The 57,671-nt window shown below is 38.1% G+C and carries 47 protein-coding genes and 1 riboswitch (1 of these 48 cut by a window edge); of the genes, 12 read left to right on the forward strand and 35 right to left on the reverse strand.

Annotation, left to right across the window (positions count from 1 at the left end):
* On the forward strand, positions 1-1,482 hold the 3' portion of the coding sequence (gene secA / locus G4Z05_RS00935; RefSeq protein ID WP_163250038.1) for a preprotein translocase subunit SecA. Its footprint begins 1,035 nt before the window's first position; the window shows 1,482 of its 2,517 coding nt (coding positions 1,036-2,517); its start codon lies beyond the left edge, outside the window; its stop codon occupies positions 1,480-1,482.
* A 17-nt stretch (positions 1,483-1,499) separates the two neighbouring features.
* On the opposite strand, the gene G4Z05_RS00940 is transcribed toward secA, so the two are convergent.
* From G4Z05_RS00940 to G4Z05_RS00970, 7 genes are all read right to left on the reverse strand, one after another.
* Complete coding sequence (locus G4Z05_RS00940; RefSeq protein ID WP_163250040.1) at positions 1,500-1,754, reverse strand: hypothetical protein; 255 nt, start codon at positions 1,752-1,754, stop codon at positions 1,500-1,502.
* Positions 1,755-1,822: 68 nt separating this feature from the next.
* Complete coding sequence (gene hpf, locus G4Z05_RS00945) at positions 1,823-2,365, reverse strand: ribosome hibernation-promoting factor, HPF/YfiA family (protein WP_038537382.1); 543 nt, start codon at positions 2,363-2,365, stop codon at positions 1,823-1,825.
* A gap of 347 nt (positions 2,366-2,712) precedes the next feature.
* Entirely contained in the window at positions 2,713-3,429 is a 717-nt protein-coding gene (locus G4Z05_RS00950; protein ID WP_163250042.1) for a ComF family protein, read from the reverse strand.
* A 22-nt stretch (positions 3,430-3,451) separates the two neighbouring features.
* The gene (locus G4Z05_RS00955) at positions 3,452-4,945 is read right to left on the reverse strand and encodes an ATP-dependent helicase ComFA (protein ID WP_163250044.1); all 1,494 of its coding nucleotides are present in this window, start codon (positions 4,943-4,945) and stop codon (positions 3,452-3,454) included.
* Between the two features lie 607 nt (positions 4,946-5,552).
* Positions 5,553-6,392 carry a DegV family protein gene (locus G4Z05_RS00960; RefSeq protein ID WP_163250046.1) on the reverse strand — a complete coding sequence of 280 codons (840 nt, stop codon included), beginning with the start codon at positions 6,390-6,392 and terminating at the stop codon, positions 5,553-5,555.
* A 127-nt stretch (positions 6,393-6,519) separates the two neighbouring features.
* Positions 6,520-7,203, reverse strand: coding sequence for a response regulator transcription factor (locus G4Z05_RS00965; protein WP_163250048.1), 684 nt, complete (start codon positions 7,201-7,203; stop codon positions 6,520-6,522).
* 16 nt (positions 7,204-7,219) lie between these two features.
* A complete protein-coding gene (locus G4Z05_RS00970; RefSeq protein ID WP_163250050.1) occupies positions 7,220-8,380 on the reverse strand; it encodes a sensor histidine kinase in 1,161 nt (386 codons plus the stop codon).
* 294 nt (positions 8,381-8,674) lie between these two features.
* Between G4Z05_RS00970 and G4Z05_RS00975 the strand changes: the two genes are divergently transcribed.
* Positions 8,675-9,313, forward strand: coding sequence for a YigZ family protein (locus tag G4Z05_RS00975; protein ID WP_163250052.1), 639 nt, complete (start codon positions 8,675-8,677; stop codon positions 9,311-9,313).
* A gap of 130 nt (positions 9,314-9,443) precedes the next feature.
* On the opposite strand, the gene G4Z05_RS00980 is transcribed toward G4Z05_RS00975, so the two are convergent.
* Both G4Z05_RS00980 and G4Z05_RS00985 read right to left on the reverse strand, forming a co-directional pair.
* Positions 9,444-10,505: a glycosyltransferase family 4 protein gene (locus G4Z05_RS00980; RefSeq protein WP_163250054.1), complete on the reverse strand. Its 1,062-nt coding sequence runs from the start codon at positions 10,503-10,505 to the stop codon at positions 9,444-9,446.
* Between the two features lie 200 nt (positions 10,506-10,705).
* Positions 10,706-14,752, reverse strand: a complete 4,047-nt coding sequence (locus tag G4Z05_RS00985) for a bifunctional 2',3'-cyclic-nucleotide 2'-phosphodiesterase/3'-nucleotidase (RefSeq protein WP_163250056.1) — start codon at positions 14,750-14,752, stop codon at positions 10,706-10,708.
* A 344-nt stretch (positions 14,753-15,096) separates the two neighbouring features.
* On the opposite strand from G4Z05_RS00985, the gene G4Z05_RS00990 reads away from it, so the two are divergent.
* From G4Z05_RS00990 to G4Z05_RS01010, 5 genes are all read left to right on the forward strand, one after another.
* On the forward strand, positions 15,097-16,164 hold the full coding sequence (locus G4Z05_RS00990) for an LCP family protein (protein WP_163250058.1): 1,068 nt from the start codon (positions 15,097-15,099) through the stop codon (positions 16,162-16,164).
* A gap of 236 nt (positions 16,165-16,400) precedes the next feature.
* The gene (locus G4Z05_RS00995) at positions 16,401-17,336 is read left to right on the forward strand and encodes a glycosyltransferase family 2 protein (RefSeq protein ID WP_163250060.1); all 936 of its coding nucleotides are present in this window, start codon (positions 16,401-16,403) and stop codon (positions 17,334-17,336) included.
* Positions 17,333-19,069: a DUF6020 family protein gene (locus tag G4Z05_RS01000; RefSeq protein WP_163250062.1), complete on the forward strand. Its 1,737-nt coding sequence runs from the start codon at positions 17,333-17,335 to the stop codon at positions 19,067-19,069. The genes G4Z05_RS00995 and G4Z05_RS01000 overlap by 4 nt, the downstream gene beginning before the upstream one ends.
* Positions 19,066-19,416 (forward strand): EamA family transporter, encoded by a 351-nt coding sequence (locus G4Z05_RS01005; protein ID WP_163250064.1) that lies wholly within the window; start codon positions 19,066-19,068, stop codon positions 19,414-19,416. Before G4Z05_RS01000 ends, G4Z05_RS01005 begins: the two co-directional genes overlap by 4 nt.
* Positions 19,417-19,435: 19 nt before the next feature.
* Positions 19,436-19,741 carry an EamA family transporter gene (locus G4Z05_RS01010; RefSeq protein ID WP_163250125.1) on the forward strand — a complete coding sequence of 102 codons (306 nt, stop codon included), beginning with the start codon at positions 19,436-19,438 and terminating at the stop codon, positions 19,739-19,741.
* A 252-nt stretch (positions 19,742-19,993) separates the two neighbouring features.
* Here the strand turns inward: G4Z05_RS01010 and G4Z05_RS01015 are convergent, their stop codons facing one another.
* From G4Z05_RS01015 to G4Z05_RS01110, 20 genes are all read right to left on the reverse strand, one after another.
* Positions 19,994-21,055 carry a glycosyltransferase family 4 protein gene (locus G4Z05_RS01015; protein WP_163250066.1) on the reverse strand — a complete coding sequence of 354 codons (1,062 nt, stop codon included), beginning with the start codon at positions 21,053-21,055 and terminating at the stop codon, positions 19,994-19,996.
* A 319-nt stretch (positions 21,056-21,374) separates the two neighbouring features.
* Positions 21,375-22,259 (reverse strand): UTP--glucose-1-phosphate uridylyltransferase GalU, encoded by an 885-nt coding sequence (galU, locus tag G4Z05_RS01020; RefSeq protein WP_163250068.1) that lies wholly within the window; start codon positions 22,257-22,259, stop codon positions 21,375-21,377.
* Positions 22,249-23,367, reverse strand: coding sequence for a glycosyltransferase family 4 protein (locus G4Z05_RS01025; protein ID WP_163250069.1), 1,119 nt, complete (start codon positions 23,365-23,367; stop codon positions 22,249-22,251). Before G4Z05_RS01025 ends, galU begins: the two co-directional genes overlap by 11 nt.
* Positions 23,368-23,513: 146 nt before the next feature.
* A complete protein-coding gene (locus tag G4Z05_RS01030; RefSeq protein ID WP_163250070.1) occupies positions 23,514-24,956 on the reverse strand; it encodes an O-antigen ligase family protein in 1,443 nt (480 codons plus the stop codon).
* A 17-nt stretch (positions 24,957-24,973) separates the two neighbouring features.
* Positions 24,974-26,038 carry a glycosyltransferase gene (locus G4Z05_RS01035; RefSeq protein ID WP_163250071.1) on the reverse strand — a complete coding sequence of 355 codons (1,065 nt, stop codon included), beginning with the start codon at positions 26,036-26,038 and terminating at the stop codon, positions 24,974-24,976.
* A 164-nt stretch (positions 26,039-26,202) separates the two neighbouring features.
* Entirely contained in the window at positions 26,203-27,645 is a 1,443-nt protein-coding gene (locus tag G4Z05_RS01040; RefSeq protein WP_163250072.1) for a flippase, read from the reverse strand.
* Between the two features lie 180 nt (positions 27,646-27,825).
* On the reverse strand, positions 27,826-28,230 hold the full coding sequence (locus G4Z05_RS01045) for a GtrA family protein (RefSeq protein WP_163250073.1): 405 nt from the start codon (positions 28,228-28,230) through the stop codon (positions 27,826-27,828).
* 358 nt (positions 28,231-28,588) lie between these two features.
* Positions 28,589-30,049, reverse strand: coding sequence for an oligosaccharide flippase family protein (locus G4Z05_RS01050; RefSeq protein ID WP_163250074.1), 1,461 nt, complete (start codon positions 30,047-30,049; stop codon positions 28,589-28,591).
* Between the two features lie 64 nt (positions 30,050-30,113).
* A complete protein-coding gene (locus G4Z05_RS01055; RefSeq protein ID WP_163250075.1) occupies positions 30,114-30,854 on the reverse strand; it encodes a LicD family protein in 741 nt (246 codons plus the stop codon).
* Between the two features lie 63 nt (positions 30,855-30,917).
* A complete protein-coding gene (locus G4Z05_RS01060) occupies positions 30,918-31,625 on the reverse strand; it encodes a WecB/TagA/CpsF family glycosyltransferase (RefSeq protein ID WP_163250076.1) in 708 nt (235 codons plus the stop codon).
* 6 nt (positions 31,626-31,631) lie between these two features.
* Positions 31,632-32,906, reverse strand: coding sequence for a nucleotide sugar dehydrogenase (locus tag G4Z05_RS01065; RefSeq protein ID WP_163250077.1), 1,275 nt, complete (start codon positions 32,904-32,906; stop codon positions 31,632-31,634).
* Positions 32,907-33,171: 265 nt separating this feature from the next.
* The gene (locus G4Z05_RS16580) at positions 33,172-33,300 is read right to left on the reverse strand and encodes a hypothetical protein (RefSeq protein ID WP_276207616.1); all 129 of its coding nucleotides are present in this window, start codon (positions 33,298-33,300) and stop codon (positions 33,172-33,174) included.
* A gap of 328 nt (positions 33,301-33,628) precedes the next feature.
* Positions 33,629-34,435: a C40 family peptidase gene (locus G4Z05_RS16330; RefSeq protein ID WP_205597386.1), complete on the reverse strand. Its 807-nt coding sequence runs from the start codon at positions 34,433-34,435 to the stop codon at positions 33,629-33,631.
* A gap of 245 nt (positions 34,436-34,680) precedes the next feature.
* A complete protein-coding gene (locus G4Z05_RS01080) occupies positions 34,681-35,367 on the reverse strand; it encodes a sugar phosphate nucleotidyltransferase (protein ID WP_163250078.1) in 687 nt (228 codons plus the stop codon).
* Between the two features lie 92 nt (positions 35,368-35,459).
* Entirely contained in the window at positions 35,460-36,380 is a 921-nt protein-coding gene (locus tag G4Z05_RS01085; protein ID WP_163250079.1) for a choline/ethanolamine kinase family protein, read from the reverse strand.
* Positions 36,381-36,428: 48 nt separating this feature from the next.
* Positions 36,429-37,121: a sugar phosphate nucleotidyltransferase gene (locus tag G4Z05_RS01090; protein WP_163250080.1), complete on the reverse strand. Its 693-nt coding sequence runs from the start codon at positions 37,119-37,121 to the stop codon at positions 36,429-36,431.
* Positions 37,122-37,234: 113 nt separating this feature from the next.
* Positions 37,235-38,206 carry a DMT family transporter gene (locus G4Z05_RS01095; RefSeq protein ID WP_163250081.1) on the reverse strand — a complete coding sequence of 324 codons (972 nt, stop codon included), beginning with the start codon at positions 38,204-38,206 and terminating at the stop codon, positions 37,235-37,237.
* On the reverse strand, positions 38,190-40,070 hold the full coding sequence (locus G4Z05_RS01100) for an NTP transferase domain-containing protein (RefSeq protein ID WP_163250082.1): 1,881 nt from the start codon (positions 40,068-40,070) through the stop codon (positions 38,190-38,192). Before G4Z05_RS01100 ends, G4Z05_RS01095 begins: the two co-directional genes overlap by 17 nt.
* A 723-nt stretch (positions 40,071-40,793) precedes the next feature.
* The gene (locus G4Z05_RS01105; protein ID WP_163250083.1) at positions 40,794-42,980 is read right to left on the reverse strand and encodes a glucosaminidase domain-containing protein; all 2,187 of its coding nucleotides are present in this window, start codon (positions 42,978-42,980) and stop codon (positions 40,794-40,796) included.
* A 459-nt stretch (positions 42,981-43,439) separates the two neighbouring features.
* Positions 43,440-44,735, reverse strand: a complete 1,296-nt coding sequence (locus G4Z05_RS01110; RefSeq protein WP_327988352.1) for a UDP-glucose dehydrogenase family protein — start codon at positions 44,733-44,735, stop codon at positions 43,440-43,442.
* Positions 44,736-45,641: 906 nt separating this feature from the next.
* Here G4Z05_RS01110 and G4Z05_RS01115 point away from each other — a divergent pair.
* Positions 45,642-46,694, forward strand: a complete 1,053-nt coding sequence (locus G4Z05_RS01115) for a multicopper oxidase domain-containing protein (RefSeq protein ID WP_163250085.1) — start codon at positions 45,642-45,644, stop codon at positions 46,692-46,694.
* A 164-nt stretch (positions 46,695-46,858) separates the two neighbouring features.
* Here the strand turns inward: G4Z05_RS01115 and G4Z05_RS01120 are convergent, their stop codons facing one another.
* Entirely contained in the window at positions 46,859-47,032 is a 174-nt protein-coding gene (locus tag G4Z05_RS01120; protein ID WP_158332806.1) for a hypothetical protein, read from the reverse strand.
* Between the two features lie 49 nt (positions 47,033-47,081).
* Positions 47,082-47,169: riboswitch (cyclic di-GMP riboswitch) on the reverse strand.
* 195 nt (positions 47,170-47,364) lie between these two features.
* Here G4Z05_RS01120 and G4Z05_RS01125 point away from each other — a divergent pair.
* Positions 47,365-48,135, forward strand: coding sequence for a M15 family metallopeptidase (locus G4Z05_RS01125; RefSeq protein ID WP_163250086.1), 771 nt, complete (start codon positions 47,365-47,367; stop codon positions 48,133-48,135).
* Between the two features lie 100 nt (positions 48,136-48,235).
* Here G4Z05_RS01125 and G4Z05_RS01130 read toward each other — a convergent pair whose 3' ends face one another.
* The 3 genes from G4Z05_RS01130 to wecB all read right to left on the reverse strand — a co-directional run bounded on the left by G4Z05_RS01130 (position 48,236) and on the right by wecB (position 51,596).
* Positions 48,236-49,417, reverse strand: coding sequence for a toxic anion resistance protein (locus G4Z05_RS01130; RefSeq protein WP_163250087.1), 1,182 nt, complete (start codon positions 49,415-49,417; stop codon positions 48,236-48,238).
* Positions 49,414-50,070 (reverse strand): 5-bromo-4-chloroindolyl phosphate hydrolysis family protein, encoded by a 657-nt coding sequence (locus tag G4Z05_RS01135; RefSeq protein WP_163250088.1) that lies wholly within the window; start codon positions 50,068-50,070, stop codon positions 49,414-49,416. The genes G4Z05_RS01130 and G4Z05_RS01135 overlap by 4 nt, the downstream gene beginning before the upstream one ends.
* Positions 50,071-50,453: 383 nt before the next feature.
* Positions 50,454-51,596, reverse strand: a complete 1,143-nt coding sequence (gene wecB / locus G4Z05_RS01140) for a non-hydrolyzing UDP-N-acetylglucosamine 2-epimerase (protein WP_163250089.1) — start codon at positions 51,594-51,596, stop codon at positions 50,454-50,456.
* Positions 51,597-51,904: 308 nt separating this feature from the next.
* Between wecB and G4Z05_RS01145 the strand changes: the two genes are divergently transcribed.
* Together G4Z05_RS01145 and zupT are read left to right on the forward strand one after the other, a co-directional pair.
* A complete protein-coding gene (locus G4Z05_RS01145; RefSeq protein WP_240465282.1) occupies positions 51,905-53,326 on the forward strand; it encodes a trypsin-like peptidase domain-containing protein in 1,422 nt (473 codons plus the stop codon).
* Between the two features lie 332 nt (positions 53,327-53,658).
* Positions 53,659-54,474 carry a zinc transporter ZupT gene (gene zupT, locus G4Z05_RS01150; protein ID WP_163250090.1) on the forward strand — a complete coding sequence of 272 codons (816 nt, stop codon included), beginning with the start codon at positions 53,659-53,661 and terminating at the stop codon, positions 54,472-54,474.
* A gap of 306 nt (positions 54,475-54,780) precedes the next feature.
* On the opposite strand, the gene G4Z05_RS01155 is transcribed toward zupT, so the two are convergent.
* Positions 54,781-56,007, reverse strand: a complete 1,227-nt coding sequence (locus G4Z05_RS01155) for a threonine synthase (RefSeq protein ID WP_163250091.1) — start codon at positions 56,005-56,007, stop codon at positions 54,781-54,783.
* Positions 56,008-56,184: 177 nt separating this feature from the next.
* Entirely contained in the window at positions 56,185-56,739 is a 555-nt protein-coding gene (locus tag G4Z05_RS01160; protein ID WP_205597387.1) for an LOG family protein, read from the reverse strand.
* 404 nt (positions 56,740-57,143) lie between these two features.
* On the opposite strand from G4Z05_RS01160, the gene G4Z05_RS01165 reads away from it, so the two are divergent.
* The gene (locus G4Z05_RS01165; RefSeq protein ID WP_163250092.1) at positions 57,144-57,401 is read left to right on the forward strand and encodes a hypothetical protein; all 258 of its coding nucleotides are present in this window, start codon (positions 57,144-57,146) and stop codon (positions 57,399-57,401) included.
* Positions 57,402-57,671 lie beyond the last annotated feature (270 nt).

Consider the following 57,671-nt stretch of genomic DNA (forward strand, 5'->3'; position numbering starts at 1 on the left):
CAAAATGAAAGCATGACAATGGCCACCATTACATTCCAGAATTACTTCCGGATGTATGAAAAATTAGCTGGAATGACGGGTACGGCCAAAACGGAAGAGGAAGAATTCCGTAATATTTATAATATGAATGTTATCGTCATCCCAACGAACAAACCAGTGATCCGGGATGACCGGCCAGATTTGATTTATGCGACCATGGAAGGAAAATTTCGCGCTGTTGTTGAGGATATTGCTGAACGTCATCAAAAAGGACAACCCGTCCTTGTCGGTACAGTGGCAATTGAAACGTCCGAATTAATTTCCAAGATGCTGATGAAAAAAGGCATTCGCCATAATGTATTGAATGCAAAAAACCACGCACGCGAAGCGGAAATTATCGCCGAAGCAGGACAGCGTGGAGCCGTCACCATTGCAACGAACATGGCAGGTCGTGGAACAGACATTAAGCTTGGCGAAGGTGTTCTTGAATTGGGCGGATTGGCTGTCATCGGTACCGAGCGCCATGAGAGCCGGCGAATTGACAATCAGTTGCGCGGTCGTTCCGGTCGTCAAGGGGACCCAGGGGTAACCCAGTTCTATTTATCAATGGAAGACGAATTAATGCGCCGTTTTGGCTCAGATAATATGAAAGCCATGATGCAGCGACTAGGCATGGATGATTCCCAGCCAATTCAAAGTAAAATGGTATCTCGAGCAGTAGAGTCTGCACAAAAACGCGTGGAAGGCAACAACTTTGACGCCCGTAAACAACTATTGCAATATGATGACGTACTTCGTCAACAACGGGAAATCATTTATAAACAGCGTGACCAAGTATTGGAATCAGATAATTTGCGTGAAATTGTGCAAAATATGATTTTAAGTTCAGTACAGCGCCATGTGGACGCTTTTGCTCCTCGTCATGCAGATGAGGAAGAGTGGAATTTGCAGGGGCTAGTCGACTATGTCCATGCGAACCTGCTTCCTGAAGGTGATGTGAAGCTAGAAGACCTTCGCGGCAAAGAGCCGGAGGAAATGGTCGAGTTAATCATGGCGAAGGTGAAAGAACGGTATGAAGAAAAGGAACAACTTCTTTCTCCGGAGCAAATGCGTGAATTTGAAAAAGTGGTTACATTAAGAGCAGTAGACTCCAAATGGATTGATCATATCGATGCGATGGATCAGCTTCGTCAAGGAATTCATCTTCGTGCCTATGGTCAAATTGATCCATTGCGCGAATACCAGCATGAAGGACTGGCTATGTTTGAGGCGATGATCGAAGCGATTGAAGATGAAACCGCGATGTATATCATGAAAGCGGAAATCCGTAACAACCTTGAACGTCAAGAAGTCGCCAAAGGACATGCGGTAAATCCGAAAGAAGGCGAAGGCGGTCCTGTTAAGAAAAAGCCGAAAGTTAATCAGATCAATATTGGGCGTAATGATCCATGTATCTGCGGTAGCGGCAAGAAGTACAAAAATTGTTGCGGTGCAGCAAGATAATTGGAACGATGTTTTTTTCATAAGCCGGCGATAATAACGCCGGCTTTTTTCACTTTTAAGGAGATTGTCCAAGGATAAAATCCTGAAAATGATGGAATATCAACAGAAGTTGGATAATCAGGGGAACCATCCATAAAAATAGGGGAAACCATTGGAATAATTGCTGATGGAATAAAAAGAACATACGAGAATCCAAAGATAATACGATGTGGATGAAGCATAAGCCAGAGAGCGAAGCCGTCAGGCCTCTCGATTCTAGCGATAATAGACAATTTGCTTTCCTATTCTTAAAATAAAAAACGCTGCCAAGAGCAAATCACTCTTGACAGCGACAATATGATTAATGTGCTTCAATTAAGCCGTAACGACCATCTTTCCGTTTATAAACAACATTGGTACGGTTTGTAACGGCATTTGTAAATACATAGAAATTATGCCCAAGCAAGTTCATTTGTAAGATCGCTTCTTCGCTATCCATCGGCTTAAGATCAAACCGCTTTGTACGGACAACCTCTAACTCTTCCTCATCAGAAGTATCATTTGTATTTGTCACAGAAAATTGGAAGTCCACATTTCCTTTTTCCCGGAATTTGCGGTTTACTTTTGTTTTATGCTTGCGGATTTGACGCTCAAGTTTGTCTGTGATAAGGTCGATCGCTGCATACATATCACTATTCGTTTCTTCTGCTCGTAAAACTAAATGTGGTAGTGGGATCGTTACCTCTACTTTAGAAGATTTATCTGGATTGAATCTAAGATTCACATTTACTTTCGCATCAGGCGCTTCGTTAAAATAACGCTCCAATTTTGAAATTTTCTTTTCTACATACTCTCTGATTGCTGGAGTTACCTCAATGTTCTCGCCACGTACGTGATAATTCATGTGTAGAGTCCTCCTTTATTTAAGGCTATGTTAATACATTTCGATTTAACACTATGATTATCCTGCTAAAATAGTACAAAAATTTTGTCGATTTTTTGACAAAACGCATAGGCAAATAGTACTTATTTTTAGCATAGCCATAAAAGCAAAAACTACTAAAGGAATGTACTACCTTATTTTATTGACCTGTAGAAGAACTGAACTTTAATATATCCTTTTGGACCTAGGAATGTAAAAAGAGCTTGCCTGACATGATACATGAAACCTACCTAGAAAATACTGGTCATCAATAGCACCATAACTGTCAAAAACTGTTCACCTTTGATGGACAAAATCGACAAAAACCATTATCTTCCTATGGTGATGGATTGAATGGTGGCGGCTCCTGCCTGTTTGAGGAGTTTGGCGGCGTGCCGTAGTGTGGATCCGGTTGTGTAGATGTCATCTACTAATAGGATTTTTTTTCCTTCTATTTGGGGATTGGGGAGAAGTTGGAATACTTGAGGCAGGTGGATTCTTTCAGTTCGTGACTTTTTAGATTGTTTTTCTGTATGGATTCGAGTGAGTATATTGGAAGGTTGAAGTCCTGCTTCTATTAAAATTGCCTCAGTCTGATTGAATCCACGCTCATATAACCGTTCCTCACTTAATGGAATCGGTACAAATACATCAACCACTAATCCTTGCACCTTTTTCCGAAACGATTCTGAAAATACTTTTACCAACATATAATCTCCCCGATATTTAAATTTCGCTATAACCTCTCTCAAAAACTCATTATAAACAAACATAGATGTATTTTTTTCAAGCACCCCTTGCCACTCGGGATCTTCCTCCCAACGGAAACAATCGTAACATACATCTTCGTCACGAAAAGGATTATCTATCTGCTGAAAAGGACGGCTGCAAATCCGGCATGTCTCTCCTTCTATTCGTTCAAACTTCCCCCTACAATCCGTACAAATGAAAGATTCTTTCTCAGGTGAAAATAAGGCTTTCCAGCTAATATCCGGCAGAATTCTCTCTTGACAAATATAACAATAATCCAAGAAAAAAAAGCTCAATAAAATCCCCCCTTTTGATTAGTTACACATCGATCAGACCACGTGCTATCCCCTCCCGATTCATCGAGACAATTTGTCTTTTTGCCTTTATCATTTCATTCGTTTTGCCATAATGAAAAAAGGTAACAACTCCTTTCGGATACTCCTTACTCCTTCCAGCACGACCGGCAATTTGCACTAAGGCACTTTCCGTAAATATTAAATCCTCCGCCCCGATGACAGCGACATCAATATTGGGAAAAGTAACCCCTCGTTCCAAAATTGTCGTAGTGAGAAGAAAAAGGATTTCTTTTTTGCGCATTCTTTGTACTTTATCTTTTCGACAAGGATCTTCCGCATGCACGGCTTCGGTGGCTGGTGCAAGCTTTTTTACAAGTGGGAGTGCTTCTTCCATTAAGGAAATATGGGGAAAAAAGAGGAGCGACTGTTTGTTGTTTTGCAAACGAGTCTTAATCCAGCATAAGACGTTTTCAGGAAGTTTTCCTTTACGAAGGGATTTTTTCCAGTTTCCGCACCAGACGAATTCAGGAACGGAGAGCGGATGACGATGGTACCTGGCCGGGATCGTGGTAAATGCTCTTTTTCCTGTCCGACATTCTCTCTGCCACTTTTCATTCGGAGTTGCGGTTAAGTAAATCATAGAAGATGTAAGCTTTCGTGCTTGAACGGCCGCATGTTGCAGGGCTTCCTCTACTGTATAGGGAAATGCATCCACTTCATCCAAAATCATTGCATCAAAGGCCTGGTAAAAGCGGAGCAATTGGTGGGTTGTGGCAATCGTTAGCGGGGCAAATACATGACGGTCCTCGCTCCCCCCATAAAGAGAAGCAATTGGGATATCAGGAAATGCGGACTTGAGTCGAGGTGTAAGCTCAAGAACTACGTCTGTTCTAGGAGTGGCAATACAAATTCTTTTTTTCGTAGCAAGTGCAGCCTCTATTCCTGCAAAGAGAACTTCCGTTTTTCCTGCCCCGCAAACGGCCCAAATCAACCACTCTTTATTTTGCAAGATGGCCTCCACCACCCGTTTTGATGCTTCCAGCTGACCTTGAGATAAGCTCCCTTGCCAAGCTAGGATTTTGGAAGGGAGAGGAGCATCAGGCATCGGCCCGTTCCAGCCGATTAGTGGTGTACATTCGCTAATCCTCCCCATCATTAAACAACGACGACAATAGATACAGGCTTCTTGGCATCTGGCACACGGATAAACGGCAAACCAGTATGGCTTCTTATTTCCACAACGAACACAATATGGCTTTTTCCCGGCTGTATACTTAATTCCCTTGCGATACGTTACATAGCCATTTTCATAATGTTCCTGAATTTCCTCTAGGGGAAAGGGAATATCGTCAAAAAGAAGCTGTTTACCTGAGAGCAGGAGTTGGAGTTTAGGATTAAATGGGTAATTGGGGTTTGGTTGTGGCTGGGGAATGAGATCCATTTGCGAAATTCTTTTGGATCCATTTGTGTTTGTTTTCTGTGGGATGAGTTTGTTATGGAATAGTATAAAACGCATCTATAGAAACCTTCTTTCTGATTGCTTATAGAAAAATAACTTTTTGATAACGAACTCACTATAAAGAAACAAGGACTTACAAAAAAGGGAGGTATCTTCTCTATCGGAGGGGAAAACAGTGCAATTGCTTGAACTGTTCATTAGAGACAGTGCCTAAATAATAAAGTGGAATACATGGAAGGTCATTGTTTAAAAACTCAATCACCATTAAATCTGACTATACTTAGTTTGATGATGGAGTTGTTTTAGAAGGTTATATAGTGGCATGGACAAGTTCACCATGGTAAAAAACTCCCTGTCCTTATTTCTTTTTAATTCTCGAATGTATGTAAAAATCCTGCTGAAAGGAGTCGAATTTTACGATTTTTCCGTAAAATTTGGATAACCTACATGAAATTCGACCGATTTCTGCTTCGTTTTTCATGCGAAAATACGAACGAGACAACTAAAAAATAAGAAACACGAAAAAGCTGGATAGCGATTCAATGTTGACCGACCATAAAGAGAAGCCATACGTCACTAGGGTGCATGTATGAGTTAAAAATCATACTCTTTAAAAATAAAAAACCATTCCGACCTAGTCGGAATGGCAGTTATTTTAACAGAATTATTTTTTGATCCAGCCCATGCCCATGGAGCCTTCGCCGAGATGGGTACCAATGACAGCGCCAAAGTAGCCAATGGAGAATTCAACATTTGGATACAGCTTTTCCAGCTCCGCTTTCCACTGATTTGCTTCTTCCTCACGATTGGCATGAATGATGACTGCTTGATAGTGGCCACCCAGTTTGGCGTCTTCACCAAGCAAGTCGGCGATCCTCTTCAATGCCTTTTTCCGTGTGCGGATTTTTTCAAATGGTACAATCACTTTGTCTACAAAATGAAGCAATGGTTTGACTTGAAGCAGGCTTCCAATAAAGGCAGCTGCTCCGGACAAACGGCCTCCACGCTGAAGATGGGAAAGGTCATCCACCATAAAATAAGCGCGGGCATCTTTCTTCAACTCTTCCAAGCGTGCGAGGATTTTTTCCGGTTCTTCTCCCCGAGAAGCCCATTCTGCTGCCTCCAATGCATAAAAACCTTGGACCATACAACTAATCTCCGAGTCAAATGGAAATACTTTAATTCCATCCACCATTGTGCTTGCAGTCACTGCACCTTGATACGTTCCACTGATGCCGCTTGATAAATGGATGCTAATGACGGCATCATAATCCTTTGAAAGCCTTTCAAACAGCTCGACAAATTGGCCAATCGGCGGCTGGGAAGTGGTTGGCAGCTCATTTGTTTTCACCATTTGATAAAACTGCTGCCAGTCCAAATCGACTTCTTCCTGATATACTTCATTTCCGAAGATCACATGTAATGGGATCATATGGATATTCCATTTATCACGTACTTCTTTTGGTATGTAAGCAGTACTATCTGTGACAATAGCCGTTTTCATATATTACTAACCATCCTTATTATCTACTTATAATATATGTACATTATTTTAAATGAAAAAGGATTAAAATGCATTCTTTTGTATGAAAGTCAAAAAAAGAAGAGCATGCCTATTGTAGCATGCCCTTTTATCGCACTTCCACCCAGCCGTTTTTTATGGCAACGACAACGGCTTGGGTACGGTCGTTTACATTCATTTTTTGTAAAATGTTGGATACATGGTTTTTAACTGTCTTTTCACTAATATATAGTGACTCTCCAATACCGCGGTTACTTTTTCCATCAGCAAGCATTTGCAAAACTTCACATTCGCGACGGGTTAATAAGTGCAATGGACGGCGAACTTCCATTCCATGGGAATATGAAGCTCCTTTGCTGACACCTGCAGCCAGTTTACGATACTCATTAACCAGATTATGAGTAACCTTAGGATGCAAGTAGGATCCTCCATCTGCTACTACCCGAACGGCTTCAATCAATGCATCCGCATCCATTTCTTTTAACAAATAGCCGCACGCTCCTGTTTTCAAGGCATGTGTTACATAATTTTCATCATCATGAATGGATAAAATGATGACCTTTGTATCAGGATATCTTTTCACCAGTTCACGAGTGGCTTCCACACCGTTCATTTGTGGCATATTAATATCCATGATGACAACATCAGGGCGATGCTCATCCACCAGTGCCACCGCTTCGTTGCCATCGTCTCCTTCCGCAACCACCTGAAACGTTTTTTCAAACTCGAGTATTCTTTTAACACCTTCTCTAAATAGTTGGTGATCATCAATAATCACAATTTTTGTTGTCATAATCCTGTGCCTCCCCTTAGTTCTTATCTATTAACTGATTCATTCTTAGTGGTACTTTAATCTTAACAATTGTTCCTTTGCCAATTTTGGAATCGAAGATGATTTCCCCACCAAGTAGGTCAACTCGCTCTCTCATCCCAATTAGACCGAACGAATTTGATTTCTTTTGTGAAAGATCAAATCCTTTTCCGTTATCCTTAATTTCGACACGAACAGCAGATTCAGTAATCTCCAATTGCACTTTAATTTGGCAGGCTTGCGCATGTTTCAATGCGTTTTGCACTGATTCCTGAATGAGACGGAATAAAGCCACCTCATAATTGCTTGGAAGCCTTTTTTCTAAGCCTAGATTGATAAATTCAATTTGCGGATGATAATTATGGTACTCTTCAATGGTTTGCAAATATTTTTTGAGTGTTGGAACTAGTCCTAAATCATCTAGCGCCATTGGACGCAGATCATAAATAATTCTGCGTACTTCATAGAGGGCTGAACGCACCATCTTCTTAAAGCTTTGAATTTCCGAAAAAATATCTTCCGTATTTTGCTCACGAATAACGCGCTCAATGATATCAGAACGAACAATAACATTCGCCAACATTTGTGCAGGACCATCATGAATTTCCCTTGAAAGTCGTTTACGTTCTTCCTCTTGGGCTTCAATAATCTTTAACCCCAAATCCTGTTTCGCTTTCGCAGTAGCAAACGCCTCACCAAATTGTTTTAAATCACTTTGCAAGTAATTCATTACAACAGATATTTGCGAGATGAGCTGTTCCGCCCGATCAATCGTTTCATTAATTCCAATCAGACGCTGCTCGAGCTCCTCTTTTTTTTCCATGAGCTGCTTTTTATATTGATTGTTAATGGATAAATCCATTTGCAGCTGGTGGGCCCTTTCATAAGCATTACGGACCTCTTCTTCGGTATATTTTTTAAAATTCATGCTTACTTCTGAAAGCTTTTGCCTTGCTTGAGCAACTTCTTCCTCCAGCTTGCTACCTTCTTTCAAAAGCGTCGTCATCGTCTGTTCGATCTCCGCTAATTCATTAGTAACATTTTCATAATGCTGACGACATGTCTCACTAATTTGAAAAATATCACTTTTACTGCATGTCACGGTTTCAATCATTTCTTCTCTAATATCATCAATCGATTTCACTTTCGACAAATTCATACTCATTCCTCCGGGGCCATTTTCCATTAGGCCTTACCATCCTTTTCATCGCTTGAACCATTTTGCTAAAAACGGTCTCCAAACGACAACAACCTCAATTTCATAAAAAAGTAGTATAATAATTCTAGTACTCTACTACATATAGCCTAACAAAAATGTTCACTTACCTATTATATCATTCGAAGGTTACATCCATATTAAAGGTATATTAAATAATTTTTTTATAAAGGTACATTTTCTTACTCGATTAATAGCATAGCATAAAAATTCATGAAAGGAGTCTAATAGCCTAAAATGCTTTCTAAATATTTAACAGTAAAAGAATACGGAGAACACGAAATTATCATTCAAAAATCTCGCTTTATCGCGCATGTAAAAAGAACAGAAACAGAGCAAGACGCCCAGGAATTCATTCAAAAGATTAAGAAAAAACATTGGAATGCTACCCACAACTGTTCCGCCTATTTAATTGGAGAGCACGATCAAATTCAAAAAGCAAATGATGATGGTGAACCAAGTGGCACGGCTGGGGTACCAATCCTAGAGGTCTTGAAAAAAAGACAGCTAAAGGATACAACCGTTGTTGTCACTCGCTATTTTGGCGGAATAAAACTCGGCGCCGGCGGTCTTATTCGTGCTTATGGTAAAGCAACTTCAGAAGGTCTTGACGCGACAGGTATAGTCCAAAGACGACTCGTACAAGTGATGCAGGTGAAAATTGATTACACTTGGCTTGGAAAAATTGAAAAAGAACTGCGTGCCTCTGAATATAAAATTAAAGATATCCATTATTTAGATATTGTTCAAGTAGAGGTTTATGTTGATGAAAGCCAAATTAATACGTTTTCTGAATGGATGGTTGAACTGACCAATGGCCAATGTACCATCGAAAAAGGAGAAACCCTTTATCTTGAAGAAGATTTTATTAAATAAATGTAGTCTTTAGGAGAATTATATTAGTACAAATAGAACAAGACAATTGGGAAAATTTATAGAAATGATAATCCTTTTTACATAAGTAAAAAGGCAAAGGACTCATGCGACATTTTTTATGAGTCCTTTTTTATCTGTTTTTTACTGTATTTGTTCTTAGGGTTTGTAAAATATTTAAGATTGGACGATAATTCCTGCCAACAAGGCCGATTTTTTCCGCAATGATTTCAATCATGATGATGACAACAGCAATTAAGAAAATGGCGCCTCCGATTCGAGCCTGGGAATAGATAACAGCAATTAAACCAAAAAAGGCAGACATGGCATAGATAAGCAGGACTGTTTGCCGATGAGAATAGCCCATGCGGAGCATACAATGATGGAGGTGCTGTTTATCAGGGGCACCTAACGGCTTCTTATGAATCACCCTGCGGAGGATGGCAAAAAACGTATCTGAAATTGGAACAGCCAAAATAATCACCGGAATAACAAACGAAATAAAGGTTACATTTTTATAACCAAGCAGCGAAAGAACAGATATGATATACCCTAAAAATAAAGCACCTGTATCTCCCATAAAAATGCTTGCGGGATGAAAATTGTAAATTAAAAAACCAATGGTACTCGTAAGTACAATGAGCCCAACAGCCATAACATAAAAATTCCCTTGAATGATAGCCATTCCCGAAATGGTGATTAAAGCGATAGAGGATACGCCCGCAGCAAGGCCGTCAAGCCCATCGATTAAATTGATGGAATTCGTGATCCCAACAATCCAAATGATCGTAAAGGGAATACTTAAAAAACCAAATTGAAGCTGCCCGCCAAATGGGAGATTAATGAAGTCGACTTGCAAATTTCCCCAAAAAACGACGATACAGGCGGCAGCCAGTTGGCCGATAAGCTTATACTTGGCAGATAATTCGAATAGGTCATCCAAAATGCCTGTTATAAGGATGATAAAGCTACCAACTAAAATAGCTAAGGAGAATTGGTTCACCGGGTGAACAAGCAGCATTCCAATCATAAAACTAATATAGATCGCTAATCCCCCTAGCCTGGGCATGACCGTTTGATGAACTTTACGTTGATTCGGACGGTCAGTTGCACCGATTAGAAAAGCAAATTTTTTGATAAATGGTGTAATAAAAACGGAAAGAGCAAAACATATAATTAAAGTCATATACAGCATCGGAACCATCCTCCTTGCTAGTCAGTTTGTCCATTAAACAGAAAACAAAAACAAGAAGGAGATAGTAAAAATCGGTAAATAAGACGGGGGGGTTGTGACGCCTGTTATTCATAATAGGTTTAGTTTCATTTCCATTTATTTCCTCTATCTGAATAAAAAAAGAGGCCATTCCCAAAGGAATAACCTTTTTTGACATGAGTTTATCCAATCCATGCTCCATCTTTACCAACTCTATAACCGTTAATGACAGTGTTCACAGCCATTTCACCATTTGGATATAGGTAGTACCACTTCGTTCCATCCTGAATCCATCCTGTTTTCATATCCCCGTTTATTTTATCCAAGAAGTACCATTTGCCACCAAGATAGATCCAACCGGTTTGCATTTCACCATGGCTGTTAAAGAAGTACCACTTGCCATTGATCTTTGCCCAATTGACCTTCATATCGCCATTGATGGCATCCAAGTAGTACCATTTCCCTTTTTCTTTGTGCCAGCCTGTTTTCATGTCACCATGGCTGTTAAAGAAGTACCACTTGCCATTGATCTTTGCCCAGTTGACCTTCATATCACCGTTTGTAGCATCCAGATAGTACCATTTACCCTTTTCTTTGTACCAACCGGTTTGCATGATACCTTCTTCATTAAAGAAATACCACTTACCATTTATTTGTTCCCAGCCAGTTACTTTGTTACCATTTTGGTCAAAGTAATACCAATGACCATTCAGGTTTATCCACTTGTGAGTGAGGTTCACTTTGAGATGTCGACCTTCGATTTTGGCTGAGATTGGGCCATTTTGTGCCTTTACATAGTTTACCAACCCTTCTAAATCAGTAGGGCCAATCACCTTATCCTTACCATCAAGCAATGCCGTATAATTGTCCCCGCCACCTGCCATGAAATTATTAACAGTGACTGTGTATTCTGCATCTTCTTCAAGTAAACTTCCATCAGGAAGGTAAATATCAAGAACTTTTTCACCATATGGCAGTTCATTGCTCCATGTATAGCTCAACCCAGAAATTTGTAGCATACGAACTTTTTCAGGATTAAATTGTTGATTTAATAATTCTCTTATTTTTGCTCCCGTTAACGTCATTTTCACTAAATCATTGCCAAATGGCTGGATCGTAAATAGTTCACCCCAAGTAATTTCACCAGCATTTAAATTGGCACGGATTCCTCCTGGATTCATAAATGCAAAATCCGTATTCATTTCCGCCCGCATAGAATCAGCTATTAGGTTTCCTAAAGTAGACTCACCGTGCTCATTTTGTTCACCCGTTAATTCTGTTGCAGCTACTCCAACTACTTCATTGATAATTGGTTCGACATCGTCAACAAACGTTTCTACCATTTCCTTTATTTCAGGATCTGGTGTTACACCTTCTTGGAAGGTTGTAATGATTTCAGCCTTTTTGTTTACAATATCCTTTGTTTCAGGGTCAATTTCAAGATCAACATCGGCAATTGCAGTACCAGAAGAATAAGCTTGTACAAGTAACTTATTATCAACTGTTGCATTTAAGTATCTATGGTCGTGAGCACCAAAAATGATGTCTACTTCATCATCTACTTGGTTTGCAAAGTCAACCACTTCTCCTACTGCACCAGTACCATCTGTATTGGAATATCCTGGATTATGTGCTAAAACAACAATTGCTTTCACCCCTTGGGCTTTCAGTTCTTTTGTGTATTTGTTAATGGCTTCTACTTCATCCGTAAACGTCACGCCTTCCACACCGCTTGGAATGACAATGCTTGGTGTATCTGAGTAAACAACCCCGATAAAACCAATTTTTACTCCGCCTACTTCCACAACCTTGTATGGATCAAGAAGGGGTTTATTCGTATTTTTGTCAATGACGTTTGCCGCCACATATGGGAAGTCAGCCCCTTCAAATACCCCATATTTCTCTTTTGTAACAGGATGCTCCCCGCCATGAATGAGGCGAAGCATTTCTTTTACACCTTCATCGAATTCATGGTTACCAAGGGTCCCCAAATCAAACCCAAGTTTATTCAAGATCTTGATTGTAGGCTCATCTTGCAGTAAGGCTGAAGCTGGTGAACTTGCGCCAACGGCATCCCCAACATGGACTAACAATGTATTAGGGTTGGTTGCTTCACGTTCTTTTAAATAAGCAGCCAAGTAATCCGCACGTCCAACCGGCTTTCCATTGACAGTTTTGGTTATATCAATTTGACCATGGAAATCATTGATGCCTAATATCTGAACTTGAACATTTTCATTTGGAGTTGGAACTTTTTCTTGTACTAATTCATATAGTCGATACCCTGCCTTCGTTTTGGATGCTCCAAGGTCTTTTACATTTGGTGTTTCATTAAGATAAGCCAAGGCATCTGGAGAAGAGTGAAATACTAATTTGGCCTTTCCTCCTACCGGAGCAATTTGCCAGTTATTATCAGGTGCTGGATGGATCGTGCCTTTTGAAGAGATATAGTCCATGAGGATTTGACGGTTTTCAAATGGAGAGTCAACTACCACTTTTGCATTTTTTAATTCAGCTAATCCGCCGCTTCCTCCTGCACGATAATTATTGGTAGCTACTATATACTTTCCATTCGGGTCAACTGGTGTACCGTCAAGTAATGTTAAGTTCATCACACGTTGTCCTGCTGGTTTTGTTACATCAATTTGATATTTAACTCCATCTAATACATCATAGTTATATGGACGGAAGTCGTAATCCAGTAATTCTTGATAGCCTTCCTTGTTCGGATCAATGGTATTGAATTGTTCAGCTGATTTTTCAATCCATCGTTTTACTTGATCACCTGTGACTTCCAAAGCTTTTAATGTATTATCAAACAAATACAAGTCTGCTGCACTCTTAATGGAAACATCACCTTTGGCAATGTTGGTATAGTCCCCTACTCCTCCACGTCCTCCTTTAAATGGAGCAGCAGCAGAAAGGACAGGAACATCCTTATATTCTGGTGCATTTTTTTCGATCCACTTTTTCACATAATCCATTTGCGCAGCGTTTACAATTTGAGTGACCGCATCGTCCATCACGCGAGTAAAGAAACTGTGCATAGGGATTTTCGTTTCACCAATTTTGCTACGAACGTAATCAAGGGTCGCTTGGTGCTCATCTTTTATATCTTTCACAATTTTTTCGTCTTCGGCCGTATGGGCATCGACTGGACGAGTGGCTGCTTTGGAATTTTCTTTGTCAACCTTCCATTTACCATTTTTATCTTGAACAAGAGCTAAATCGAGAACACCCAAGTTATTTCCCCAATAGCCGGCTTCTACTGCATGGATCCCATTAATAGTGCCCTTCTTTTGATCAATTCCAGACTTGTCTTGAAAGGAAACATCTTCAGGAAATCTTAAGTGTGCATGTCCAAATAGCATTGCATCAATGCCTTCTACTTTTGTTAAATCATAGACTGCATTTTCTGCCAATTCTTGACCTTCCGACGTAATGTCACAGCCTGAATGAGCAATGGCGACAATCACGTCAGCGCCCTCTTTCTTCATTTTTGGTATATATTTCTTCGCTTCAGCCACAATATCTTTTACAATCACTTTACCAGCTAAGTGATCTTTATCCCATTGCATAATTTGTGGAGGTGCAAATCCAATGACCCCAACTTTTATACTATGTTCTTGTCCGTTATCATCAATAATTTTTTTATCGATTATTTGATAAGGAGTAAAGTAATTTTTATCATTGGAAGGGTCATTATCTTGATCATCATGATAAATGTTAGCATTCACAATCGGAAACTTTGCTTCTTCTAACACATCGTTCAGATAATCCAAACCATAGTTAAACTCATGATTGCCAACAATTCCGGCATCATAATCTAGGTAATTCATAGCTTTGAAGATGGGATGCGTTTCGTCCGGACCTAGTCTATTAACCTTCGCTACATAGCTTGCAAGCGGATTGCCTTGGATGGTATCACCCGCATCAAATAACATAGAGTTTTTTACTTGTTCCCGTGCCTGCTTAATTAATGTTGCTGTTTTCGTTAATCCATAGTCAGTTACAGGTGTATCTTTAAAATAATCATATGACATAATATTGGAGTGTAAATCGGTAGTTTCCAAGATACGCAGAGTAGCTGTAGGAGACGTTTCATCAGTTCCTTCTGCTTGAACCACACTTGGTAAAACATTGTACGGAATTCCCGAAAACACTAACAGTGAAACCAAAGAAGTAGTAAGGATTCTTCTTTTCATACTTCTTCTTATTTTCCTTCTCACACCTTTTCCGCCTTTCACCAATAATTTATGGCCTACAACATTATTCTACTAATTATTTTCCAAGATTAATAGATATTTCTAAAAATTAGGAAATTTATAGTGATTTTGGTGGGGTATAATTGAAAAAAACTCTAAATAATATAAATCTAGATTTGGTGAATGTAACATCTATACGTAGAATGGCGTCTAATTAAAGGGAAAATCAGAAATAATAGCAAAACCATAAAGGAGGCGTCATCATCGAATTCGACACAAATTATCAATTTACGCAAGAAATAAAAAAAGGTAAAATAAAAATAATTCTTGTTTTAATTTAACTTACATAATTTTAAAGGAGTTAGGATATGTCCGAATATCAACGCCTACAGCGGATAAAACTAAAAAAGAGGAAAGTCCGTAAAAAACGAGTATTACTATGGGTTTTTGTCCCTTTACTTATTATTCTCTTAAGTGGTGCTGGTTACGCAACTTACTTAATGAAAAAAGCAGAATCCGTTTTAAATAAATCGTATCAGCCTGTCAAAGCCACTTCCATGCGTGAGACCATGATAAATCCAGATATGGATAATATCTCAATCCTCCTAATTGGTGTGGATACAAGTAAAAGTCGTGAAAAATTATACGGAGATGCAGTCCGCTCAGATGCTCTAATGGTAGCAACCTTAAATCAAAAGGAAAAATCCGTAAAACTGTTGAGCATCCCTCGCGATTCCTATGTCCATATTCCCGGAAGAAAAAAGAATGACAAAATAAATCATGCTCATGCCTACGGCGGAACGAAACTAACGATTGAAACAGTTCAAGAGTTACTAGATATTCCGATCGACTATTATGTTAAAATGAACTTTTATGCATTTATTGATATAGTCGATGCCCTTGGAGGCATTAAAGTAGAAGTACCTTATGAAATTTCTGAAAAAGACTCAGAGGACAATCATGAAGCCATTCACTTGAAGCCTGGTTTACAAACCTTAAACGGTGAAGAAGCCTTAGCCCTAGCAAGAACACGCCATAAAGATTCTGATTATATGAGAGGCAAAAGACAGCAAGAAATCCTTAAAGCGATTCTTAAAAAAGCCGTTTCCGTCCAGTCGATTACAAAACATGGAAAATTAATTGAAGCGGTAGGCGATAACATGACAACCAATATGTCATTTAGTGAAATGAAATCCTTAATAGATTATGGACTTGCTGGTAAGGGACTTTCTGTTGATACCGTTAACCTGGCAGGTTCAGATGAATATATTAATGGCATTTATTATTATAAGCTTGATGAAGAATCCCTTGAACAAACCAAATCCATTTTACAATCACATTTAAATGATTCGGAAAATACAGCAACTGCCGAAGACGACACAGAATCAGAATCTGACCGTCCAATTTCCATTAACGAGAAAATAAACATTGAATAATAAAAAAAGTAGTAGCGGCCGTATCTAATTCTATGATACGGCCGCTTTTTTCTTCCTACCCTAAACTCATTTAGTACAATTTTCCTCATCCGAAGATTGTGATATAATGTCTTGGGCATTTTATCCTATTGTTCTAAAAAAATATAAAATTGCTATATTTTCCAAAGAAAATTGAGTATTTTAACATCCATGTTCAGATTTAAACAAAGATAAAAATTAAATTTGGAGGTGTTACCATGGAAATAGCTATACTAGTCCCTTGTTATAATGAGGAACAAACAATTGGTAAAGTTATTGATGATTTTAAAAGAGAACTTCCGGATGCAAAGATTTATGTTTATGACAATAACTCTTCTGACCGAACATATGAAATCGCACAACAACATGGAGCAATTGTAAAAAAGGAAACCATGCAGGGAAAAGGAAACGTGGTTCGCTCTATGTTTAGAGAAATTGATGTGGATATTTATGTCATGGTAGATGGAGACGATACCTATCCAGCAGAGTTTGTCCATGAGATGATTAAACCAATCATGAACAAAGAGGCAAACATGGTTATTGGAGACCGTTTGTCTAATGGTACATATTTTAATGAAAATAAACGCATGTTTCATAATTTTGGAAATAATTTAGTGAAAAATCTCATTAATTTCCTATACAAAAGTGATATTAAAGATATTATGACAGGATACAGAGCGTTTGATAAATTATTCGTTAAATCGATGCCGATCATGAGCCCCGGATTTGAAATTGAGACAGAAATGAGTTTACATGCACTTGATAAGAGGTTTAAGATCGTAGAGGTGCCTATTGATTATCGAGACCGTCCTGAGGGAAGTGAATCTAAACTTAATACCTTTTCTGATGGAATAAAGGTAATCAATATGATTTTTACTTTATTTAAGGAATTTAAACCATTTCAATTTTTTTCCCTTTGGTCCTCTGTTTTATTAATTTTGGGACTTGCTGTGGGCCTTCCCGTAATCTATGAATTTATCAAGACTGATTATATTACTAAAGTGCCGTCTGCTGTTCTAGCAGTTGGATTGGTCATTTTGGCTGTGCTTTTATTTGCCGTAGGCTTAATCTTAGATACCATTTCTTCTCTAAATAAAAAACAATATGAAATGGAGATCATTCGACTATCCTCTAAATATGGAGGGAAAGAATGAGAAACTACATCCATTTTGTTGTAATACTTTTTATTTCTTTATTATCAACAGCAGCGATTTTTTTCTTTTATTTTCCGATTAGAAATGTACCAATTCCATTTTTGATGATAGGATTTTTACTGATAAGTGGTGTGTACACTACTTTTTATAGAAAATGTCTACGTGATAAGATGTTATTTGCTAAAAAGCAACCTTGGTTTTTGATTTTTTCTTCTGCCCTTCTGGCGATCCTATTTTTAGTCAGTACGAAGGGACCACAGCAATATTTATTGGATAATTCAACTATTATAATTGGCTTAACCTACATTGGCAGCTTTTTATTCGTTGCTAGCTGTATCGGCTTGATCATATCTTTTAACATGAATTTAGAAAACAGAAACCTAAAACAGCCTAAGATTCAAGACTTTTTATTATATTTCTTCATTCCATTTTTAACTGGAATCGTTTATTTCATTGGTTTTTACCCAGCAGGGATGTCTCCGGATTCCTTGTCCTCATGGGATCAAGCTCATACAAAAGTATTTAATGATTGGCATCCTATCGTTTTCACCTGGCTGATTATGGTGCTGTCCTATATTTGGGATTCACCTGCCATAGTCAGCTTGTTTCAAATTACTATATTATCTTTAATACTCGGTTATTCCTTTTACCAATTTCAATATTTAGGAGTTAGGAAGTCCATTCTAACGCTTACTAGTATGATAATTGCCTTCATCCCTTCCTATGGCATTTTCAACATTATTATTTGGAAGGATGTACTTTTTAGTGGTAGTTTACTAATTTTTACCGTAACTTTATACCTAATTGTACATTCAAAAGGAAAATGGCTTACAAGCAAAGGGAATATTTTTATTTTTTTTCTATCCTCTTTTGGAGTGGTATTTTTAAGACATAATGGCTTCCCAATTTTTGTATTAACGATGATTGCATTGTTGCTTCTTTATTGGAGAGCAGTTTGGAAAATCGCCGGACCTATCTTCTTATTATTAGTTGTTTCTCATCAAATATTAACTGGGCCAATTTTTACTTATTTAAATGTTAAACCATCTGATCCAAATGAGGCATTGTCTATTCCAACACAACAAATTGCAAATATTATTAAAAACGATGGAAATTTAACAAAAGAACAATTAGAGTATTTCGATAGTATATTTCCAATTGAGATGTGGAAGGAAAAATATTTACCACATACAGTCGATCCAATTAAATTTTCCTGGAATGATTATAATCGTTCAGTAATTTACGAAGATTTTCCAAAATATTTCCGAATGTGGGGAGAAGCAGTTGTCCAAAACCCTTCATTAGCAATGGAAGCCTTTATTAAACAAACAGCCTTAGTATGGCAAATGAGCACTCCTCAATATGGATATACTTCCACCTACATTAATTTAATAATGGAAAACGATTATGGCTTGAAAAGCGCTCCTATCAGTTCCACTGTAAATTCAAGTTTAAATCAATATCTGGAGCTTTCTAAACATTTACCGTTAATAAAATTAGTTTGGCGCCCAGCATTTTATGGGTTTATTATCTTGCTTTTTTCAGTTGCCATTATTAAGAAGCATGGTTGGAAATCAATGATCATTATTTTTCCTTTTCTCTTAAACATGCTTTCAGTCATGGCAGCACTGCCTGCTCAGGATTTTCGCTATTTATTCGCTAACGTACTCATTAGCTTTGTAATACCTTTAATCGCCTGTATCAATCCTAAACAAATTGAGGAATCAAAATGAAAGAAAATATGACTTTCAAATTAAATTCGAATTTCGTTGGTATTGGTTTAATGATTTTATCAGCATTCTGCACCGCTTTCGGACAATTATTCTGGAAGCTATCTCATGCTACCTTAAATATGGAATTAATCATTGGATTTATCCTTTATTTTCTGGGGGCTGTTACTATGACTATTGCCTTTCGATTCGGTAATCTTTCTATTTTGCATCCATTATTAAGTATCGGATATGTAATTAGTCTGATTCTTGGGGTACTTTTTCTTAATGAAACGATTAGTCTGAATGCCATTATAGGTGTTATTTTCATTATTAGTGGGGTTTTCATTATTGGTGGTGAGTCCCATTAATTATTTATTATTGGGTATCATGACACTATTAGGTTCATTCGGGGGATTTTTTTTAAAAAAGGCTAGTTCATCGGGAAAATCCCGCATCCCCCAATTGTTTATTTTTCTAATGATTGGCGGAGTCTTTTATTTAATTGGCAGTATCATTAATATTTATTTATTAAAGAAACTTCCTTACACCATTGTATTTCCGCTTACATCCGTAACGTACTTTTGGACCATTTTGATTTCAAGACTTTTACTAAATGAAAAAATAACAAATAAAAAGCTACTAGGGGTAGTTCTTATCTTAATCGGTTGCATCTTCTTATCCCTCAATAGATGAATAAGAAAAAGCAATTGTTCAAGGTAGCAGCGTATGGCCTCCGCCTAAAAGTAAGTACTTTTAGATTTGGCAAGGCTTATGCCACTACCTTCTTTTAGTGGTCTCTAAAACGGGGAGACACACGGAAACAATGAATGAGGGAAGAGCAATAACGGCTAAGGAAGCTTGCACAAGACCCATTCCCGAAATCAAAAAGATACGTACATAAATAAAAAAGAGCCTAATCCTTTGAGGATTAGGCTCTTTCATTCCTTATCTATTTCGAACAGTAGAGATTAGAAGAACTCTCATCATTTTAATCAACGGTCGATAATTCTTGCTGACAAGACCAATAGCTTCAGCAATCAATTCAATCAGTATTAACAAGACAAGAATTAAAAAGAATCCCCCTAATAACTTCGCTTGTGAGAAGATAATCGCCATCAATCCAAAGAATGCCGCCATCGCATAGATAATCAAAACTGTCTGACGATGGGTAAATCCTAATCGCAATAGGCAGTGATGTAAATGCGATTTGTCTGGCGCAGATAATGGCTTCTTGTTAACGATTCGGCGAATAATCGCAAAGAATGTATCTGAAATTGGAACCCCAAGTATAATAATGGGTACGATAAATGATATCAAAGTTACGTTTTTAAAACCTAGCAAGGATAATACGGAAATCATAAAGCCAAGGAACAAAGCTCCCGTATCACCCATAAAAATCTTAGCAGGATGAAAATTATAGATTAAAAATCCAAGTGTGCTGGCTAATACAAGTGATGCCATGGCCGTAACAAAACCATCTCCCATAATGATCGCCATTCCCGAGATGGTGATTAAAGCGATGGAAGATACGCCTGCAGCCAGCCCGTCCAAGCCATCTATTAAATTTATCGCATTGGTAATCCCGACAATCCAAATAATTGTCAAAGGAATACTTAAGTAACCAAAAGTAATTTGGCCGCCAAATGGCAAGTTAATAAACTCCACATGCACTCCGCCCCAAACTACAACAATAGCTGCGGCGATGATTTGAGCAATAAATTTTATCTTTGCTGACAATTCATAAATATCATCAAGAATTCCTGTAAAGACAATAATTAAACTGCCAAGAATAATAGGCAATGCATAAGGACCTTCTGGCTGAAAGATGAGGAATCCTATTATAAAACTTAAGTAAATGGCTAATCCGCCAAGGCGCGGCATAATTTTCTGATGAACTTTTCTTTGGTTCGGTTTATCTGTTGCTCCTATTTTAAAGGCGAGTTTTTTGACTAAAGGAGTCAACAGTATGGAACTAATAAAACATAATATCAAGGTGATATAGATCATCATGATCCTCCTGATTTATCCTGCCAATACTATTTTCATAGATTAGTTGGCAAAATTCTATTTCCATTCTACAAATTTTTTAATAGATTCATTACCCTAGTTGCCCATTTGGATTATACCATATGTATTTTTTTCTGCAAATAGATATCTGTCGCTTGTAATCTTGTATACAAAAATGTTACTAATCTGTCAAATATTGTTTCACAAAAGAAAGTACCTTCTTTATTTGACAAAAAACGGTAACTTTTAGTTTTACTACTTAAGATGATATGGTTCGTAAATACCTCCTTATTTTATAAAGAAGGCATTCACGAACTTTCTATGAATATGGCAAATAGTTTTTGCTATGAAGCTTTTTTAAATAGTCGGTTAACAAATCCTTCAAATCTTCCCTCTGTAAAGCAAATTCGATCGTTGCTTGAAGGAAACCGAATTTATCTCCCACATCATAACGAATCCCTTCAAAGGCGTAGGCAAGCATCTTCTCGTGGGACGCCATTTTTCTTAGGGCGTCTGTTAACTGGATTTCTCCGCCATAACCAGTTCCCACCTCTTCTAAATAAGAGAATATTTCTGGTTTTAGCACATATCTCCCCATGACAGCGAAGTTTGATGGTGCATTATCTTTTGGCTTTTCAATCATATCTTTTACTTCTACAATGTTATCGGCTACTTTACTACCCGGAGCAATGACCCCATATTTATGAAGTTCCTCATCCGGCATAATTTTTGTGCCAATCACACTGCAATGGTATTTTTCATAAACTTCTAACATCTGTTTTAAACAAGGTTTGTCATTTTTAACAATATCATCACCTAATAAAACCGCAAATGGTTCATTACCAATAAATCTTCTTGCACAATGGACTGCATGGCCAAGGCCTAGTGGTTTCTTTTGGCGAATATAATGGATATTAACCATCGTCGAAATTTGTTTGACCATGTTTAAAAGTTCGTGTTTATTCTTTTCTTGGAGTTCCAATTCCAATTCAACAGAAAAATCAAAATGGTCTTCAATTGCCCGCTTATTTCTTCCAGTTACAATGATAATATCTTCAATGCCAGATGCCACCGCTTCTTCGACGATATATTGTATCGTAGGTTTATCCACAATTGGAAGCATTTCTTTTGGCTGTGCCTTTGTAGCTGGAAGGAATCTTGTTCCTAATCCAGCTGCCGGTATGACTGCTTTTTTAATTGCCATCGTTAACGCTCCTTTGATACCCTTTAAATATTTCAATTAACTGTGGCTTAACGGCTTCTGCCTCATACTCTTCCGCCGTTTTTAACGCTTCTTTCTGCATCCTTGCCTTTTGCTGATCATCCATGGTCATAAATTGAATCAGCTTATTTTTTAAGTCTTCATCATTGCCTACTTCAAAAAAAAGTCCATTTTCCCCATTACGTATGTAATCCAAAAGCCCACCAACTTTACTTCCGATGACGGGAACCCCGCAGGCCATCGCCTCAAGACCAACAAGACCCAAGCTCTCTGCTCTAGATGGGAAACAAAAAACCTCTAAGCAATTATAGATCTTACGTAGCTTTTCTTGAGGTAAAAGCGGGAAATAAACGATATCGTTTTCCAATTCTAGCTCGGCCACTAACCGTTCGTAATCCTTTTGCTGGCTCCCCTTCCCAGCCACAATTAGTTTCCAGCCTTGAAAATAACCTAAATCTTTCAACTTTTTCACCGCTGACAGGACAATTTCCCATCCTTTTCCGACATCAATTCGACCAACATAACCAATATACTTCAAGTTTGGATTTAGCTTAAGTTCTTCAAATACCTTTAATTTATTTTCTTCTTGATAAAAAATGTTTTTATTGACCCCACCGGAAGGGAAAACTTGAATCTTCACTTCTCCTACTCCATATTTTTCAGCAACCAGCCTTTTATACGCATAAGATGGTGTGATAATGACCGTCGAAATTTCCAACAGCTTTTTCACATAGGGCATATATTTTTCCTGCGTGGCCACCTGTGGGACTACATCACTACCGTGAACATTGGTAATAATGTTCAAATTACCTCTTAATTTTTTTAAAAAAATTAACGGTAAGGCATTGTGAACAGAAGCAAAGTGGATGTAAATGGCATCATATTTTCCAAATAGACCTTTTATTAATATTTTTAAATAATATAAGAGATAGGCCAATAGTTTTTTGGCTTTACCTTGACTTTTATGTAGCACGACTTTGTCAATTACCCATCCCTGATTTTTTAGGATTTCTTCTGTATTTTTTACAAAAATCCCAAAATTAGGATATTCCTTATTAGGATACATATTGGAAATTAGAAAGATTTTCATAAAAATCCTCATTTCTCTTATAGAAAGCATCTTATAGTTTCTTTAATAAATATTGACGAAAAAGCTAACGAAAGTGTTACATATACCAACATGGGAGACGAATGAAAGGCCGGGAGATGTCTCCCTGGCCTACAGCTGTCTCCAGACTATTGTTCCAGTTTCCATTTACACTTCTGAAAAGCAATTCCCAACAGCAGGAAAAAGTAAAGCATAAACGTGTCGTTTTCCAAAATATTATACACCGTACCGCCGACAATCACTGCTGTAAAGAAATAAACTAATAGCGGCCAGTAGAATTCCTTTCTCTGTTTTACAATGATCATCAATAAAAAATATGAGGTCATCAAAATGGATAGCACACCCAATATTCCGGTTTCCACCAGGATAAGAATATATTGGTTATCAGAATAGAAACTAGTTTCAATCTCATAATCATCATAAATGGGTGAGTAATATGAAAGCGTTGCTGCCCCTCCAAAAGTGGCAAAGCCTGTCCCGATAAGAGGGTGGTCTTTAAAAACCTCAATCGCCTTCTTTACATAGTAAATCCGCCCGCTTGTACTACTCTGACCAATTGTCTCTTCCGAAAAGGCATTTTTAAATCTCTTTACTTCTTCTTTTTCTTCTACCTTCTTCCCCTTCTCGCTCTTTTCCATATCACCGCTATCTTCGGCTAAATAATAGTCATAATATTGATTAGCCGCTTGGTTAACGGCAGTAAATAACCCAAAGGAAATAAGGAGAATGAGTCCAATTGGTACAAGTGGTCTCCATTGACGTTTCACTAAAATATATAGGATAAGAAAGACAATAAGCGTAAGCAATGTTCCGCGCGAATAAGTCAGCATAATAGTTGTTGCCATTAAAGTTAAACCGATATACACCAAATATTTAACTTTACCCTGAATTTGTTTAAGCAGAAGCAGGGTGACAATAAAAGCAATCACTAAATAAAGGGATAGCTCGTTCGGCCCCTTTAATAATCCATATACACGAATTCTGTTGGTCGGGGATAAAACCCATTCTTGCCATTCCTGAGGCATAAGCATCGTTTTATTCGAAATCTTTTCAATGATGCCCTGTAAGGAAAGAAGGATGGCAACACAAAAAGTAGTGATCGACAGAAGCCGTATTTTTGACATAGACAGTTCCATTCTTTTAACAACATAAAAAACAATATAAAATAAGAAATATGCTCTTAGCTGGAATATAATTGCTTGAAGAGTGACTCCTGTTAGCAAGGCGGATATAACACCAATGGCCGCAAAGGCAAAGAAGCACCATTCAAATGAATGGAAAGAAAACAGTTTTTTCCAATCTTTTCTGTAATCAAATAAGGTTCTAACTAATAGGAAAAAGATAATCATATCTCCAAGGATTTTAAATCCTGGATTGACGGTGATTAAAAAAGGACGAACCGGAATGAAAACTAATAAAAATAATAAACCTAGTTCTTTTTTTAAAATTCCGGCAACCGCAATGAGGAAGGAAATCGCCAGTGCTACCTTTGTATTTCCAATTAAAAGTCCAGCTATGACAGCTAATATTCCTATTAACAGAATTGAGAGTTCACGCTGATATAATTTCATTGAAATAACTCCTATATTTATATTCCTGTATGATAAAGGGCAAAAGTTTCCTCCAGCATTTTTTTCATTGTGAATTGTTCCTCAAAATGTTTCCTGCCTCCCATTGAAAGCTTTTGGACAAGTTCCGTGTCCCTAAACAGCTTCTCTAAGGCATCAACCATCTCCTGAGTGTTGCCATATGGAATGAGCAACCCGGTTTCACCATCGATAACAACCTCTTGAAGTCCTCCGACATTGGTGGCTATAACCACCCGGCTATACGACATTGCTTCTATGGCTACATAGGATAACGCTTCATTGCTCGAAGGAACAACCACGATATCACTTTTTAAATATAGCATTTCCTTTTCCGTACAAAAACCTTTGAAATGGACAAAATTTTCAAGGTTTAATTCCTTTACTAAAGAGACTAGTTCGTTCTTTTGGGGCCCTTCTCCATAAATATGACAAACCCAATTAAATTCAGGGTAGTGTTTTTTGAAGTGGGCTAGACTCTTTAAAAGAAAGACTTGACCCTTTTCTTCGCGTAGGCGTCCTACCACCGATATAACAGGCCTTTCGGACAGATGTGTTATTGGATAGGTGGCACTCGGGCCCTCCACACCGTTATAAATTAATTTTAATTTGGATGAGGAAACTCCCTTCAACTGAAGTTGATGATACATAAACTTTGATACAGTGATAACTTTATCATTGAATGAAGTCATAAATTTATTGAGAGTACGAATAGCAGCGCCCATCGGTACATCCACATGATACGTCCAAATCACCCTACACCGTGCTCCCAACATTTTGGCAAGAATGGCGAGATAATTTTCTCGTAAAAATTGGGCATGAACAATGGTTATTTTTTCTGCTTGGATAATTTGCTTAATTTTCTTGGCCGCGGCAAAGTCAAATGGGCCGGACATGTTAACCTGGAAAATCTTTAGATTGAGACGAAGAAAGTCTTCTAAACCCGGACCTTCCTCTGAATATATAAGGACACAATTTTCAGGACCCGCTGAGCGGATCAAATCAAGAACATATTTTTCGGTTCCACCTTTGCCGACATAGTTTAGTAAATAAAGTATTTTCGTCAATGGTAACCCCTCTTACCAAAAGAATATGAGTTTCTCTTACGAATCAAATTTTATGGTAACTTGATTCTGTCGTTTTAGCAAGTAATTAGTCGAAAATTTCCATTTGATAAACAAAAGAAACTCGCCGCTTAGGCGAGTGATGGGAAACTGAATTTTATTTTATTTCATTTATTGACACTTAACTTAAAAAGGAAGAGTTTCTTCACCAAATTCCTAGCCAGTTCTTCTCGAAGAAGTAGCAACATCAACATATAAAGCATGCTACCAAAAAGGAATTTAAGGACAATCTTCAGCAATAAAGAGGTTGGCCATTCACCTGACAGTACAATTACGAGAATGGCCATTACAACAGATGCCAGCAAATACATAAGGATTCCTTTTTTCATTTTCCAGTTGGGCTTAATGACATTTTTTAAAAACCACAGCTGGACGGCAAGAATTACACCTTCGGTTACAGTGGTCGCACTAGCTGCTCCAACTGCACCGTATTTGGGAATAAGTAATAAATTGAGAATCAGATTTAATAACGCTCCAATGACAATGGGCAAGGTATACTCTTTGTTCTTATTCATGGGTACAAGATACCAGGACCCAAAAATGACCCCCAACGATTTAAAAATAATAACCGGCGCCATAATCATCGCAATAGTCCCGCTCACTTGAAATTGGTTTCCCAAAAACCATTGGACAAAATCTTTTGCAATGACCAGAAAGCCGAACATAATCGGGAACACAAGAAACAGGGTAAAAGTGACACCGTCTCGAAGTATCTGATGTAGTTTATCCAACTGATTTTCCGCGATAAGGGAGGAGGTTCGAGGAAGCATGACAGTCCCAGATATATTAATTAGCGATGAGATCATATAAACGATTTTATATGCTTGCTCATAATAGCCTACTTGAGTCGTTGATGACAAAAAGCCTAACATCGTTTTATCAAGGACGGAATAAATCATGGCTGAAAAACTTGGAATAAACAGGATGAACATCTGTATTAAATGCCGTTTGAAGCCATCCATACTTCTTGTAAAACGCACATTCCGACCAAGTCGGTAAAACAAGGCGACGTTTCCAATCAAGACGGATGCTCCCATTATGATCGTGTACAGAACAACATCGTGTTCGTCTTTAACAAAAAGAAACACACTAACAAAGCCTAATAGCTTCAAAGTAATATTACGAGTAACGACTTTCTTAAATTGCTCTAAACCTTGAAACAGCCAAGTAATATCAAAAAAGGCAGCAATAAAATGCAAAGTCTGCCAATAAAAAACTTTATCCCCTTCCCAAAGAAACTGGACACAACTTACATAGAATAAAGTTCCTAGCATTAATAATCCCGTTCGAATCCAATATATTTCGCTGAAGGTACGTGACAACTGCCCAGAATTAGATTTAACCTTAGCAATTTCTCTCACACCATACAAATTCGATCCAAGTAGAAACACATTGATTAACAAGGTCACGTAAGAAAAGCTGTAGCTATAGTGTCCAACGCCATTAGGACCAAGCACCCGTGATATATAGGGAATCGTTAAAAATGGAAGACCAAGCAATATAAATTGCTGAATAAGCACATAAAACAAATTCTTTTTTATGGTGGTCATAGCTAAACCTCATATCTTTGGAATAACAATGGGAATATTAGCGAAGTTTTGCTTAAAAAATGAAAACACAAACATTCAATCATGAACTAGATCATTCATCAAGAATTCCTATCTATAGGGTATCAATATTCTTATTATTATAAAATGGGAGATTTTCCTAGTACTTTTGAATGATTGTACTTAACTTGACGAGTTCCTTGCCTTCCCAAATATAATCCACTTGCTTGCCATATAATTAATAAGGATGACCACTATATTAGCTATCACTTTCGCATATATTTCACCTACATGAACGAGTTCAATAAATAGATACATGAGAAACAAATCAAAGAGCAAACTGATTACACGAAAAAAATAAAACTGGATCAATTCCTTCTCTATGACTGACCAGGCAAATGATTGAGAATTGAAAACAAATCGTTTATTGGTAATAAAGGCAAATGCTACCGACAACACCCAAGCAAAAACCGTTGCAATTTGATAATTCCAACCGAAGTAACTCACCATAACCCAAAATAAAGCAATATTGACAATAGTTGTAAGAACTCCAAAAATAAGATAATTCATTATTTCTTTATTTAACATAACAAAACCTTCTTACCTATAAATATCAACAAATAGCAAAGTTACAAGTATATTGTAAACAAATCGATTGAGGATTATTAGAAAAGCGAAAGCGCCCTGATTAGCGGCGTATGACTTCCTCCCAAAAGCTATCGTTTTCGGTCGTGCGATGATAATCCTGCCGGAGCTTTCCTTGTGGTGCTCTTCAACTGAGATATAGGAAACACGAGGAGCCGTAAGGTGAATTGATGTTGACTTATCGTAAGGGAAGATCGAGGGGTGAGCAATCGTCATTTTTCAATGATACATTGATACATTCTTAACATATAAAAAGGATGGAGTTCCTAGTTAGAAAGACTCCATCCTCCCGATAAAGACATTATTTACGTCTTTTTAAAAATTTATCCTTTATTTTGTTTGTAATCAAAATGATGATTTCATCCTTGGTCAACCATAAGATGATAACATACATGATTATACAAGTTGCAATAATAAGTATGAACAGCCAAATAGTCCCGCTAACAAATGAACGAATCACAAGTGATACCGGAATAAACAGTAGCGAATAGACAAGGTATTTGAAATTCGTCCAAGACCATAACTGTAATGGGATTTGAAGGAATTTTCGAATATAAATATACTCACAAGCTATTAAGATAAAGTTGGCGATGGCAGTTGTTAGAATCGCCGTTTTAGCATCAAGCATCCCCAATTGAAGCAGTATGAAATTTAACAACAAGTTGGCCAGCCCACCGACAAATATGAATCGAACTAGGATGTTTTCCTTCTTTTTAATGTAAATAACCTGATTGGATAAAATTGATTCAAAACCGAGTGTAATCATATAAAGTGAAAACATTGCCAATACAGGGCCAGCGTCTACATACTCCCTTCCCCCATAAACCCGGACACCTAAGTCCGAAATGACGTAGAGACCGATCGCCGCCGGGAACAGGAAAGCTGAGTAGATTTTAGCTATTTTTTTTAGCAGTTTGAGATACTGCTCATTGTTCTCTCCACCCAATAAGAACGACAACCTTGGGATCGTCACTTGAATAATACTAAGCATAATGGCATTAATCATTGTTGTAATTTGCTGGGCCAGCGTATAGTAAGACACCGACTTTTCATCGACCATTTCCCCGAGCATGAACCTATCCAATTGTGTATACAAGATGTTCGCATTAGAAAAGATAACGACCAAAAATAGCGGTTTTAAATGTGGACGGAAGCTAATCTCCGAAAAATCAAATTTTATTCTTCGTTTAACATAAATAAAGCTGATAAAATTATTTAACCCAGTTGATAGTACTAACAATCCGACAAACATCAAGTAATCATCTGAGCTTTTAACGAGTGTCAGTAGTAAACCAACATAGATTAATTTGACAATCATCGTTTTAGCCGTAATAAAACCAAAATCTTCAAAGGCTTCGTTAACCCATTCCACGTAAAAGATATTTAGAAAAAAGTTGATAGCATAAACCATTAGGATCGGGAATAACGCCTTTTCTCCATATCCAAGGAAGGAAACAGCCAAATACGTTGCCAGTGTCACAATATTAGTAAGAAGACTGAAAGTAAATAGGCTAGTGAACAGCTGGGCCACCTTTTGCCGATCATTCTTAATGCGGCTTACCTCTCGTAGCCCATATTGATAAATACCAAAGGAGGCAAAAATAAAGAAGTAATTAAAAATAGTTTCCCCCAGCTTTACACTTCCAATTGCGTCGCGCCCCAGCGTCCGGTAGACATAGGCACCGATGATGACAGGAACGATCAAATTAAAAAAATTTAAAGCAATCTTGTAAATCGCATTTTTTAGTAATGATTTTTGCATAAAAACAGTCCTCTAATCAATAATTAGGGGCTGCCTATCTATGGAGGAGCTCCCTTTGACAAACCTAAATATATTCTTTAACAATAACCGGCTTATCAATTCTCTCGATATTATCAGGCGACTCACCAGCATTCCAATTTTCATCCTTTTGCATATAGGTTGGACCATAGTTATCAATGAGATATTGATGATAATTTTCCGGAATCTTAAACATTTCTCCCTTAAATTCATAATCCATTAACCCCGTAAAATACGAGGTTACTTTACTTGTCCGATACCCTCTAGCAATTTGATATGTTGGATGATTTTCAAATTCCATCTCAAAACCGATTTCACTGAAATAGCACCAAATGATGTCATTTTCTGCCTTCCAATAGTAAAAAATATCAATATGTAAACCATGAAGATGAAACGCCTGTTCATAAATTTTCCCGTCCATCTCATACTGTTTATAAAGCTTCACGCCTTTTTGCTCAAGAATCCTGACAAGCTCGGCTTTCTTTTTGTCATCAAAATCAAAACATCCAATATCCAAATCTTTATCATGTCCGATAAAATCTTTTTCACGTACGGCACCAAGCAACGTTCCGTAATCAAGCCAGAATTCCTCACCAATTTCCGCAAATGCCTCTTTCATATATCTAAGCATTTCCATGCCATATATATGCACACTGTCCTTTTGCTTTTGAAATTGAACTTGATCATATTTTCTCTTGATTTTGATTAATAGCGGATTTTGTTTAGCTGTGCTGTAAAATCGGCTAGCTCTTAAATGCTTGATAAATTGATTCACTAACCTGCTCATGTTCTCCTCCTTATACGCATGAAAAGCCTCTCTCTGAGAGTTGAGAAAGGCCTTTGAACACATTTATTTCCTTAACGTTTTCACTAGGAACATCGGTAAAATTAACTGCCTTTTCCAGCGCCACGGCTCTTTGACCAGGCGGTAAAACCATTCCAAACCTAAAGATTGAAAAAACTCCGGCGCCCTTTTCAAATTCCCTGAAATCACATCAAAGGAACCGCCAACACCTTGAAATACATATGGTGTCACTTTTTTCATATGATTGACAATCCAATATTCTTGCGTCGGACTTCCCAACGCCACAAAAAGTATTTCTGGCTGATGCCGGTTAATGGTTTCAAGAATAACGGATTCATCCTTTTCGTATCCATGTAATGTACCGACAATTTGAATGCCAGGAAACTGTTTTTCCAGTTCCTTTTTTGCCGCCTCGGCTACTCCTGGTTTTCCCCCGTACATAAATATCCGTTTTCCCTTAGCGGCAGCAACTTGGCAAAGCTTTAACATCATATCAATTCCCGTTACCCGGTTTTTGATTTTTCCGCCTTTTAATTTAGAAGCTAAAATGACACCAATACCATCGGGAATCTGATAATCGGCTGAATTCAACAGTTTTTTTAATTCCTCATCCTTTTGGGCCTTCATAATTTTTTCCGGATTAATGGCCACGATAAAAGACTTTTTCTTCTTTTCAATATCCTGTATTAATAAGGAAGCCAGCTCATCATAATTGTAATTACATACATCCACACCGAGAAAATTTTCTTTCATACTGAATCACCTATTTTTAGAATCCCCCAGCACATGGACATCAAAACCAGCTTTCATCCATGCTTCTCTTGGTAAACAATTCTTAGTATCAACAACAATTTTGGACCGTACAAGATTCGCGGTCTGCTTTGAATCAAGAATCTTAAATTCATCATGCTCCGTCAAGATTAAAACAATATCCGCCTTATTCAAAGTTTCTTCCAGATCCAAGGATTGCTGTGGCAGATTTTGTTCTTTTATATGGGGATCAAAAGCTGTCAATTCCAATTTCATATCACTTAAATGATGGATGACTTCAAGAGACGGACTCTCGCGCATGTCATCGATATTGGCTTTAAACGATAAACCTAAGACTGCAATTTTCGGATTGCTAATTTGTTGTTGCTCACAAATTGTTTTCACCTTGTTAGCGACAAACAGAGGCATGGAATCATTGGTCTGTCGAGAAAGGTGAATGATTTTTGCATTTTCCGGATCCAGTTCAACAAGAAACCATGGGTCGACTGCAATACAATGCCCACCCACTCCTGGACCTGGAAGATGGATATTTACACGCGGATGATGGTTTGCAAGACTAATTGCCTCCCATACATTTACCCCAATGTTCTCACTAATTCGTGCTAGTTCATTGGCAAAAGCAATGTTAACATCACGATACGTGTTTTCGATGACCTTAACCATTTCTGCAGTAGTGGCATCTGTTAAGAAAATTTCCCCTTTAACAAAGGCACGATATAAATCCCTCGTCATTTCTGAAGATTTTTCATTGATACCTCCGACAATCCGACTGTTATGAACAAGTTCTTCGAACACACGACCAGGGATGACACGTTCCGGAGAATGGGAAACAAATAATTCTGTTCCTATTTCCAATCCGCTTTCCTTTAATATTGGCAACATGATATCCTCAACCGTACGTGGCGGTACTGTCGATTCAAGGATGACAAGATTTCCCTTTTCAAGGTAAGGCACAATCGATTTGGTTGCGGCTTTGACATACTTCATATCTGCCGTTTTATCAGGATTAATAGGTGACGGAACTGCAATAATAAACACGTCCGCCTTTTCCGGTGTGGTGGAAACCGTTAGATTTCCACTGTCAATGGCAGCAATCAGCCGTTCTTCTAGTCCATTTTCTTCAATATGCAGCTGTTTATTTTGTATTTTTTGTACAGCAGCGGCATTAACGTCCACACCGTGTACTTTAAGACCATTATTGGCAAACATAACAGAGGTTGGGAGACCAATATAACCAAGGCCAATTACACAAATTTTATTCATAAAGTGACTTCCTTTCTATCATCCAATAAACTCATATTTTACTTTCACTGTTTATATACACATTGATAAGCTGATAAAAAACTTTTTTTCAACTAATTGTAACAAAAAACGCATGTAAATGAAACTCTGAGCCCTGAATGATGTCGAATCTTATCATTTCATTTACCATTCAGAATCACACAATAATTTACTATATTCACATCCAAAAAATAATGTGTCCTTATAAAAAAGAGAATGTCGTTCTACATTCTCCTTTCATCATTGATTATGGAAACATAGCACCGTCTTTACCAAGTCTATATGAACCTGTTTTCGTATTCGCTGCCATCCGTTCACTCTTTTCCCGTTTCATAATCTTAATAATAGAATTTATTCCTTCCCTGAACCCGCCCATTTATTTTTCCATTTTCAATAAAACTTCACGCTATCAAATGATTTATTTTTCCACTTAGCACAGACAAAATAGGTAGTTTCCATTTAGTATTACCTTTTAAATGATAAATAGTAATGAAATATTTCTTAGGTGCAGAATCTTTCCAAAACAGTATATGGGTGGCCAAAATCACATTTCTAATACAAAATTAGTCAACATGTGTATTTTATCCATTTCAAATAATAGAATATTGTAAAGCAGCTAAAATAACAAATAATAAATTAATAGAATCATTTTTTATTTTTTCCAAAAAATGAAAGACAGAGATAAGCTCTCTGCCTTTTACTATTTACTTTATCCATGCCCCGTCCTTACCGAGAACATATCCATCAATGGTTGTATTTTTAGCCATGATACCATTGCCGTACATATAGTACCATTTACCACCAGTAAACACCCATCCAGTTGCCATTCTACCGCTTGAATTTAAAAAGTACCAATTACCGTTCCAATATAGCCAACCTGTTCTCATGTCACCACTTGAATTTAAATAATACCAGCCGTTGTCATAAGCCCATCCTGTTTTCATTGCACCATCAGAACCTAGCAAATACCATTTCCCGTTATCTTTCACCCAACCAGTTTTCTTGACGCCATTTACATAATAATACCATTTACCATTTGAATACTTCCAGTAGCTGTCCTCTACTACACGTTTGGCACCAATATATCTTTCAGCATAATAAGATGTGGATAAAGAACTGATCGTTACTTTATCTGCACCACTGGATGCATGAACAAATTGATTGTCATCCAAGTAAATGCCTACATGGGATGGTCCTGCCTTATAAGTAGTAAAGAAAACAAGGTCACCTGTTTCCAACTCACTTTTTGATACAGGTTTTCCTACATTATAGATATCTGCAGCCGTACGTGGCAAGGAAACACCGACTTGCTTATATGTATAATTAATAAAGCCAGAGCAGTCAAAACCTTTTGGTGATGTACCTCCCCAGACATATGGGGTCCCAATTAAACTCCGACCAACCTTCGCCGCCTGTTCACCTTTAGATGCAGCCTCAGCCTTATGTCCCCCAACTAGACCTCCTAGAAGTAGAGAACATGAAAGTAACCCACTAATTAATAACTTCTTCATGACAACCTCCGACTAGAACTCTCTCATTTGTTAATTCTAGTATCTCATAAACCATACTAGATTTAATTTACAGTTCATTATTAATACTATTACAGCAATATTTCAAAAACTGACATTTTTCGACTATTTTCATAGAAGTTATTCATGAAGCAATGACAAAAAGCGAGGCAGACATATAATTTCCTGCCCCGCTTTACGATCTATAGTTATTCAATTAATGTGTTCTTAACTTAAATAACCATGTTTTACTCTTCAACCAACTTTTTTACTTTTTCTAAATCCTCCAAAGAGTCAATTTCATAGCTATCATTAGGATGAATCTCCTGGAGGTAAACGTTCAATTTACGAATATTATCCTTGACGATATCATCCCAGTATAAGTTTTTAAAATCCCCACCAGCGACCGCTTCTTCTAGCTTCTTGACTATATACCGACCGTCTTCTTCGGTCCAATAAGAGACTCCACAGAGGATGTAATCATTCTCACCATCTCCTGGGATGAGATCGGTTATTTTATAATGTTCATCAAAACGAATCATCCATTCGTTTGTAAATTCGGGCTTTCTTGCACTAAAATACATGGAAGTCTTCGGATTCTTAAGTAAAAAATTACGATTTAAATAGTTATCGGCATCAATGACATAGGAATCTGGAAGATATTCCCTAACTAAATACATCGTGTAAATATTGTTATAAACATCATATTTGTCATTATGGACAAGTTTGACGCCGTATTTTTCTTTTAAATACTCAAACTTCTCGGTTAAATAACCAGTGACAACAATGATTTCATGAACACCGACTTCCTGTAAAAATTCAATCTGTTTCTCTAGCATCGGTTTCCCGTTAATTTCAACTAATGATTTAGGGGTGGTTAAAGTGATAGGACGTAATCTCGTTCCCATTCCTGCTGCTAATAAAATGGCTCTCATTTTATTTGCTCTCCTGTATTTATTTCGTTTATCGTTTTCCGAGTTGGCAGTGCCATCATCGAGCCAACGTATTCTATTATACCAGAAATGATTTATCTCTTCATTTCACATAGGAGTTCGTTTATGACCGGATCAGTTAAATTTTTACGTGCTCGATTCAACCGTTCCATACCATAAGTTCCAAAGTCGTCTCCCTTAGCTTCCTTATAAATCGTCCACATTGTCCAAAGATAATCTTGAAAAATTTTATTTAAAATTAGCCTTTGTTTCATTTCATCCGTAATCGGCTCACCATCAAAATAATGAGCTAAAAATATTTTTTCCTCTTCAGGAGAAAGGGACGATTCTAAGATATGGGAAGCAATATCCCAAGCTGGATCATTTAATCCACTATATTCCCAATCCAATAAATAAAGTTTTCCTTCACTCATGACGATATTTTGCGGGGCCGGATCGATATGACATGGCACAAGTGGAATATCCATTTTCTGATAGAATTCTTTTAACGCCATCACTTGGGCTTTTACTTCATCCATCCCATCAAATGGCTGGCCATTCGCTTCATACATGAGCCTTTCATATTGCTCCATTTTTTCAAAAACATCAAAACAGTTTTCCATTGGCATATCCGATTGATGTAACCGCTTTAACATCTCTGCAGTTAATTTCATAAATGTTGGCTTTTGCACCATTTCTTCAGTTAGCGTGACAGCTCCTGGAATCATTTCGACAATCTTTATCCCAGTCTCTTCATCAAAAAATAAAATGTCTGCGTAAAAACCATATTCGCTGGCCAGAAGAGAATTGAATTTCTCTTCTTTTCTATTAATCATCTCGCTTGTTCCCTTCCCAGGGATTCGGATAACATATTTTTTTCCGTTCAATACCAATGGATAGTTTTTATTAGTCATACTCCCTAATGGCTCTGTATTTCTTACTGCTTCATAAGCAATTTTTAGGGCAGCTTCACTAGTCTCGGCATCTTTTAATAATTGAATGAATGTTGGTTCCATTTTTTCTCCCCTCCATTTTGAAAAAAAAAACGGGTACACTGACCCGTTTTACTTACTCACAGCCAATAACTTATTGACTTTTTCAAGGTCCTCTAAAGAATCAATTTCATAGCTGTCATCCGGTTGAATTTCTTGTAAATAGACATCGAGCTGATCCAGATTGTTTTTAACAATTTCATCCCACCAAAACTCTTTAAAGGCTCCGCTTTCAATCATTTCTTCCAGTTTTTTGACGATATATTCCCCATCTTTCAGGGACCAGTACGAAACACCACAAAGAATGAATTCATCGTGACCGTCACCAACTTCAATTCTTGTTACTCTGTTATTTTTGTCGTGACGGATCATCCATTCTCCTTTAAAATTCGGCTTTTTCGCACTAAAATACACGGAGCTCGCCGGATGCTTTAATAGAAAATTCCGATGTAAATATACATCCGTATCAATAACATAGGAATCTGGAAGGTAGTCCTTGACCAAATACATGGTGTAAATATTGTTATAGACATCATACTTGTCATTATGAACAAGCTTGACTCCATATTTTTCTTTTAGGTACTCAAATTTTTCAGCTAAATACCCGGTAACGACAATAATTTCTTGAACCCCTACTTCCTGTAAAAATTCGATCTGTTTTTCAAGCATTGGTTTTCCATTTATTTCAACCAACGGTTTCGGGGTGGTTAAAGTAATAGGGCGTAGTCTCGTTCCCATCCCTGCTGCTAATAAAATGGCTCTCATTTTATCTGCTCTCCTGTATTCATTTCGTTTACTGCAATCATTCTTTCAGCACGGCTTTCCATTGGCGGAAGAAAAATGACTTTCTTGACAAAATCCTAGAATAATGTAAAGCTTTATGCCGTTTTCCTTCGGCCAAATATATTCATCCACTTTAATTCTTCCGGAGTTGCTACGGTTATAATGGAACCAGCTAAAATCATAATGCTATAAAATACTAGCTTAACAGTAATATCTGTGCCAAGAATGAGAAAGCTTAACAAAATAGCCCAGGCAGAATAAGAAATATTTAAAGCCATCGCCCGAGTCGGCCCGAGTGTATTAATCGCTTTATAGTAATATACATAGGAAGCCGTTCCTGAAAGGGCAATCACAGCAATTAAGAAGATTTCACTGCTTTGAAGCACCGTTCCCACTAGTGGATACCCTTTGAAAATTGGCATAATTATCACCGCATACGTAACAGCAGAAACAAGCTGGCGAATCTGCAATGCCTGTTCAGGTGAAATTTCATCATCCTTCATACCATAGGCTAAAATAACACACTCCATTCCCCAGCCGAAGATCGCCAGTAAAATAAATGTGAAACCTAGAACAACATTTGGAGACGTCTCTCCACCTGCAAATCCTAATAAGAAAATAAATAATATGCTTATGAATAATCCAATCCAGTTTTTTATCGTTAAGCGATCTTTTAATAGAATGAAAGCGAAAAAGGCTCCTACCGCTGGATAAACGGCAGAAATGGAAGCTGAGAGGGAAGCCCCCAAATATTTTACCGCAAGGACATACCCCGTCATGCCGATTGGCCCACCTAATAGACCGCCCAACATGACCCAACGTCCACTTCTAGTAAATAATTTTTGAAAAGGGACTTTAAGCTCTCCACGAATCGCCAAATAAATCATCATCCAAAAGCTTGAAAGCATATCGTGTAGGAAAGTACTGACTAACGGAGCAAGAAAAATGACCTGTTCCGTTGACATAAATAAGGCACGAGATAACACCATTCCTATTAAAACCGTGTCAAGCGCCCAAGTAAATCCAGAAAATAAACCATAAAACAACCCTTTATTTTTTGATTTCATACATCATTCCCCTTATCCATTCATGATTGACATTCTTTCTTGCTCGGTTAAAGCGGTCTATTCCATAGGTACCGAAGTCGTCGCCTTTTGCTTCTTTAATAATGGTCCAAATGCTCCAAAGAAAGTCTTGGAAAATTTTATTCATTATCACCCTTTGTTGGATTTCGAGAGGGATATCATCTGTTTGCAAATATAGCGATAAAAACAGCTCCTCATCCTCTTGAGTGAAATCACATTCGAGCGAATGAGCGGCTACATCCCACATCGGGTCATTCATTCCAGCATATTCCCAGTCAATCAAGTACATTTTGTCCTGACCGCTTTTCACGAAATTCTCGGGAACTAAGTCATTGTGACAAGGTGCCAACTCGATCTTCATCCTTTGATAGATTTCCTTTAAGGCCATGACTTGGGCTCTTACTTCATCAAAGTGTGGATAAGGCGTTCCCCCCGCAGCCTTCATTAGCTCCTCATACTCCGTGATTTTTTCAAAGACATTGAACTCATTAGCCATTTGTGCCCCAGAATGGTGCAGTTTTCTTAATACCGCAGTAGTCAGCATCATGTAATCTTGGCGTTTGGCCGTTTTTGGATTTAATGTTTCTGCATTTGGAATAAGCTCAGAAATTTTAACACCTGTTTCTTCATTAAAATAGATGAGGTCGGTATCAATACCTAATTCGCTTGCGATGGCTGAGTTGATTTTCTCCTCTTTACGGTTAATCATCTTCTCCGTACCATTTCCTGGAATTCTTAAGACATATTCTTTGTTTTGGATGGTTACTTTAAAGTTCTTATTGGTCATTCCACCAAATGGTTGAATTTCCTTGATGTCTTCATAATTAACATCAAGCGCTTCAATTAAATAGCCTTTAATTTGATTTTCGCGATACTCTGCTTCCTTCCGTTTTAAAATCTGATAAGTTTTATTGGTAATTACTTCATAATCTTGCTGGCTATCTATTTCTCCCCAAACAAGGTTGTGCATTTTTAAATAACCAATATTGTAATGTCTTGCTACATCTAGGAGCATGTATTCATAATTCATATACGGATTTTTATTGTATTCTTTAAACTCCGTAACCATTTTCGAAAACACTTCATAGGATAATTTGCTGATCCCTACCATTTCTCCATCAACATGGTTAAATTGATGGATGTCCTTCGAAACTTTGTATACATATCCGTTTCGGATTTCCACGAACGCTTCATCACCTGAACCGCTTTCATTCGTAATTAGAATGGTATCGCGCTGCGGATAAGACAAGAGCTCCTTGATTGCACGTTCCTCAATTAAAATATCATCCTCAATCAAGAGGAAATCCTCTGAAATATACTCATGGGCAAGTGCCAATGACGCCATCGATCCGGTCCATTTATATTTCGGATTATGAACAAATTGAAACTGATTGAATTCTGGTATTTCGCGAAACGCTTCTTTCTTATAGCCCGTTACGATGACAATATGATGAATTCCATTTTCCTGAAGGATTTCAATGTTTCGTTTTAGTAACGGAATTCCATCAAATGTCATTAAACCAGCCGGTTTGCTAAAATCTTTTCTCTGGCCTGCAGCCAAAATAACCGCTTGTTTAATTTCAGTTAGTTGTTCCTGGTGGATATTAACCTTTTTTTGGTGAAATTCTTCAATACCCTTTTGCAGAAATTCAATACCTTTTTCGGTTAAAAAATATCTCATATTTCGGCCACTTTTTTCATTGAAAAGGTAGCCGTCTTCCATTAAATCATTAATTAAATAATTGACCTTTCCAATGGAAATCCCACACAATTCAGCCATTTTTTTTTGATTTAATTTGGCATTTTTGTTAATCGCCTCTAATAATTGAAACAAGTGCTGTTCCATGCACAATTCCTCCGATATATTCAAAAATTGAACATATCATCATTGTACCCCACCCCAAAACCCATGTAAATAAAAATTATTAGAAAAGCGAAAGTCCCCTGATCAGTGGCGTATGGCTTCCTCCCAAAAGCTATCGCTTTCGGTCGTGCGATGCTTAGCTGCTGAAGCCTTCCTTGTGGTGGCCTCCAACTGAGATATAGGAAACACGAAGAGCGTTAGCGATTCGATGTTGACTTATCGTAGGGCGGAGACCGAAGGCGTCTCGTCGCTAGGAGGCTGGAGCTAGACAATTCTCAAAGTCAAAAAGATATTTTCTCATCTAACCAGAAAAGCGAAAGCGCCCTGCCCAGCGGCGTATATCCTCCTCCCAAAAGCTATCGCTTTCGGTCGTGCGATGCTTTCAAAGCTTGCCTTCTGGTGGTCTCCTGGAAACACAAAGATTCAAACCTATCAATTAGATTCAATCGCCTGATAGAAAGATTAAACAAATAATAAGGATCGTTATCATTTTATTGTTGCTGTTCGGTGTCCAACTTATGAATAATGAAGGACAAATTGGGCGAGGGCAAGGAGAAAATGTCAATCAATCACAATAAATCTACCCTTACTCAGGGCATAACGAAGATGTCTTTCAAAAGTAGAAAAACCATTCACAAATTAGAAAAGCGTAAACACAGGTATAAAAAAAGACTGTGCATCAAGCACAGTCTTTCTATAAATCTATTATTTTAATATCGGAACATCAAAATGCAAATTACTACGAGATTCAATGGTATCGTATATTTGTTTAATATTTTTTGCTTGTTTTACTGCCCATTGAATATCGGTGGCATATTGATGATGACTGTTAAGGCCTGCTTCAGGATCCCAGCGCATTTTGTATAGAGTGTCTTGCTTTCTATTCGGATTATTTATGTATTGTTTAGCTATGTACTTAGCTCCTCCATAGATCGCCTTTGCCGGTGTATCCCAGCCCTGTTCATAAGCATATTGAGCTCCACATTCATCTGGACAAGAATCTTTGGCTCCAATGCCGTACATATTATAAACCTTTTTCCCATTCACAACAATTCCTTGGGCCAGCTTCGATGTACCTTTACCTGTTTCAAGAAAGGCATGATTAATAAGATAAATTTCATTAATATTAAAATCTTTACTTGCCTGGATGAACGCCTCTGCCTGATCATGAAGAGTCCCTTTACCCTTAAGAACTTTAGCATTTAATTCTTTTGCATCTGTACCGGCGCTTCCAGATAAAACTAGGTATTGGTAATATTCCGTACTTGATGACTTAAAGTTGTTCGGATTGGCATAAAATTGAACATCCTCTGCTTTAGCATTTCGCCAAGTTACCGGATATTTGATTTCATAAAAATCGCCTGATTCTGAGACGATTTGAACTAGCTGTTCCTTTAATTCCCCATTGCTGTCTTTATAATATTTGTTCATAAAACCATATACATGTGCTGATAAATTGGGGCTTTCTAGAATATTGATTCCATTTTTTGTTGTCATCTTGCCTATCCCCGGATGGTTTGGGTCTAATTGAATTTCCTTTTTATTGACGAAACCATTTTGGTTCCTGTATTTATCCGTTTGCGGGGAATATTTCATTTGGATATCAACCATTTGTTTTAGAGAAATGGAATAGTTGGTTGTTTTCACGATTAGGCCAGTATTTAATACTCCATTAGGGAAAAAGTAATATTTTTTTCCGTCAATGACTTGTTCACCTGTCACCCTTTTTCCACTAGAGGTTAAATAATACCAATCTTCCCCCAACTTTAACCAGCCAGTCACCATCTCACCGTTGCTGTTTAAATAATACCAGTCATTTTTATCTTTTAACCAGCCGGTTTGCTTGACACCATTAGAATTTAGGAAATACCACTTCTTGTTGTAATACAACCAGCCAGTGGCCATCAATCCATCTCCATAAAAGTAATACCATTTGTTTTGGATGAGCTTCCAGCCAGTAAAAGCCGCTCCATCCTCTCCAAGATAGTACTTGTTTCCACCAATGGTCAGCCAGCCTTTCCGCATTAAACCATCGGAACCGAAATAATACTTCTTATTGTCCTTAATGAGCCAACCTTTATGCATGGAACCATCTGCATTAATATAGGCAATCTTATCTCCATCTTGGAACCAACCTTTAGGGGTCGTTGTCTTAGCACCGGATGCAGAGAAAGTATACGGCTTGCCATCAATCATCTTTTGACCGGTGACCATTTCACCACTTGGAAGCAAATAATACTTTACTTTCTTTTCCTCTAGCCAGCCGGTTTTCATCGCACCACTTTTCTCCAAATAGTACCAGTGGCTTTTATCATACACCCACCCAGTTCTCATGGCACCGCTTGAATCTAAGTAATACCATTTACCTTTATCATAGACCCAGCCAGTTTTCATCGCACCGCTACCGTTAAAATAGTACCATTTCTTTCCTATATATCTCCAACCCGTTATCATCGCACCGCTTGAATCCAAATAATACCAAATACTACGGTCTTTAAGCCAGCCGGTTTTCATCACACCACTTGAATCTAGGAAATACCACTTGCCTTTATCATAGATCCAACCCGTTTGCATGGCACCACTTCCATTAAAGTAGTACCATTTCTTTCCTATATACTTCCAACCCGTTATCATCGCACCGCTTGAATCCAAATAATACTTAGTGTTGCCGTCTTTAAGCCAGCCTGTCTGCATGACACCATTTTTTCCTAAATAATACCATTTCGTGTTATAATAGACCCAACCAGTTACTGGTTCACCTGAGGAATTCAAATAATACCATTTTTTTCCCTGGTATTTCCATGAATAAGTGCCTGACGCTTGGGCACTGATTGTTGTTGATGATAACAACATTGTCGCCAATGCAAATGCAGCCAATCTTTTTTTCTTCAATACTTTCCCCCCACTAATCTCTATCAATCTACTATTGTTTCATCATTTGACTAAAATCCATCCGTAAAAAGCATCACCATCTTCTTTATAATTTGGTAAATTTATCATATAGACTCTTTTATTCTCTCATGTATTAGAAATTTTTCAATAATAAAGTTGGATTTTTTCAGAAATAAAAGACGAACAAAGTTATTCTGTCCGCCTTTTTGATAGTTCTATTTACTTAATCCATGTAATTTCTGAATTAGCTGATTCGATTTGGCAATGCATATACTAGCGATGCGCCTATGTAAAAAAACTGCAGGGAGTCCTCCCCCTAGCAGCTTCTCATTCTACTATTGATATGCATCCATCCCCCGGTTTTGTGGCGAATAATTTTTCATTGATACAAAGAATCCTAACTTACTACATTCCCAAAAAACACTTCTTGCGTGTCATGTCGAATTTGTTCAGAGACTATCAATGGTTTGCAATCCCTATATAATGAAAGCCTAAACTCTCCACTTCCCTTTTATCTAGCATATTCCGCCCGTCAAAAATGTAAGGCTGCTTCATTAACGGCTTGAGTTCTCCCCAATTGAGTGACTTGTAGTCTTCCCAGTCGGTGCAAAGAATGACTGCATCGGTGCCTGACACGGTTTCTGCCACTGTCTCAAATTGTTGTACAACTTCCGAAAGAGGGCTGTTGTCTAAATGGACCACTGGATCATGAGCCCGAACCGTTACTTGGTCACCTAATAAATTTTCAATGATAATAAGACTTGGAGACTCTCTTGTGTCGTCGGTGTTGGCTTTGAAGGAAAGTCCGAGGACAGCGATCGTTTTCCCTTGCAAATCCCCCCCTAATGCTTGTTGGATTTTCTCCATAAAATAAAGCGGCTGACTGGCATTTACCTTTACCACACTGTCGAGAATGGATAATAGTTGCCCGTTTTCCTTTGCCGTTTGTAACAGGGCATTCACATCCTTTGGAAAACAGGAACCACCATAGCCCATTCCAGCGCGTAAAAAGAGTGGACCGATTCGATGGTCTAGGCCGATTCCCTTGGACACATCATTCACATTAATCCCAAGCCTATCACAAAGACGAGCCAGCTCATTTATATAAGAAATTTTCATTGCTAGAAAGGAATTGGCCGCGTACTTGATCATTTCAGATGCCTTCGGATTGGTTTGTACAACTGGACATTGGAAATCTTTATATAATTCTTCCATAATCGTTCTGGCTTTTTCACTTGTGGTACCAATAACAATCCGATCCGGGTAAAGAGCATCATAAAGCGCGGAACCTTCGCGAAGAAACTCGGGATTTGAAACCACATCAAATGATATGGGTGTAGGTTGATTCTTAATAATCCAATTTGTCACTTTTTCCGCCGTCCCGACAGGCACCGTACTTTTCGTGACGACCACTTTGTAACGATTCATATAACGGCCGATCGATTCAGCCACATTTTTTACAAAGGTAAGGTCGGCACTTCCCTCCTTGCCCATTGGCGTTCCCACACAAATAAAAATAACATCATTTTCTTTTATCGCCGTTTCCGTATCGGTCGTAAAAGAAATATTTTTATTTGTAATATGCTTGGTAAGCAGTTCTTCAAGACCTGGTTCATAAAAATGCAGTTTTCCTGATGTGAGCGCTTGAATTTTACGGTCATCTAAGTCGAGTCCAGTTACCTGATGACCTTTTTCACAAAAAATGAGACTAGTAGTCGTTCCGACATACCCTGTGCCGATTACTAAGATTTTCACAACGGATCCCCCTTGGTGAACTAGTGGCAACAAAATCATCGGACTATATGCGGATGAAAAGCGAATAGAAGGTCAAATGCTTATATCAACCGCCATCCATTTGAATGATTTTCATCTACGAACTAGTACCAACTTATTCACCAATCAAAAAGAAGGAAGGTTTTCCAAGCAAAAGTAGGCGAAAAATAGGCGGGTACCCGAAAAGCGGAAGCGCCCTGCTTAGCAGCGTATAGCCTCCTCCCAAAAGCTATCGCTTTCGGTCGTGCGATGTGTATGCTAAAGGAGCCTTTCTTGTGGTGCTCTCCAACTGAGATAAAGGAAACACGAGGAGCGAAAGCAATTCGATGTTGATTTATCATAGGGAGAAGACCGAAGGCGTCTCGCCGCTAGGACACTGGAGCTAGACCATTCTTGAGGACGAAAAAATACCTTTTTATAAAATAAAACATTGAGTTATTCAAAGATTTTTTTTTCCACAATTTTATAGAAGTAAAAATCCACAGTACTTTTCCACAAATATGGCATAGTTATCAACATTTTACACTTAATATCCACAAAATTATCCACATTATCAGTGTGAAGTAATTAAATTATTAACAAACCATTCCTTTTTATTCACATTAACCACTAATTTATCCACATAAAAATTTGATTTTTCCACATTTCCTCCACTATTTCTTATCATTGCCTATCAATCCTTCTCTTGTATCCCTTTTTCATTATCGAAACTTCCTTTTTATCTACAAAATATTCATTTTATCACCATACTTACAATAAAAATAGGAGTTTGCTCAATATTTCACAAAATGTTCAATGAGTCTCTTATTTTAAGTGATTGAGGTCACAGGTGCAATTTTTACAGAAAATACAATGAAAGTATAATCAATTAGTTGGAGGGATATTGAAATGGGGAAAATTGCAAAAATGGCGGCAGTTGTCGTTTCTTCTGTGATGGTGTTAGGTGCATGTAGTAAAACAGATCTTTCCGTTAAAGAAAAGGTTCAAGCGAAAACAACGAAAAAGGCAGACGTTCAGGTTTTCGAGCCCCATAAAAACTTAAACCAAGAACCGACACCATTGAAAATAGAACGAGTGGGAGCAAATGAAGTGAATATCGAAATGACTGCACAAATAACAGATATTGAAATTTCGAAAGGAGATTGGTATAAAGCCTGGACGTTTAATGGAGAAGCTCCCGGTCCTGTTGTTGTCGTGAATGAAGGAGATACGATAAATTTTAAGCTGAAAAATATGGATCCGGTCATTCCACATAGCATGGACTTCCATGCCGTCCACGCCGCTCCGTCTGTTGATTTTACGGACGTAAAACCAAATGAAGAAGGCACCTTTAAATATCCAGCAAATAAACCTGGTGTGTTTATGTATCATTGCGGAACAAAGCCAGTGTTATCTCATATTGCTAACGGGATGCACGGAACAATTATTGTGAAACCAAAGAATGGATATCCGACTGATAACGAAATTGACCGTGAATATGTGATTATTCAAAATGAGTGGTATAAATACAATGATTTAGAGGATTTTACAAACGGGGTTCCTAAGTATGTTGTCTTTTCCACAAAGGCACTAAAAAACGGAGATCTCAATACGAACGGCACAGTTGGTTCTTTAGTCGACCAGCCGCTACTTGCGAAAGTTGGAGACCGGATCCGATTGTATGTGAACAATGTTGGTCCGAATGAAGTATCAAGCTTCCATGTCGTCGGAACCGTGTTCGATCATGTCTATGTTGATGGAAACCCAGTTAACCATATGGAAGGATTGCAAACCGTGATGCTACCAGCAAGTGGTGGAGCGGTCGTCGAATTCACCGTAACGAAAGAAGGAAGCTATCCGATTGTGACACATCAATTCAATCATGCCAATAAAGGCGCCGTTGGAATGATCAAGGTCACAAGGGATGGAAAGGACGACGGCAGCACAACAATGTCCCATTAATTAAATCAAAAAGCCCTAGTATCCTACACTTCATGCCTTAATAGTGACCACTAAATAATTGAATATAGCTAAACTTACTCAATCAATAAATAAGCGCCGGGAAAAAATTCACCGACGCGATTTTCTTTTATATTGTTAAAATCAACTATGATTCTTGGTCCCTTTTATGAAAATTGCAATCTAGCTCCAAGCTCAATGGCTTTACTAATATGATAGATCGATTTAATCTTTAACTTCACTCTCAGTTCCTCACAAAGACAATCCTTCTGTAGAAGCTCATTGTGACGATGCTGGAACACATGATAATAATACTTCCCCATTAAAAACATTCTTAACACATGTAAAACCTCCCATTAAATGATAGACATAAATCGCAGGAGTATCGTGTTCGGTAACTGGCTGGCTTCGTTTTTGAAAAACATTAGCCCCTATAGTTTTGCGTCACCATTTTTCAATGGTTTTGCCGTTTCGTACGATTTATGTGTTGACCATAATTTTATCAGGCTATTCTAAAAAGATAAAGCTCTTTCAAGTTCAGACTGGGCGGTTTTGTTCATTTTTTGATGCCTTATCACAGTTGAAAACAAAATCTATTTAACCATGTTTTAACTTTCCTTAACCTGACCAAACTAATCATATAGAATTACATTTTTTTAGAAGGAAGTTTGGTATGGTTAAAAAGAGATCCATTATTTTATTTTTATTCTTTGTCTTACTACTATTTTCCTTTTCAATTGGTATTGGGAAAATTCTTTTTAGCTCTGAAAAAGAAAATATACAGAGTCAATCCTCCGGTTCAGCGGGAGGACAAGGGATCAATCTCTCAACAAGAAATGAGGAGGAGATCCTAGTCATTGATGATCCAGAAAATATCCCTGTTTTAGTGAATAAACAACATAAATTACCGGAAAGTTATAGGCCAGATGATTTAGTAGAACCGGATATCCCGTTTCTATTTGATAAAAAATCATCGAATAGAAAAATGCGTGCCGAGGCGGCCGCTGCCATTGAAAAACTATTCGATGAAGCCAAGCGGCAAGGCGTGATCCTTCAAGGGGTATCAGCCTATCGCTCCTATGCTGATCAATCCGCATTGTTTCAGTATTATGTCAAACAAGATGGATATGAAGCCGCACGAACCTATAGCGCTTTACCACGAATGAGCGAGCATGAAACCGGTTTGGCCATTGACGTATCCGGCTTAGATGCGACATGTGCGGTAAAGGATTGCTTCAGCGGAACAAAAGAAGCCAAATGGCTCGAAGCAAATGCCGCCAAATTCGGATTCATTATTCGCTACCCAAAAGGAAAAGAATCGATTACTGGCTACAAATACGAACCATGGCACCTCCGCTACGTCGGAAAAACTATCGCCAAAGAAATTATGGAATCAGGTAGCACGCTCGAAGAATACTACAACACCCTTCTCGTAAATAATTAACATTAAAAGATACATGGAACTAAAAAACGCATGGAATTTCAACATGAATTCCCATGCGTTTTTTACGTGTTTGCCATTCTCCTGGACAAAGATTTGCTCATTATTCCCCTTTGATTTCAAGTAATTTAAGACGGAGATCGTTTTCCATGTTTGCCAATTCTTGTTCAGCAATCTGGCGTTTGTGACGACCTTCTTCTTGGATACGCAGTGTTTCCTCCAAGGTAGAGATTAGGTTTTCTTGCGTTTTCTTGAGCGTTTCAATATCAACAAGACCGCGCTCGTTTTCTTTTGCGGTTTCAATCGTGTTAGTTTTCAGCATTTCGGCATTTTTTAGCAGCAACTCATTGGTTGTTTTAGAGACCTGTTTTTGCGCTTCCACTGCATGACGCTGGCGGATTAATGTCAACGCAATCGCCACTTGGTTTTTCCACAATGGAATGGCCGTCACAATGGATGACTGAATTTTTTCCACTAGCGCCTGATTCGTATTTTGAATGAGACGAATTTGTGGCGCACTTTGAATCGTGATTTCTCGGCTCAGTTTTAAATCGTGAAGGCGCTTCTCCAGACGGTCAGCAAACTGGATCATGTCATTCACTTCTTGGAATTTCATCTGGTCATTGGAAGCTTCTGCTTCTTTCTTCAGCTGTGGAATAATCTTTTCGTGTAAATCCTCGAGCTTGATTTCTCCAGCTGCAATATAAACATTGAGTGCATGGAAATACTCTTTATTCGTTTCATAAAGCTGTTCAAGTAGCTTGATATCTGATAACAAGACATTTTTGCTTCGTTCGAGCTTCACAGTAATCCGATCGATTTGTGCTCCGGTTTTTTGGTATTTGGATAAAACCTCCTGGAGTGAGTTGGAGATTCTTCCAAACATTCTTCCGAAAAAGGATGGTTTACTGCTCTTTAATTCATCCGGATTCACTTCATTTAAACGTTTCATTAAATCACTGATGATTTCCCCAATTTCACCAACGTCCTTTTTCTGGACATGTTCAAGCATTTTGTGGGAAAAAGAAAGCAGCTTCGTTTGCGCCTGTGTCCCATATTGGATCATCGCCTGATGATTCGTCGGATCAATTTGTTCAGCCAACTGTAATGCCTTTGCACGGTGTTCTTCCGGAATCACATCGATTAATTTGACAGGTCTTGCCTCACCACCAGTCTGAGTGGCCGGACTTTTTGTTGGCTCTACTGGATCACCGAACGGATTGGCAAGAATATCATCTAAAAGGTTTGCCTTTTGATTGTTTAGGATTGGATTGTTTTCTGTCATTTTAACCACCTATTTTCTTCAGGAAATTTCAGTTCCTTTTGTTTTTTTATCGAATGTTTGGCTACATCAATTTCAAAATTTAAGTGATCCACATCATCTGATACAACATGGTAAAGGTCCTCTTCTAGCACTTTGGTCAATTCATTTAACGTTTGTCGTGTTTCAATGAGTGATTGATTGATTTCCAGACTTTTTTTCGGCTGGGAAGCTAAGAAACTATATTTTTCCGTCAATTCCACAACGGAATCCAAATGAGAAAAATAAAACTGCTCTGCCTGGTAGAAACGTTTTGGTTCTTTCTGCGCCATTTTTTGTATTTTTTTCACAATCCTTAAAATATCTATTCTCTGTTTGACCGATGAAAGGTCGCGAATGGAAAAGAGAGATTTATTTAAGCGGCTGATTTTCTTTTTGGCTTCCGCTAAATTTTTCTTAATATATCGATATTCTTTTCTTGATAACTGGTGTTTTTTTAAAAAAAGAGAAGTCATGACCACCCCAAGAACCAAATAGGTAATACCCCCGCTAGCGAGAGCTAGTCCAACGGATGGCAGGAAGTTGACATGAAAAAAAAGAAAGCTGACAAGACCTGTGAACATCGCGACAGGCACAGCAGCAAACGATCGAATAAAAAAAGAAAGAATAGGATTCATGATCATCGACTCCTGACTTAATGTCCTTAATATTTATACGAATAATACCGTCAAATTGTTTCATTTTGTTTAAAAACGAACATGCCGTAACATCAATAAGTATGGACTTTTCCTTTATAAATTAAGCAGCTGGGCAAAAAGAAATCTCCCACCTACTATTTCCACAATACACAGAAAATCTCCTTCTCACCACGGACCACAAACGGAAAGGATTCTACGACTTGAGACCTATTTAAAGGGAGTAAAGGGGAATCCCTCTATCTGTCGGGAGTCTGACTACTTCATATCCTCTCTTCCCTCAAAATAAAAAAACCTCTTGCCTAACAAGACAAGAGGGAAACAAATACAATGCGACTGTCCAGCCCACGTGGACAAAGGAAGCATTATCGGAAGTCTGCCGGTCTTTCATCAATGCGACCGAAGTGATAAAGGATGGCTTGGACAATTCGCTCCGAGGCATGTCCATCTCCGTATGGATTGGAGGCTTTCGCCATTTGGTCGTGCGCCTCTTTGCTAGATAATAGCTCATCAGCCAAACCAAAAATCGTTTCTTCGTCGGTACCTGCGAGCTTCAGAGTACCTGCCGCTATTCCTTCCGGACGCTCTGTCGTATCGCGCAACACAAGGACCGGAACACCAAGTGATGGAGCTTCTTCTTGAACACCACCAGAGTCCGTCAAAATTAAATATGCCCTTGAAGCAAAGTTGTGGAAGTCAATGACATCTAATGGTTCAATCAGATGGATTCGCGGGTTGTCCCCAAGTACTCGATTAGCAATTTCCCGAACTACCGGATTCATATGAACAGGATACACCACCTGAACATCTGTATGTTTTTCCACTACTCGGCGAATGGCACGAAACATGTTTTCCATTGGTTTTCCAGTATTTTCTCGACGGTGAGCTGTCATTAATACTAACCGGTCATTGCCGAGTTTATTTAACACAGGGTGTGAGTAATTGGCTTTGACGGTTGTTTTCAGTGCATCAATCGCCGTATTTCCAGTAATAAAAATACCTTCCTCTTTTTTATTTTCCACTAGCAAGTTTTGTTTCGACTGAACCGTTGGGGCAAAATGCAGGTCAGACAACACACCCGTCAGCTGACGGTTCATTTCCTCAGGATATGGTGAATACTTGTTATGTGTTCGAAGGCCTGCCTCCACATGTCCAATCGGGATTTGGTGATAAAATGCTGCTAAGCTAGCCACAAAGGTTGTGGTAGTGTCACCGTGAACAAGAACAATATCCGGTTTTTCCTCAGCCAACACGCGATCGAGTCCCTCAAGGGCACGAGTCGTTACCCCGACCAATGACTGACGTTCTTTCATAATATTTAAATCATAATCCGGATTGATTTCAAAAATATTTAGTACTTGATCAAGCATTTGACGATGCTGAGCAGTAACCGTCACAATGGATTTTATTTGTTCAGGGTGTTTTTCCAATTCCTTTACAAGCGGAGCCATTTTAATTGCCTCCGGCCTTGTCCCGAACACAGTCATAACCTTTAATTGATTTTCCATAGGAACCTCCAAAATATAGTACAAACATGATACCAATGATTTACCAATACCAGGGTAATAGACAAAAAACCCTTAACCTTAACCATATCCATGATAACAAATATTCCTTTACAGAAAAAGCAACACCCCTAACCTAGCGATACATCATCCTTCTTCCCCTTCTCAACTGTCCACCCTACGTAGACAAACTCTTAAAATTGTCCTCAAATACAGTAACTGAAACCCATTTTTACTAGACAACCTTCCTTTTGAAGTCGTTGGGAATATATTGCATAGGCAGTTACAATTTTATGTAAGAGGTGAATTAATTGAAGAAGAGGGCCCTGTTTACGATACCCCTTTGTTTATTGTTCATTGGAGTAATTGTTACTTCTTTTATCTTGATTGGCATGAAACCGGAGACAGGGAAAGTGTCTCAGGCACAGAAGTTAAATGAGTATACAAAGCCAGCGGTTGTTAGGATTATCGATTACGCCGTGGTTGGGTGGCAGTTTAATGATTATAATCCAGAAGTTGAAGCTATATTAAATGAATTAAACTATCAAACGCTTATAGGTGGTTCCGGTTCAGGAGCAATCATTAGTTCAAATGGATATATTGTTACGAATGCCCATGTGACAGAGCTGGCCGAAATGGAAGATCAAGAGATAGCCGACCTTGCTTTTGAACAATTGGTTTCCACCATAGCCGACTACTTCCAGGTTGATTTTCATATTGCCTACGATTATATGGTTGCATTTACAAAATGGACGGGAATTGAAAAAGCCACGAAAGTCATTTTACCCGGCGGCGATATCCTCGATGGTGAAATAAAAAGTTTCGGGGCCCCTATCAATGAAGGCAAGGATGTTGCAGTATTAAAAATTGAAGAAAAGAATTTACCTACCATTCCTCTCGGTGATTCCGATGAGGTTGGAAACCAAGATAACATCTGGGTCAGCGGATATCCTGCGGCTGCAGATTCCAATCTTTTATCCCCTGATTCATCTCTCGTCTCTACGATGAATGCTGGACAAATAACCGCCACGGAGAAAAAAACAGAGCAAGGTAGCCCTGTTCTTCAAATAAATGCCGCGTCGACCCACGGCAACAGCGGTGGGCCTGTTATTAATGAAAATGGCGAGATTATTGGTTTATTAACCTTTAGAGGCAACACAGTGAACGGTCAAGAAGTTCAAGGATTTAATTTTGCTGTACCAGTCAATACAGTAAAAGAATTTGTTAACCAGGCAGGCGCCAAAAATACAAAAAGCGATACCGATCGATTATATCAAGAGGGTCTACAATTATATTGGGGCGGTTATTATAAACAGGCATTAGAAAAATTTGAAGCGGTTGAACGAATTTATCCAAACCACTCTGAAGTCAAGGATTATATTAGTAATTCCGAGAAAAAAATAGGTGAAAGTAAAATCCTTTGGTCCGACTATTCAACGACCTTTTACATGGTGGACGTGGTTGCCGGACTACTCATTCTGATTCTATTGGTGTTCACTTTTGCCGGCAAATCGAATAAGACAAAAGCAGCCGTCGCGGGAACAAGTTCCATTCATCCAATGCAAGTTTCAGATAAGACAGATACACAAACAACAACCCAAGAAACGAAACCAGCTAGTGAAGGCGATGATAACCGTGCCGACCTTAATAAAGACGGAAAAGTCGACATCCAAGATATCCTTATAGCCCTACAAGAACACCAAAAAAATCAGAATAAAGACGGTAACGATTAAAAAACATGATGTGGTGCCACATACTAATAGGAAAATATAAAGGATGCAGACAAAACTGCATCCTTTTTTATTCTCAAGAAATCCTACCATCGTTATAGCTGTCCACCGGAGACGGACAAAATAAGCATTCTGTCCACGTGCAGTACCTGACAAAAATTTTCAAAATAAAATAATTGTATTTTTGTTGTCCTAGTATTAAAATTTTTCCCATAGGCAACTTTTCTGTATTTATGCATATATAATAGAACTACCATATATAGATTTTTATATAGATTTCTTGATGAATGTAAGTATGGATTGAAGATAATACATCTTATAAGGAGGAAATAAACGTGTCTGAAAATCTGTTAATGGCCTTTGGACTCACATTGTTGGCAGGCCTTTCTACAGGGATTGGAAGCATGCTAGCATTTTTTACGACACATACCAATAAAAAGTTTTTATCCGTAACCCTCGGATTTTCTGCAGGGGTTATGATTTACGTGTCAATGATTGAAATTTTTGTCAAAGCGAAGGATGCACTAGTCAATGCGATGGGAACTGTTCCAGGGAATTGGATGACAGTCGGCGGCTTTTTCGCTGGTATGCTTCTAATTGCCGCGATCGATAAATATATTCCAAAACAAAGCAACCCACATGAATTAAGAACAGTGGAGGATATGGCTGAGAGTGGATACGGAGCCGGGACTATACAGCCGGAATTATTAAAAATGGGAACATTTACGGCCCTCGCGATAGCAATCCATAACTTTCCAGAAGGAATAGCAACCTTTACATCTGCTCTTCAGGATCCAAAGCTCGGTATCGCCATTGCTGTGGCAATCGCCATTCACAACATTCCAGAAGGGATCGCGGTATCCGTACCTGTGTATTTTGCAACCGGGGATAAGAAAAAGGCATTCAAACTATCCTTTTTATCAGGGCTTGCAGAGCCAATTGGAGCCTTTGTCGCCTACCTTTTCTTAATGCCATTTTTAAATGATTTAGTGTTCGGTATCATCTTTGCTGCTGTAGCGGGGATTATGGTCTTTATCTCCCTTGATGAACTCTTACCAGCCGCCAAAAAATATGACGAAGCCCACCTTTCTATTTATGGCTTAATCGGCGGCATGGCCGTAATGGCACTAAGCTTGTTATTGTTTATATAGAAAAGCGAAAGCGCCCTGATCAGCGGCGTATGGCCTCCTCCCAAAAGCTATCGCTTTCGGTCGTGCAATGTGGATGCTGCCGGAGCTTTCCTTGTGGTGGCCTCCAACTGAGATAAAGGAAACACGAAGAGCGTTAGCGATTCGATGTTGACTTATCGTAGGGCGGAGAGCGAAAGCGTCTCGCCGCTAGGGCGCTGGAGCTACATTTTTTCTCATTCTTTATTTTCAAACAAAAGATGAAACAATTTTTTACCTGAATAAAAAAAATCCGTACCTCTTTAAAGAAGTACGGGTTTTTTTATGATTCTAATTTTTCACGTACCATTCTTGTCCAGGCTGAAGTGTTTGAACTCCTTCGATTTCAACCGTTTCTGGGTATTTTAATCCTAGACCTGTATTCAAACATACAACATGTTCATTTTCTTTAATCCATCCTTGCTCGCGAAGAATTCTTGCAGCAGCGAATGTAGCTGCTCCCTCCGGACAGATGAAGTTACCTTCTAAAGATGCCACATGTTTTTGAGCCGCCAATAAATCCTCTTCTGAAATAGCAATTGCACAGCCTTCTGTTGCATAAACACCTTCTAATACTAAGAAATCTCCTAATGCTTTCGGAACATTAATACCAAAGGCACATGTTGTTGAGTTTTCGAAGAACTTCGATACTTTTTCGCCCCTTTTCCATGCCTCTACAATGGGGGCACAACCTTCCGCTTGAACTGCCACTAAACGTGGGAATTTCCCTTTTTCTATCCAGCCTAATTCTTGCATCTCAAGAATGGCTTTATAGATTCCAATAATCCCTACGCCCCCACCTGTTGGGTAAAGTATGACATCAGGAACTTTCCATCCGAACTGCTCGACAATTTCGTAGCCCATTGTTTTCTTCCCTTCAATCCGATAAGGTTCTTTTAATGTAGAAGCATCATACATACCTTGATTTTGTACGAGACTGGCTACTACTTTCCCCGCATCACTAATTAAACCGTTCATTAAATGCAAGTCACCACCAGCAACAAACACTTCTTTACGTGTAATCTGAGGGGCATCTAAAGGCATCACAATGGTTGCTTTCATGCCAGCTTTTGAAGCATATAAGGCCCAAGCAGCACCTGCATTACCATTCGTAGGCATGGCTAGATGTTTAACACCAAGTTCCTTCGCTTTTGAAATACCGACACTGGCTCCGCGTGTTTTAAAAGATCCTGTTGGAATGATTCCTTCATCTTTTATATACAAATGGTTGATTCCATATTTAGCCCCAAGCCGATGGAATTTTTCAAAGGGTGTCATTCCTTCACCTAGTGTGACCACATTTTCTTTACGATGTACGGGTAGCAATTCATGATAGCGCCATAAAGAACTTGGTCTTTTTGAAATTTCCTCTTTTGTAACATTCGCTTTTACCTTTTCTAAATCATAGCGAGCCAGTAATGGCGAACCACATTTACACAATTGCTGTACTTTATTTTCCTCATATGTTTTGCCACATTTCGGGCACTCCAAATGGGAAATATAACTGAAGTCTTTCATTATTTTCTCCTCCTAAAATAGAAAAGACTACAATTAGTCCCTTTAAAAGAGAAGAATTGTAGTCTTGTATTTGTCAAATCATCTAATTCACTTATAAAACTAAGATCATAGTAATCTTACTTTTCCTATTAGTCAACTATGTTTTTGGGATTTTTCTAATATTTCTTATAAAATCGACTATTTATCTCTAACGGATTGAACCATTTTTAATTTTTCTAGTATATCATCTGCTGATGTAGCGACTTGTAAAATGTCTTTTTGCTCCTCACGGATAAAGCCTTCTTCAATCATTTTGTTAAAATGTTGAATTAATGCATCATAAAAACCATTCATATTGTAAAGAATCACGGGGTGATTATGTAGACCAATTTGGGCCCATGTAAATACTTCAAAATATTCATCTAGTGTGCCACAACCACCTGGTAATGCAATAAAGGCGTCGGAAAGATCTATCATTTTCTTTTTTCGAGTATGCATGGAATCGACAAAATGAATTTCAGTTAAATGTAAATGAGCAATTTCTCGTTTTTGTAGATGTTCCGGCATAATACCAATTACTTTTCCATTATGGTCCAGTGCGGCATCTGCTAATGCTCCCATCAGTCCTACATTAGAGCCACCATAAACAATGCCAATAGATGCGCTTGCTAACTGTGCTCCAAGCTCTTTTGCCTTTTCCACATAAATTGGATTTTTTCCTGTTTGCGAACCACAATAAATGGCAACGTTCATGATCATTCCTCCAAACCAAGTTTGATATTTTATATTATAATCTGAAAATATTAATTAATTGTAAAATTTATGAAAATATATATATTTGGAGTTGGGAAAACCAATGTTCACCATAACAATATTTTGCATGGAAATAAAACAAATCGGTAAATTAAGGCTGGTGAACCACTGTTACAACTATTAATGATATAAATATACGATATTCATTTTTTTCTTCCTTTTGATCCTATTGATGAGTGAGAAGAAATGGAGCTAAAACGATATAGAAAATTTAAATGTTTGGCCCATGAGGCAATGAACAGACATTTGTGAAGGAAAATGATCTTCATGTATAAATGAGGCCAGGTGCAAATATTTATTAAATATCAGCATGGTGTTTGAATCAGCGAGGGGAGATGGTATAAATGTTACGAATCATTCAAAGGGTAGTTGGCATTGTTTTGCTCATTTTAGGAATTTATCTAATTTTCGGTGCTCAGGAGTTCTTTGGAACGATACTTATTATATTGGCATTTCTCATTTTTCCTACAGTTAGTAAGACAACACACCAATCGAATGGGAATGATTTCGATTATCGAGATCAACAAAATGACAATGCCCACGATTCTGAGAATAATGCTGAAAGTGTGGGCAGTGATGCCAGTAGTGATGGAGGAGACTGATTCTTCTTCCTCCTCTCCCTTCAATCCTAAAAATATATCAATATTAGGCTGCTCCATGATAATGATCATGCTTCTAAGCAGCCTTTTTCAAATGATTTGTTAAATTTATCTACAGCCGCCCTCCTCTCCCCTCCGAAATATGTCGACCCTATCCCTCTTTTCTCCTTTATTCCCCGGGAAACTTACAAATTTCGACGAAGTTCATCAATTACTACGATTCTATCCCCAAAAAACTACTAAAATAAGGAAGAAAATTGTCGAATTATACTT

Origin of the sequence: Neobacillus thermocopriae, assembly GCF_010975035.1 — a bacterium.
Lineage (GTDB): Bacteria > Bacillota > Bacilli > Bacillales > Cytobacillaceae > Neobacillus > Neobacillus thermocopriae.

Bases quoted from the DNA above. Each gene is read 5' to 3' on its own strand.
- hpf (WP_038537382.1), bottom strand. From the start codon at position 2,365: ATGAATTATCACGTACGTGGCGAGAACATTGAGGTAACTCCAGCAATC.
- G4Z05_RS00955 (WP_163250044.1), bottom strand. From the start codon at position 4,945: ATGCGTTTTATACTATTCCATAACAAACTCATCCCACAGAAAACAAAC.
- G4Z05_RS00960 (WP_163250046.1), bottom strand. From the start codon at position 6,392: ATGAAAACGGCTATTGTCACAGATAGTACTGCTTACATACCAAAAGAA.
- G4Z05_RS00965 (WP_163250048.1), bottom strand. From the start codon at position 7,203: ATGACAACAAAAATTGTGATTATTGATGATCACCAACTATTTAGAGAA.
- G4Z05_RS00970 (WP_163250050.1), bottom strand. From the start codon at position 8,380: ATGAATTTGTCGAAAGTGAAATCGATTGATGATATTAGAGAAGAAATG.
- G4Z05_RS00975 (WP_163250052.1), top strand. From the start codon at position 8,675: ATGCTTTCTAAATATTTAACAGTAAAAGAATACGGAGAACACGAAATT.
- G4Z05_RS00980 (WP_163250054.1), bottom strand. From the start codon at position 10,505: ATGCTGTATATGACTTTAATTATATGTTTTGCTCTTTCCGTTTTTATT.
- G4Z05_RS00990 (WP_163250058.1), top strand. From the start codon at position 15,097: ATGTCCGAATATCAACGCCTACAGCGGATAAAACTAAAAAAGAGGAAA.
- G4Z05_RS00995 (WP_163250060.1), top strand. From the start codon at position 16,401: ATGGAAATAGCTATACTAGTCCCTTGTTATAATGAGGAACAAACAATT.
- G4Z05_RS01000 (WP_163250062.1), top strand. From the start codon at position 17,333: ATGAGAAACTACATCCATTTTGTTGTAATACTTTTTATTTCTTTATTA.
- G4Z05_RS01005 (WP_163250064.1), top strand. From the start codon at position 19,066: ATGAAAGAAAATATGACTTTCAAATTAAATTCGAATTTCGTTGGTATT.
- G4Z05_RS01010 (WP_163250125.1), top strand. From the start codon at position 19,436: ATGACACTATTAGGTTCATTCGGGGGATTTTTTTTAAAAAAGGCTAGT.
- G4Z05_RS01015 (WP_163250066.1), bottom strand. From the start codon at position 21,055: ATGATCTATATCACCTTGATATTATGTTTTATTAGTTCCATACTGTTG.
- galU (WP_163250068.1), bottom strand. From the start codon at position 22,259: ATGGCAATTAAAAAAGCAGTCATACCGGCAGCTGGATTAGGAACAAGA.
- G4Z05_RS01025 (WP_163250069.1), bottom strand. From the start codon at position 23,367: ATGAAAATCTTTCTAATTTCCAATATGTATCCTAATAAGGAATATCCT.
- G4Z05_RS01030 (WP_163250070.1), bottom strand. From the start codon at position 24,956: ATGAAATTATATCAGCGTGAACTCTCAATTCTGTTAATAGGAATATTA.
- G4Z05_RS01040 (WP_163250072.1), bottom strand. From the start codon at position 27,645: ATGACCACCATAAAAAAGAATTTGTTTTATGTGCTTATTCAGCAATTT.
- G4Z05_RS01045 (WP_163250073.1), bottom strand. From the start codon at position 28,230: ATGTTAAATAAAGAAATAATGAATTATCTTATTTTTGGAGTTCTTACA.
- G4Z05_RS01050 (WP_163250074.1), bottom strand. From the start codon at position 30,049: ATGCAAAAATCATTACTAAAAAATGCGATTTACAAGATTGCTTTAAAT.
- G4Z05_RS01055 (WP_163250075.1), bottom strand. From the start codon at position 30,854: ATGAGCAGGTTAGTGAATCAATTTATCAAGCATTTAAGAGCTAGCCGA.
- G4Z05_RS01060 (WP_163250076.1), bottom strand. From the start codon at position 31,625: ATGAAAGAAAATTTTCTCGGTGTGGATGTATGTAATTACAATTATGAT.
- G4Z05_RS01065 (WP_163250077.1), bottom strand. From the start codon at position 32,906: ATGAATAAAATTTGTGTAATTGGCCTTGGTTATATTGGTCTCCCAACC.
- G4Z05_RS16580 (WP_276207616.1), bottom strand. From the start codon at position 33,300: ATGGGCGGGTTCAGGGAAGGAATAAATTCTATTATTAAGATTATGAAA.
- G4Z05_RS16330 (WP_205597386.1), bottom strand. From the start codon at position 34,435: ATGAAGAAGTTATTAATTAGTGGGTTACTTTCATGTTCTCTACTTCTA.
- G4Z05_RS01080 (WP_163250078.1), bottom strand. From the start codon at position 35,367: ATGAGAGCCATTTTATTAGCAGCAGGAATGGGAACGAGATTACGTCCT.
- G4Z05_RS01085 (WP_163250079.1), bottom strand. From the start codon at position 36,380: ATGGAACCAACATTCATTCAATTATTAAAAGATGCCGAGACTAGTGAA.
- G4Z05_RS01090 (WP_163250080.1), bottom strand. From the start codon at position 37,121: ATGAGAGCCATTTTATTAGCAGCAGGGATGGGAACGAGACTACGCCCT.
- G4Z05_RS01095 (WP_163250081.1), bottom strand. From the start codon at position 38,206: ATGAAATCAAAAAATAAAGGGTTGTTTTATGGTTTATTTTCTGGATTT.
- G4Z05_RS01100 (WP_163250082.1), bottom strand. From the start codon at position 40,070: ATGGAACAGCACTTGTTTCAATTATTAGAGGCGATTAACAAAAATGCC.
- G4Z05_RS01115 (WP_163250085.1), top strand. From the start codon at position 45,642: ATGGGGAAAATTGCAAAAATGGCGGCAGTTGTCGTTTCTTCTGTGATG.
- G4Z05_RS01125 (WP_163250086.1), top strand. From the start codon at position 47,365: ATGGTTAAAAAGAGATCCATTATTTTATTTTTATTCTTTGTCTTACTA.
- G4Z05_RS01130 (WP_163250087.1), bottom strand. From the start codon at position 49,417: ATGACAGAAAACAATCCAATCCTAAACAATCAAAAGGCAAACCTTTTA.
- G4Z05_RS01135 (WP_163250088.1), bottom strand. From the start codon at position 50,070: ATGAATCCTATTCTTTCTTTTTTTATTCGATCGTTTGCTGCTGTGCCT.
- wecB (WP_163250089.1), bottom strand. From the start codon at position 51,596: ATGGAAAATCAATTAAAGGTTATGACTGTGTTCGGGACAAGGCCGGAG.
- G4Z05_RS01155 (WP_163250091.1), bottom strand. From the start codon at position 56,007: ATGAAAGACTTCAGTTATATTTCCCATTTGGAGTGCCCGAAATGTGGC.
- G4Z05_RS01160 (WP_205597387.1), bottom strand. From the start codon at position 56,739: ATGAACGTTGCCATTTATTGTGGTTCGCAAACAGGAAAAAATCCAATT.
- G4Z05_RS01165 (WP_163250092.1), top strand. From the start codon at position 57,144: ATGTTACGAATCATTCAAAGGGTAGTTGGCATTGTTTTGCTCATTTTA.